Source organism: Rhizobium sp. WYJ-E13 (assembly GCF_018987265.1).
GTDB lineage: Bacteria > Pseudomonadota > Alphaproteobacteria > Rhizobiales > Rhizobiaceae > Rhizobium.
Genome location: NZ_CP076853.1, coordinates 1,965,931 through 2,021,474 on the forward strand (window position 1 = coordinate 1,965,931; position 55,544 = coordinate 2,021,474).

A 55,544-nucleotide genomic window follows, 5' to 3' on the forward strand; every position below is an offset into this window, starting at 1 on the left:
GCTCATCGATGGAGCTGGCGGAAACGACCAGCCTTGCGGAACGCAACGTGCGCGAATGGCTCGCCGCCATGGCGGCTGCCGATTATATCACCTACCACGAAGCCTCGAACAAGTTCGCCATGACGCCCGAACAGGCGCTGGTTTTCGCCAATGAAGACAGCCCCGCCTTCTTCGGCGGCGCCTTCGAAATCGTGCAGTCCATGTGGATGGACGAGCCGAAGGTGGAAGAGGCCTTCCGTAGCGGCAAGGGCCTTGGCTGGCATGAACACAGCACCTGCCTCTTCCGCGGCACGGAGCGCTTCTTCCGGCCCGGCTATAACAGCCATCTCGTCGAGGAATGGATTCACTCGCTGAAGGGCGTCAAGGAAAAGCTGGAGCGCGGGGCGGAAGTCGCCGATGTCGGCTGCGGCCACGGCGCCTCGACCATTCTCATGGCCAAGGCCTTCCCGAAATCGCATTTCCACGGCTTCGACTATCACGGCCCCTCGATCGAGCGCGCCAAACGGGCCGCAAAGGAGGCAGGTGTCGACGACCGGGTAACCTTCGACAAGGCCACAGCCAAGGAATTCCCGGCCGGCAACTACGATCTCGTCGCCATGTTCGACTGCCTGCACGACATGGGCGACCCTGTCGGCGCCGGCCGGCATATCCGCGAGACCATGGCCAAGGACGGCACCTGGATGATCGTCGAGCCCTTCGCCCATGATGGGCTGAAGGACAATCTCAACCCCGTCGGCCGCGTCTATTACGGCGCCTCGGCGATGATCTGCACACCCGCCTCCATGGCCCAGGAAGTCGGCCTCGGGCTCGGCGCGCAGGCGGGCGAGATGAAGCTGCGCAAGGTGGCGCTCGACGCCGGTTACCACCACTTCCGCCGCGCGAGCGAGACGCCGTTCAACATGATCTTCGAGGTCAGGAACTGAACGCATCTGGGTGAGGTGTGGATGGCGCTGATTGGTGCGTTAAGACCCCTCCCCAACCCCTTGTGGGGGGCCGAAGGACGGGTCGAGACCCATGGCTCGACCCGGGTCACATTTGAGGCGAGGCTTTCGCCTTTGTCATAGTCGAGCAAGGTCGCCCCTTCGGCACCTCCGAAACGAAGCAGACTCCGCCGGCAGCGCCTATGCCTCAAGGATGCGAGCCGCCGCCAGCGTTTACTGCCATTGCGAGAAACCGCCCGGACGCGAAGGGCTCGCCGAGAAGGCTGGCCGGCGGCGTTAGCTCGCGCAACTCCGGAGATCTCCTCACCCAAATTCACGCCGTCTTACGACAATTAACTCGTCCTGGAGCTTCTTGAGGCGTAGCAAACAAGCTGCCCGAGATGGCGTCTCTGATCCACGATTTCCTCGATCGGAAGCTCCGCCGAAACTAGATCGAGGTCCAGCCACCACGCACGCCTCCCTGCGTGGTGGCACTCTCTTTAACGAGACTGTCCACACTGATGGAGCCGGAAATGAACAAGCACGATTATGCCCTGTCACGACGTGGTTTCTGCCTCTGCTGCCTCGGTGGGGCAACGTTTGCCGCCTCCGGGGGATGGCTGACGCCGGCAGAGGTATTCGCCGCAGCGAAGAGTGTCGTCATCCAGTTCCGCGAGGCGGCGGCCGCAGCGGAGATCAAGACCACCACGCTTCGCGGCGGGATCAGCGCGCTTTCCGGTTCTGGAGGCAACATCGGCGTCCTTATCGGCGACGACGGGAAGCTGCTCGTCGACGCGGGGCTCACAGCTTCCCGTCCCAGGATCGAGAAAGCTCTGGCCGACCTCGGTCAACAGCCGATCAAGCACCTCATCAATTCGCACTGGCATTTCGACCACACCGATGGAAACGAGTGGCTCAATTCGGAGGGCGCCATGATCACTGCCCACCCGAACTCGCTCAAGCACCTGGCTGTCGCGACCCGCGTCGAGGACTGGAACTTCGACTTCCCTCCGTCACCGAAGGGGGCGCTGCCGACAATGGTTATGAAGTCAGACGAGGAGACACTGAAGCACAATGGCCAGACGATCACGCTGAAATACTATGGCCCCGCTCATACTGACAGTGACATCTCCGTCTTTTTCCAGGAAGCCAACATCGTCCAGATGGGCGACACCTTCTGGAACGGCGTCTATCCCTTCATCGACTATTCAACGGGTGGCAGCATCGACGGGCAGATTCAGGCCGCCGAGGCGAACGTCAAGATGGTGGATGATGAGACGATCGTCATCCCTGGGCATGGAGAGATCGCAGGCAAGAAGGATCTCGTCGCGTGGCGGGACATGCTCGTCGGAGCCAGGGAAAACGTCGCCAAGCTGAAGAAGGACGGTCGCAGCGCCGACGACACAGTCGCCGCCAAGCCCACGGCGGAATGGGATCCCATCTTCGGGAACTGGGCGATCTCGCCGGCGCTCTTCACCCGCCTTGTCTACGAAGGTGTTTGAACGGTCACTCTCCGCGGCGGTGCATGGCATCCGAAACCCTCGCGCCGACACACTATGACTTGTCGACCATGTCGCCGGTCGATACTGTCCAGCATGTAGCCGGTCCGGACCTGAAAAGACCCTGACAGTGAGCATGTTGAGGCCTCGGCAGATCGATCATTTGCAGTCTTGGCAAATCGGGATAGGTTTCGCGTGACAAATTTGTCCCAAGAAACCGATGACCCTGTTCTGGATTGCATCCCTCCCCTTCATCGCGGTCTTCATCGCAGCTCTGGCCATCGGGCGCAGCAAAAGCTTCTGGCTACCCATTGCTGTAGCAGTTTTTTCATTGGCCGCAGGCGCGCTATGTCTTCATACGATTGTAGTCGCACCCACCTGCGTGACTGGTGAAAGCGAATGCCTGGGCGTGACGGCGATCGCTTATCTGATCGCTGCCTTCTGGTGTGCTCCGAGTATTGGATTCGGGTTGCGACGTTACAGCCACGTGCGTTTCGGCTTCAGGCGCCGGTAAGTTACCCGTTCCCGAGACCAGGAAATCATTCGCAAGCCGCAAGTATTCACCCAACAACGTGCTGCGGAGTGGGAACTATAACCGGTCACGCCGGTTATGTTTCCAGAAAAGGATAAGGCCATGACCAAAATCCTGAATTCACGCACGATCATTATTACGGCAGATCGTCTTGACGATTGCAAGGACTACCTCGAAACCGACTTTCACCAGCTGATCGACCATGCTCTGAGCGTCGGCTGGTCCATTGACGAGGTGGTCGTCGCCCTCAGCGGCCTCGCAGAAGAAGAGATCGCCGTGCCGGAGCGAGCAGTTACGTTCCATTGATACCCGCAAAGGGCCGCCATCGTTTAAAAGGCCGGGGCTTTGAAACCCCGGCCTTTCCGTGACCGCTTTGGAAATGTGGCCTGCACGACGATCGCTGCCCCCCACGAGCCGGGCATATCAGCTACCTGCTCCCCCGAGCGGGGGTGCCTCACGGCACAACGCAATAAGGCGACGCCCCAAGGAGCACCGCCTCAAAATATCAATCATGTCAAAACCAAATCAAGGCGAGGCCCCAAAAGGCCCCTACCCCTTCTTCGCCCTGGTCTTCTTTGCCGGCGCCTCGGGCGCCGGCTGGGCGAGCCTCAGCGCGCGCAGCTTTTCCGTCTTCTTCTGCCGGGCGGCAGCTTCGCTTTCGAGGATGCCCTTGGCGACAGACGTTGTCTGCTCGGCCTTCGCCTGCGGCGAGAGCTTTTCGGGCTTGAAGAACGTGTCTTTCGTCTCGGTCATGGCTTCCTCCTTGGCGATGGAACGGGAGACCGGGAAAAGATCAGCGGGCGCCGCGGGCCGGCATCACCTTCTTCTTCGGTGCCGGCAGCAGGCCTTCGCGCTGCGCCTGCTTGCGGGCGAGCTTGCGGGCGCGGCGGATGGCTTCGCCCTTTTCGCGGGCGCGCTTTTCCGACGGCTTTTCATAGGCGCTGCGTTCCTTCATTTCGCGGAACACACCTTCGCGCTGCAGCTTCTTTTTCAGCACGCGGAGGGCTTGGTCGACATTGTTGTCTCGGACGAGTACCTGCAAGTTTTCTCCTTAATCAGCGTTGCTGCTGTTATTTCCTGATGCGGATCGAATTCGAATTGATCCAGCTCGATTTCGGACTCTCGGTAGCCGCCCGCGCTTCGGAAGGCAAGGGCGACGAGGGCGATGCGAGCACGTCTATATCATCCTGACGGATGCTGCGCTCGAAATCTTCATTCTGGAACCGCACGCGGTAATGAACGAAGCCCTGCGCGGCCGGCAGGACGGATAGAACGTTGCCGGAACCCGAGGGCTGTCTGTTGCCGAGAACGCCATGCTTGAGCATGATGGTATCACCCGGCCGATAACGACGATAGGCCATGTCGTTCTACCCTCATGAAACAAAAAATTAAAGGCCGGGACTGCTCCCGACCTTCCCTGGCCAGTGCCTGGCCTCAGTCATCGTCTCCGCGCGCCAGTACATCCGTGGTCGCGCGAAGTCGTGACAAGTTCTTAGGCAGTCCGGAGGTTGTCGGCAGAGCTCTTGCCCGAGCGGCGGTCCTGCACGATGTCGTAGTTGACCTTCTGTCCGTCTGCCAGCGCGCGCAGGCCTGCGCGTTCAACTGCAGAAATATGGACGAAAACGTCGGCGCCGCCGTTATCCGGCTGGATAAAACCGAAACCCTTGGTGGCATTGAACCACTTGACTGTACCTGTATTCATAACGATCTCCTTTCAAAGCAACCGTTGAAATTCCCGCGATACCCTGCGGGCTTGGGTCGATTATTTGGAAGGAAATCTGGCGAGAGCACGCTGGCTCTTCAACGACGTCACAAGCAATGGTCGATGAGCGTAATATACGGTCAATTTTAAATTTGGCAACAGAGATAGGCGGAAAAACTTCGAATCACCTGAAAGTTTTTTCGGCAAGCGGCTGATTTGGCGATAGAATTTTAATTCGGCCGGGTGCTGGCGGGCGATCTTCCGAGCGGCCGGAAGCTCTGACATGCGGCTATCGCGCTGTGGCGCCCCCTTGGATAACACTGCCGGCCAGCCCCAAGCTTCGCCACCCACGCCGGATATGGCCTTGCAACCAGCCGCAATGTCGTCAGGATCGCTGATCGAAAGCCCATTGGAATCACACCTATGCCGACGAAGCCGGTCGAACATGCAGTCCAGATCCGCCCCGCCACATCAGGCGACATGGAAACCCTCGGCGGCTTCGGCGCCCTGCTGGTCGCGATGCATCACGAACTGGATGCCAGGCGCTTCATCGAAGCGGCCAAAAGCACGCCGTTGCGATACGGGCAGTTCCTCAAGAGCCAGTTCACCCGGCCCGAAGTCGTCGTCATCGTCGCCGAGGACGACGGCGCGCTGCTCGGCTATGCCTATGCGGAGCTGCAGGGCTTCGACTACATGTCGCTGCGCGGGCCGGCGGGCGTCATCCACGATCTCTTCGTCGATTCGGCACGCCGCCGCGAAGGCGTCGGGAGGATGCTGCTGGAAGCGGCGATGGCCGGATTGAAATCCCTCGGCGCCGAACGCTTCGTGCTCTCGACCGCCTACCGCAACGAGACCGCCCGCAGCCTCTTTGCCGCCATGGGCTTCCGCCCGACGATGATCGAGATGACGCGCGAAGCCGATCAGACGGATAGCTAGAGCCGGCTTGCACCGGCCTACCCCTCCAACCGGTATCCAGCTACCGGTTTTCGATATCCGGATCCTTTCCCTATATGCGCCATCGCGAATAAAATTGTGCAGCGCCGCCATCCCATCTTGCCCTTGCCTCCGGTTGGCGGTCTTTGGGAACTTCCGGCTGCAGGGAGAATTCATAGCATGACGCACCCCTCGCCCTTCCACGGACGGCAGGAGTGGACCATGGCAAAGGTAACTGAGTTCAAGACAACAAGGGCGCTCGCCGTAGCACTTTGCGCCGCCCTGCTTTTCAGCGGCGCTGCCAAGTGGCCGGCCCTGCCGAACTCGGGCTTTTTGACCGGCCGGGCCGCAGCCCCCGAGGATGTCGATAACGGAACGGCGATCTTTGCCACCGGGCAGGATGACCAGAGCGACGGCAAGCCGATCGATATCGAAATCCCGCAATACGGCTATTTCCGCCAGGAAGACAAATACGTCATCATCCTTCAGGCCGAGAAATACGATGGGCAAAGCATCATCGGCGCCGAGACATTCGATGGCAAGAAGGTGGTGGGATTGATCGACGAGTTCGACCTGCTGGGCGTCCACGCCCGATAGTTTTCCGTGCGCAGGCAGAGCCATGCCCCCCAAGCGCTCAAAAAAAAGAGGCTCGTCGGGAGAGACGGCCTCGAAATTGCGTCAATTTGGCCCAGCTCCACAAGGCCGACCTCAGCCTAGCCATCGTCAGGGGAATCGCCACCCCCAATCGGGTGATATCCGGCGGGATTGTGACGATTTTTTTGAGAAAGGTGGAGGGATTCAAGGGTGGATTCCGTCGCGTGAGCCGGGGCTTTGGGGTGTGCGGATATCGGGCGTGTTGACGGCGTCCCGGTCAGGAGGCATGCGCGGTCCGTACCTGCTCGTAAAAACCCCTCCCCAACCCCTCCCCACAAGGCGGGAGGGACTAATCTGCGGCACCGCTTTCGCTCATTTCGAAACGTCGAAAATATGGAAAGCCGGTGCAGCAGGTTAAGCCCCTCCCCCTTGTGGGGAGGGGTTGGGGCGGGGTCTTCGATAGGTCCGAACCGGCTACATTCCCAGATGACTCGGGCTTTCAGGCACCGTGCACGGCAAGTCCGATAACCGCCGTGAGCAAGAAGAGACAGAAGCCGGCGGCGACACCGGCAAAGATGCCGGCGGCAAGGCTTGATTTCGGTGCGATCCAGACGGCGACCGCCTGCGGCCCGACCAGCAGGCAAAGCGCCTGCGCAGCGCCTGCAAGGCCGAACCGCATATCGAGCTGCGGCGCGGTTCCTATCGCCACCTCGGCCCACAAGACGATGCCGCCGAAGACGATGACACCCGCGATGCCGCCGAGCGCCCAGCCATAGGCTTTTCGCGCGCGCCAGATCTCCCAAAGGGCGGGCGGCAGGGCCAATATCCATGGCAGCAGGTCGGTCAGCGTGTGCATGCGGCAAACTTCGCAGGTAGACGTTAATTTGATCCTCGTTCTCGCCTTCTTTCCCCGTCATCAGCTACGAGTCACGGGCCATGACTCAGGAGATGCCATGCTTCGCACCATATTCGCCTTTTACCTGCTCCTTGCCGGCGCGCTTGCCGCGCGCGCTCAGGCTCCCGATGCAGACGGCACGCCGGTGCCTGCAGATCCCTGCGCGCGCCAAAATTTCGAAGGCGCCGCCTATATCGTCTGCGGCGTCGATCCCGCCAAGGCGGATCTGCGCCTGTTCTGGAAGGATGCCGCGGGCAAGCCCTATCGCAGGTTTTCGGGCGTCGCCGATGCTGTCACCGGTGAAGGACATCGGCTCCTCTTTGCCATGAATGCCGGCATGTACCGCGAGGATTTCACGCCGATGGGGCTCTATGTCGAGGATGGCAAGGGGCTGATACCGGTCAACGTGGAGGCGCCGCCCAAGGTTTCCGGCCCGGTGCCGAACTTCTTCAAGCGGCCGAACGGCATCTTCTATCTCGACGAGGCAGGCGCCCACATCGTCTCAACCGAAGACTTCCTGAAGCAGAAACCGAACGTGCAGCTCGCCACGCAATCCGGCCCGATGCTGGTCATGTCAGGCAAGATCAACCCGATTTTCATACCGGGTTCGAGCGACCGCACGCGGCGCAACGGCGTCGGCCTCTCAGCCGACGGCACGCTGCGCTTCGTCATCAGCGAAGGCGACGTGAACTTCCACGATTTCGCAAGCCTCTTCCGCGACGAACTGAAATGCCCCGACGCACTCTTCCTCGACGGCGGAAACGGCACTGGTCTCTACAATCCGGCGCTCGGCCGCAACGACACATCCTGGCACGGCGGCTACGGACCCATCATCGCTTTGGTGGGGGGCTAGGCGATTCCAGCTGAGGTCTAGAGTGGTTCTGCGTTCGGAATACCGATCTGTCCTGTGTCGTCCTCAGCGACAGGGTCGGCTATCTGCCGGAGCGATGGCGAGCGCACGCTGCAATCCCTTCCACAAACCGGTGCGCGAGACCACCGTGCGCATCCAGACCGGCAAGGTCATCCGGCTCGTCACCAACGACCTCGATGCCCCAGCCCGGGAAATCGCCGACCACTACAAGCAGCGCTGGCAGATCGAACTGTTCTTCAAATGGATCAAGCGGAACCTCAAGATCCGGTATTTCATGGGAAATTCGGAGAACGCCGTACGTATCCAGATCTTCGTGGCGCCCCGCTCAGAAGCAACAAGATCGAAACACGACGCATCGCTTGTTCCTTCCAGGTTTACACCAGTCGTGGGGACCTTGAGCCCTTGCCCGGCCGTTAGAGGATCAATATCTCAAAGGCACAGCACGCTTTTACATCCGGCAATCAGGAAGGAGCCGCCAGCTTTCTCGAACCAGTTCAGACATAGTTCCCTCCGTGATCCGCCGCATATCGAAATAGAGCCGGTCTGAACCACGTCCAGAGTGCAATACTACCTTTAGTTGTATTTCGGCGCTCTACTATCGAAAATCCCCGTAGGGCGGACTCCGGCTAGACCGCCGTACCTACGATCGCGCCTATCCCCGCCGTCAACGCCATGGCGAAGGCGCCCCAGAAAGTCACGCGGGCGCTGGCTTTCAGAACACTGGCACCGCCTGCCCTCGCCCCTATGGCACCGAGAAGCGCCAGGGAGATCAGCGATGCGATGGCGACCGAGTAGATCAGTATCCGTGCAGGCGAAAGGATGACCATAAGCAGGGGCAAGGCGGCCCCCACGCCGAAAGTTGCCGCCGAGGTCAGGGCCGCTTGGATTGGACGCGCCTCCAAATGTTCGACAATTCCGAGTTCGTCTCGGGCATGGGCGTCTACGACGTTGTTGGCTGACAATTGAACGGCAACCTGCCGTGCCAGATCGTGAGTGAGGCCCCGCGCGACATATATCTGGGTCAGTTCGTCGAGCTCCGCCTCGGGCTGCGTCTGAAGCTCCACGCGTTCGCGAGCGAGGTCGGCCTTCTCCGTGTCCGCCTGCGTGCTGACCGAGACGTATTCGCCCGCAGCCATGGACATCGCGCCCGCGACGAGGCCCGCCACGCCCGCCACCAATACCTCCGATGTCCCTGGCGATGCGGAGGCGACGCCCATGATAAGACTGGCGGTCGAGACGATACCATCGTTTGCGCCAAGAATAGCGGCCCGCAGCCAGCCAATGCGAGCGATAAGATGGCTTTCGACATGCGGTCTCACCATATTCATCTCCCATCACCGCGAGTTCCGGTGGGTGCCGATTATGGCGATGTCACGTTGTTTGATCAACGTCGGAACAAGGCGTTTGTCTGAGACGTCAAACAGCTGAACCGGTCACGGAGGCAAGGCCGTCTGAGGCGTCGATAAGGGACCCCTACTGCGATGCGATCAAAACGACATCGGCGGCGAACGCGCCGGCACCGTTCTATATCTCCCATCCTATCCAGGTATCTCCCATCCTATCCCGGCGTCGTGAATGGCTCTAACGGCGTGACACTCAATTAGCCGTCGTCTGGCAATAAGAGTGCCGTTCCTTTGGTGGCAACGGGTCTTGAAATCGGAGAGTGGCTGCTGGATTTGCTGTTGTTGCCTTTTCGCGTCGAGCAGGCCGGCTCTCACAGTTGCACTCCCCGCGGGAATCTCCGCCCGCCTGATTTCTGCAGCAGGAGTTGCACTGCGACAGCTAGCAGAAAGAACATGCGATTCATCGACTTCGTCCTCTCCGGTTATCTGGCACGGGCATTCCGTCGACGTCACGAGATATAGTTGCGCTGAAGATTCAACAGGCCAAAGACGGCCCTTTCCAGAGCAATCTGCCAGAAGCGTGCGCCGGATCTGCGTTCAGAATCGCGTAAAAACAATGAGATATAGCATTTTCGTGATCCGAAATGCTCTAAACCTTACCCAAGGTCAAGCAGACTGCATCGCCACCAGCTGCCGCGTCTCGACGATCTCGGCGAAATCGGATGCCAGATGCGCCATCGTCACGTCGAAGATCTCCCGTGCCGAAAGATCGGCATTCGGCAGGTCGAAACCGAGCACAGCGTCCTTGACGACGCTCATCTTGAAGCCGAGGTCGGAGCCGGCGCGCACGGTGGTATTGACGCAAAAGCCGGCGACCGCCCCAACCACCACCAGATCCGTGATCCCGACCTCGTGCAGATAGCCTTCAAGCTCGGTGGAGGCGAAGGCCGACGACGTGGATTTGACGAAGACCGGCTCGTTCTCCCACGCCACGGCGCAGGGCATCGGCCGGTATCCCGGCGCATGTTCGTTGAGCGCCGAGCTCTCGTCGGCCTCGCGATGGCGGATATGGATGACCGGCTTGCGGGCGGCGCGGAATGCGGCGGCAAGGGCCGCGATATTCTGTCCCGCCTCGCCGTTCACATGCGCGCGCCCGGCATCGAGCCGCTCCTGCATGACCATCTGCATATCGATGATGAGGAGTGCGCTCGTCATGGTTCCCTGGTCCTTTTCCGCGCTTCGAGGGCTCTGGAAGAGCTTTAGCATCTGCTGCCGGTCAAGTCGCTTGCAAAACAGGACAACGGGCTCGACAGGTCATCACTTCTGCGCCAGCAGACATTATTTCTGCCCACATTGCATGGGCTGGATGGTTGGCCGAGCTGCGGCGCCGATGCGGCGCCAGCCTCTCGTTGGAACTTCCCGAACAATGACAGGAGCCAATCACCCATGTCGCAGATCGAAAGCCAGCTACAACGGTTTGGACTAGAACTTCCGGCGCCGATCGTCCTTCCGCCTGATGTGAAACTCTCCTTCCCCTGGGTCCGCATTTCAGGGTCGAAGGCCTATATTTCCGGACACGGGCCGCTCAATACAGACGGGTCGATTGCCAGACCGCTCGGAAAGGTGGGGAAAGATCTGTCGCTGGAAGAAGGCTACCATGCCGCACGCCTGACCGCACTGGCCATGTTGGCCAGCCTGAAAGTTGCGTTGGGTGACCTGGACCGGGTGGAAAGCTGGCTTCGCGTCTTCGGCATGGTGAATACAGATCCCTCCTTCAACTCATATCCACGCGTCATCAATGGCTTCAGCGACCTTATCGCAGAGGTTTACGGCGGCGAACGCGGATCCCACGCCCGCTCCGCTATCGGCGTGGCAGGCCTGCCATTTGATATTCCCGTCGAGATTGAAGCTGAGGTTCTTATACGGCCTTAGCGACGACCTGGACGTCAGGCTGGTCAAGATCGGCAAGCGATTTCCGATCAGGAAACTCCCCTGGCCTTTGGCCGCCGTCAGCGCGCCGAGCTGCGCGATAACGGCCGGGCGACAGGCCGTGGTGGCGATGGAACAACTTCGAGAAGGCGGCGACGGTTTCGTAGCCAACGCGGCTTGCGATCCGGGCAATCCCCTCATCGCTTGATTCCAGCAGGAACGCAGCCTCCGACATCCGGCGTGCGATCAGATAGCGCTGCATGGACTGGCCGACGAGCTTGGTGAAGCGAGCCGAAAACACCGAGCGGCCGAGCCCCACGCGATGTGCGAGGTCGCGAAGTGTCCAGGGCAGATCCGGTCGTTCGTGGATCAACTCGAGCGCCCGTCCGATATAGGGGTCCGCCATCGCTCCAAGCCATCCGCCTTCCCCCGGCCGGAGAGATTTGATCCAGCTTCGCAACACCTCGACGAAGAGCACCTCTGTCATTCGCGACAGCGCGACGCGTTGGCCGGGGCGTTCAAGCGCCGACTCGCTCACCATGCGGCGCAGGATAGCCTCGAGCCACTCACCGTCCATCGCCGGCTTCAGGAGAAGCACGGGCGGAAGCAGTTCCATCACGCTGCCGCGCGCGGGCCACGACAGAATGAAATTGCCGCAGATCATCGTCGAGAGCGGCTGCGCGCTGCCGCCATGATGCACGACGCCAAGATGCGCGGGTCGGTCGAGGTCCGTAACCAGGAAAGGCTTCGTCCCGCTGTCCGAGTAGATCAGATGCGGCTCGCCGCGTGTGATGACGACGAGATCGCCCTCCGCCATGCGGAGCTCTTGCCCCTGTTCAAGCGCAAGCGTGGCCGAGCCACGACTGAGATAATGGAACAGGGCGTAGGGGCGCTCCGGCAAGGCCAGGTTCCAGGGATGACCGAGCTCGAAGTGAAAGAGCAGGGTTCCGCTAAGGCGAACGCGATCGAGCACTTCGGTGAGGATGTCCATGACTGATGTTAGTCCGCCGGACGGTCGGACACAATATCCGGACGATCGGGGCCTAACGTCCGAGAAACCTTCGTATTATTCCGGGTCGAGGTGAGCCAACAGGGTCACCCAGCAAGCAATTTGGCAAGCTGCCGCAACACGAAGCGCGACTAAGCGCCTGCCCTTTCCCTGGGGTTGGGGTTGTCGGCGTCCCAACAGGAGCAAGCAATGCGAAATAGACTACTCTTAGCCGCCACCGTTCTCGTCGCCGGGGCAGCGTTTGCCGCACCCGCCCGATCGGCTGATCTACCCAAGGGGGCGGCGCACAACATCGTGCTCGTCCATGGCGCTTTCGTCGACCAGACAAGCTGGAAGCCCGTTGCCGACATTCTCACGAAGAAGGGCTATAAGGTAACGCTGGTCGAAAATCCGCTCACGTCGCTGGCCGCGGATGTCGATGCCACCAGGCAGGCACTGGCGAAACAGGACGGCAAGACCGTCCTCGTTGGCCACTCCTGGGCCGGCGTGGTCATCACGCAAGCCGGTGACGATCCCAAGGTCTCGGCGCTCGTCTATGTCTCCGCCTTCGCGCCTGACGTTGGAGAATCTCTGGCGACCCTGGCCAAGCACGGCCCGGCAACCGAAGGCACCAGGGCAATTCATCCCGACGACAAGGGCAACCTCTATATCGATCCCAAGGTGTTTCCCTCGGCGGTCGCGGCGGACCTGCCGTTGAAGGTCGCCGAATCCCTGGCAAACTCGCAGCTTCCGCTGAACCACACAGCTTACGAGGCTCCGGTCGATATCGCGGCCTGGCACGACAAGCCGACATTCTATGTGATCAGCACCAAGGACAAGGTCATCGCACCGGAGACCCAGAAGCTGTTCGCGGCCAGGATCAAGGCCAAGACCACGGAGGTGGCTGGCAGCCATGCCTCCCTTGTCGTCCATGCGGCGGAAGTCGCTGCGGTCATTGAAAAGGCCGCGCTCACGAAGTGACGATCCTGCTCCCGGTGCCACCGTGCCGGGAGTACTCCTCCTCCGCTGAAAACGCGCAGGGGCAAGGCGCCCCACCGCCAGGCAGCGCCTCGTGACAACCAGCGGCTGAATTTCCGCAAGAATGCATTATGCCGTTTCGTGAAATCCGGCTATGATCCCGCCATCACAGCCGAGGGGTGGTGAAATGATTTCGTCGCTTCAAAGCCTGCTTGCGGGGCGTGTCGACGTGTGCGTCGTCGGCTCCGGGCCCGTCGGTCTGGCGCTGGGCATCAGGCTTGCCCGGTCGGGGCTTTCGGTCGCGCTGCTGGAATCCGGCGGCAAGACCATTTCCGAGAAGACCAACCGGCTGGCGGCGGCCGCCTCCATCAGCACCGCACACCATGCCGAAGCGAGCCTGACGATCCGCCGGGCGGTGGGCGGCACTTCGAAAGCCTGGGGCGGCCGATGCGTGGAGTTCGACGACAGCGATTTCGATGGCAGGCCGGCGCGCGGCGATGCCCGCTGGCCGATCGAGCACAGCGCCTTCAGGGCCTACTATGACGATGCCCGCACCTTTCTCGGCGCCGAGCTGTCAAACGTCGAGATACCAGGCGTCGAGATGCCTGACATGGACGGCGATTTCGAACCCTCGATCGAGAGCTGGGCGCGCGAGCCGGATATGGCAAAAGCGCACGGAGCGCTGATCGAGAGCCTGCCGAACCTGCACCTCGTCACCCAGGCGACCGTGATCGGCCTCGATCTCGACCGCGAAGGCGCCCGCATGAAACGGGCGCTCGTGTGGCATCGCGGCAAGCTGCACTCGCTGGGCGCGACGATCTTCGTGCTGGCCTGCGGCGGGCGGGAAAATGCCCGGCTGCTGCTGGCGGCGCAGGAAATCGCGCCGCGGCTTTTCGGCGGCGTCGATGGCCCGCTCGGGCGCTATTACATGGGGCATCTGGCCGGCGAACTCGCCCGTATCCGCTTTGCCGACCGCTCCTTCATGGAAAAGATGTTCTTCCGGCGCAACGGCACCGGCGCCTGGTTCCGCTCGCGGCTGATCCCGAGCATTGCCCTGCAGAACGAGCGCGATCTCTTAAACAGCGTCTTCTGGCTGCGCAGCCCGCCGCTGGAGGAAGTCTATTCGACGGCGGGCGCCCGCGCGACGCTGAACATGATCAGGGCGATATCAGGCAGGCGCCGGATGCGCCGCATGTCCTTCAAGGCGAAGGCGCCCGACACCGCCTCGCTGTCCGATCTGGTCTCTAACCCCGTGGAGAGCTTCAACGCCGCCCTGCAGCTGACGACGGCGGCGCTGAAATCCGAGCGCCAGCCGAATTTCTTCGTGAAGAACGACGAGCATCTCTATTGGCTCGCCTATCACAGCGAACAGCTGCCGGTCGCCGCAAACCGCGTGCGGCTAAGCTCCGAGGTCGACGAAACCGGCCTGAAACGGCTTGCCGTCAGCTTCGATTTCGCCGAGGAGGATCTCGCCTCGCTGATCAGGAGCCACCATGCGCTGGCCGAATGGATCACCAGGCGGCGGATCGGCACCGTCGAATGGCTCTACCCCGAGGAAACGCTCTCCGCCGCCGTCCGCGGCCAGGCGCTCGACGGCTACCACCAGATCGGCCTGACGAGAATGGGCGCCTCGCCGCGGACGAGCGTGGTCGACGGCAACTGCCGCTGCCACGACCTCGAAAACCTCTATGTCGCCGGCAGCTCGGTACTCCCGGTGTCAGGACAAGCGAACCCGACGCTCCCGGCCGTGGCGCTGGCGCTGCGGCTGGCGGATCATTTGAAGGGGGAGTTACGGGGATAGCGTGGGCCATGCCTCCTCCGCCCTGCCCGGCACAAGCAGTCATTCGACCGGGTGACGCGAGCCACGGAGTGTCTTCGTCAGCTTGATCGCTCTTGCAACGATCTCATCCTGAGCGCGGCAAGCAGGAAGGAAAATGGGGCCGCGCCGAACCGGCTATTCTCCCTTTTCCTCGGTCTCGTCCGCCGCAGGCTTGCCGCCGAAGAGGCTCTTGAGCGCGTTGGTCTTGGATTTCTGCGCCTTGCTCAGCTTCAGCGCCCGATTGGCGGCCTTGGCCTGTTCCAGCATCATCTCGATCTGGATCTGCTGGATCTCGGTCAGCCGTTCCCACTGCCGGTTCAACAGGTGATCGACCTTTTCGTGCAGGTGGCGGATTTCCAGTTCGGCCTTGAGATTGACCTTGTAGTCGTTGAGCGCCCGCAGCCGATCCTTTGCTTCCTGGCGGCGCTGGCTCATCATGATGATCGGCGCCTGCAGGGCGGCGATGGTCGAGAGGATCAGGTTCAGCAGGATGAAAGGATAGACGTCGAAGGCAGCCTTCTCGCCAAGCACCAGGTTGATGCCCATCCAGACGGCGAGGAAGAAGCAGAAGGAGATGATGAAGGTCCAGCTTCCGCCGAAGGTCGCGACGACATCGGCGACGCGATCGCCGAGCGAACGGCGCTCCTCGTAATCCTCTTCGATGTTTTCGGCGAGCGTGTCGTGGCTCTTCAGGCTCTCGACGACCTCGTCCTCGAGGTTGGAGAGCTCGCCGCGTTCGTCGCGCAGCAATTCGGCAATGTACTGGCCGCGGTAGTCATCGATCGTCTTGCGGCTGATATAGTCGTCCGAACGGATGCCGGGGTGCTTCTGCCGCACGAAATCGGCAAGCGCCGGGCGCAGATCGTCAAAATGGAAGGCGTCCTTCTTCTTCAGTGTGTGGCCTGTGATCGCGTCCACCAGCTTGACGGACTTCGCCTTGGCCTGCGCCAGGCTCTTCGAATAGTCGTCCATCTCGACGGTGGCGGCCTCTCCGTGCCCGGCATCGAAGTCGACGATTTCACCTGTGAGATCAAGGGGCTTCTCTTCTGCCATCTGCCGATCCTCGTTGCCGATTTTTCGCCCGTCTAGCCGTCAATTCGAACAGGATTGTGGCATGGATTTAGTCGCAAATTGAGAGGGCTGCCGGAGGCGCGATCTGTGTCGCACAGCTGCCTCCGCCCTGCACGGCAGACCTCGGCGTCGGGCGAAGGAAGAGCGGTCATTCGGCCTGAGTACTGCCATCCGATCCTGATATCCTGTACTGTGGCCAGACGTCGAAATCGGGGATCAGCTGATATGGACGAGGAGGGCTTGGCCGAGATCTCGGCCCGGTATGTTCGCTTCGCCGATACGGAAGCCCACGGCCGTTCGCCGCTCTACGAGGCGTTGGCGCGTGCGGTTGCCGGGGACCGGGAGACACTCGGCTTCCTGGCGACCCTCCCCCACATGAAAAGGCAGCCGAACCTTCTGCTTGCGGCGGTGCGTCACCTGTTCGGCACGCCGACGGACTGGTGCGAGTTCCGCCAGGCGCTCCTGGCCCATCCCGACGCTGTCCGTTCGCTGATGCTCGAGCGTTCGACGCAGACTAACGAACCGGGACGGTGCGCCTCGCTGCTCCCCGTCCTGACGCGATTGCCGCAGCCGCTGGCGCTCCTCGAGGTCGGGACCTCCGCAGGGCTCTGCCTCATGCCCGACCTCTATGGCTACGACTACGGCCACAAGGCGATCCGCGCACCCGTGATGGGCTCAGAGCCGCCTGTCCTGCGTTGCTCCGCCAGTAAGACGACCCCATTGCCGACGGCAGCACCGCACGTCGTCTGGCGAGCGGGGCTGGACCTCGCTCCAATCGATGCTTCGGATCCTGCGCAGGTCGCATGGCTTAAGACACTGGTCTGGCCGGAGCAGACGGAACGGCTTGCCAATCTGCAGGCGGCCATCAGGATCGCCGCCACGGTCAAGCCACGGATCATCAAGGGCGACCTGCGCGGGAGCGAGTTCGCCCGGCTCTGCAGGCAAGCGCCCAAGGATGCCACCCTTGTCGTCTTTCACACGGCTGTCCTCGACTACGTCTCCGACCCCGCAGACAGGGAGGCTTTCGCCGAGCAGGCGATGCGTCTCGCGCCCTATTGGGTATCGAACGAGTTCCCCCGCGCATTCCCGTCCATCGCCGAGCGCGCAGGAACGAGCTGGCCACCCGGGCGCTTCCTCCTGTCCGTGAACCGCTCTCCCCTCGCCTGGACCGACCCGCATGGCGCTTCGCTCGAATGGATCGCGGACGAGGCTTGAGGCCGTATTTATGAATTTCGTTCGTAAATCCTGCGAATAGCGGATGGCTACCGCTGCGGCTCCGCTTTCTCCATCTTCGGATCCAGCAGGAACGAACCTGTTCTACTCAGTCAAGATGGAAGGATAAGACGATGGCTCTCAAGGATATTTTGCCTGGCAAGCTCGGCTTCGGTGCCGCCCCTCTCGGAAACATGTTCCGCGATATTCCCGAGCAGGAGGCGCGCGCCACTGTCGAGGCAGCCTGGAATGACGGCATCAGATATTACGACAATGCGCCCTTTTACGGCGCTGGTCTTGCGGAGATCCGGATGGGCGAGGCGCTCGCAGACAAGCCTCGTGACCAGTATGTGATCAGCACCAAGGTCGGCCGGGTGATCCTTGACGAGATCGAGGATGTGAGCGCCCGCGACCTCGGCGAAAAAGGCGATGTCTTCAAATACGGTCGCCCCAACAAGATCGTCAACGATTACACCGAGGATGCGACCTACCGATCGATCGAAGACAGCCTCAAGCGCCTCAAGACCGATCATATCGATATCGCCTGGGTTCATGATATCGCCCAGGATTTCTACGGCGACGAATGGCTTGGCAGGTTCGAGGAGGCGCGAAAGGGTGCGTTTCGTGCCCTTGACCGGATGCGCGACGAAGGCGTGATCAAGGCCTGGGGACTTGGCGTCAACAAGGTCGAACCGATCGAACTGCTGCTGGCACTGGACGAGCCCCGGCCGGACGGTTTCCTGCTTGCCGGGCGTTACTCCCTGCTCGACCATGAGCGTGCGCTCCAGCGCGTGATGCCTGATGTGGCCGAGCGAGGTCTCGGCATCGTCGTCGGCGGGCCTTACAGCTCCGGCGCACTGGTCGGCGGACCGAATTTCGAATATGCGCCGGCGACCCCGGCAATCCTTGCCAAGGTTGCCGCGATCAAGGCGATTGCCGATCGCCACGGCATTTCGATGAAGGCCGCGGGCCTGCAGTTCGCCCTCGCCAATCCCGCCGTCGCTGCAGTCATACCGGGAGCCAGCCATCCTTCCCGCATTGCCGAGGACAGCGCCGCGCTCGCAGAGACCATCCCGACGGGGTTCTGGCGCGAACTGCGCGAATCTGGGCTCGTCCATCCGGCGGCGCCGCTGCCGATTGCAGACTGAACCACACGCTCGTCACTCATACCGGCCGGGTCGCCATCGCGCCCCGGCCGGTTCAGGCATTCAACGCGGTTGCAGATATGTCTGCATTCGAGGTATCGCAAAATCCAGGAAGGCGCGGACGCGGGCAGGCAGGAATTGGGAGCCGCGGTAAAGCGCGTGGACTTCATCCACAATGCCGATATCGCTGTCTGCCAGGATCTCGACAAGCTCGCCGCGCTCGATCGGCCCGCGCAGGTGGTAGTCGGCAAGCCGGATGATACCGACACCGGCGATCGCCATTCGGCGCAGGGTGTCGCCGTTGTTGACCAGCAACGATCCGCTCAACATGCGTTCGACGATCCGCCCGCCGTCACGCATCGGCCAGACAGGCATTGCCCGGCGGAAATTGAAGCCGAGGCAATTGTGGTTGACGAGTTCGTCCGGCGTCGTCGGCGTGCCGTGGCGCTCCAGATAGGCAGGCGATGCCACGATGCACCGTTTTGTCTCGCCGATCTTTCGCGCCATCAGGTTTGAGTCCGCCAGCTTCCCGACACGGATCGCAATATCCGTGCGGTCGAGATAGAGATCGACCACCTCGTCCGAAAGCGAGAGATCGACGATGACCTTGGGATAGGCCTCGAAGAACGGCACCAAGATAGGTTCTACCGCCGCCGTGCCGAAACTGACCGAAGAGGTGATGCGGATAACGCCTTCGGCCTCGGCCCCACCCTGCGCGATCTGCTGCTCCGTCTCGTCGAGCTGGGAAAGCAGAGCCTGGCTTCGCTCGTAATAAAACTGTCCTTCGCGGGTCAGCGCCAGCCTGCGGGTCGAGCGTTCGATCAGCCGGACTCCGAGACGGGCCTCGATACGGGCCACCAGCTTGGACACCGTCGAGGGCGTCATCAGCATCAGCCGTGCCGCCTCCGAAAAGCTTCCCGCTTCCACGACCCGAACAAAGACAAGCATTTCGCCTGCGCGGTTATCCATCTCGAACCTGTGATCTGCTCATAAAGGCCCAAACTTTCTACCAGCAAAAGCGCTCCTGTGAAACGCTTTCTCAAATGCTGGGAACGGCCGCTGTCTACTGATCGCGCATCGGATGTGAGATCTGATTGCCGGAGCAGCAAGCCGGACCCGAGTTCCGCAGGAAGACTGTTCTCCACGCAGTTTCAGAAAGGGACTATTATGGAAATCGTTTCGCAAACCACGACCTATACTCAGGCACCGGCCGATGGTGCCCGCTCCCGGAACCTGACCTTGCTGGCCCTGGCGCTCGGCAGTTTTTCGATCGGAACGTCGGAATTCGCCAGCATGGGGATCATCCAGCTGTTCTCCGAGAGCCTCGGCGTCAGCATCCCCCAGGCGACCAGTGCGATCGCCGCCTATGCCTTCGGCGTCGTCATCGGCGCTCCGCTTGTGACGCTTGTCGCGGCACGGCTCAATCGCCGCACGCTGCTTCTGTTTCTCATGGGCCTGTTCATCCTTGGCAGCGTGCTGTCTGCCATGGCGTCAAACCTCGGCTTCCTGATGGCGGCGCGCTTTATCAGCGGCCTGCCACAAGGCGCCTATTTCGGCGCAGGGGCCGTTGTCGCCTCCTATATCGTCGGGCCGGGACAGGCCGGGAAGGCCTTTGCCATTGTCATGACCGGGCTCACCGTCGCGACGATCTTCGGTTCACCTCTGGCGACCTTCCTGGGACAGACGATCGGCTGGCGTGAGACCTATCTTGCCGTCGCCGCTTTCTCGCTTCTCGCCTTCGGCGCCATCTTCCAGTGGGTGCCGCGCACCAGGGCGCTTGACGGCGTCCCGGTCATTCAGGAAGTCTCTGCTCTTCGCAAGCCGCAGGTATGGGGCGTCATGATCGTCGCGGCCCTCGGTATCGCCAGCATCTTCGCCGTCTACACCTTCATTGCGCCGCTGGTGACTGACGTTGTCAAACTGTCGCCCGAGATGATCCCCGTCGCGCTCGCCTTGTTCGGCATCGGCATGACGGCCGGCAACATCTATGGCGGCAAGCTTGCCGATCTCCACCCTGCCCGCGGTATCGTCCTCGGTTTCGGCGCTGCGCTTCTCATCCTTGCGGCGCTGGCAATCGGCGGCGAAAACCCCTGGATCTTCTTCCCCGCCATGTTCGGCGTCGGTGCGACCATGATGGCAGCGATCCCGACCATCCAGGTGCGGCTGACCCGCTTTGCTCCCGAAGCTCCGAGCCTGATGGGCGCAATGAACCTTGCCTCGCTGAATGTCGCCAATGCCATTGGCGCCTGGGCAGGCAGTGTCGCGGTCGGGGCCGGCTATGGCCTCCTGTCGGCCGCTTGGGCCGGCTTTGCCGTCACCCTGCTGGGCCTGCTCGTATTCGGCCTGACCCTGCTGCAGCGGCAGGTTCTCGCAAAGCAGCGGTGAAACAGACCAACAGCGAGCCGCCTACCGAAAAGAAGGATGGCGGCTCGATGGAGGTGGAGATCGCCTGGACTTGCCTCCTACCATTGGTTGACTCACTGACGGTTGAACAATAATTTGCTAATTTGGTCGTTGGGCTTGTCCTCATATGACGGATCAATCTCTTCAGCGTCGCCTTGCCGCCATCGTCGTTGCCGATGTGGTGGGATATTCGCGCCTGATGGAGGCAGACGAAGTCGCAACGCTGGAAAACCTTAGGGAACTTCGTTCCGGCATTATCGAGCCGGCCGTGAGGCGTCACAAGGGCCGCATCTTCAAGGTCATGGGCGACGGATTCCTGATCGAATTCGGCAGCGCGGTGGAAGCGGTCGCTGCAGCGTTGGAAATGCAGCGGGCCACCGCTCAAGTCGAGGCTTCCGCAGACCGGCGCCTGCTTCTGCGTATAGGCATCAATCTCGGAGATGTGATTGACGAGGGTTCAGACGTCCTCGGCGACGGGGTCAATGTCGCGGCGCGCCTCGAGAGACAGGCCGCACCGGGTGGCATCTGCATTTCAGGCGGCGTACACGGCGAGATCCTCGACAAGATCGACGACCGGTTCTTCGATGCAGGCGAACGCTACCTGAAGAACCTCACCCGCCCGGTCCACCTGTGGCATTGGCCGGATGCGCTGCCGAGCATATTGCCGCTGCCGGAATATCCCTCGATCGCCGTCTTGCCGTTCACGAATATGAGTGGGGATGCAGCGGACGAGCCTTTCGTCGACGGCTTGACCGAAGACCTGATCACCGACCTTTCCCGCACGCCTGGCCTGTTCGTCATCGCCCGCAATTCCGTCTACGGCTACAAGGGCAAGCCGGTCGATGTACGCCTCGTCGCCCAGGAGCTCGGCGTCCGCTACGTCCTCGAAGGGAGCGCCAGACGCGCAATGGGCCGTGTCCGCATCAATGCCCAATTGGTCGACGCGCTTGGCGGCGGACACCTGTGGGCCGAGAGGTTCGACAGGACGGTGGAAGATGTTTTCGAATTGCAGGATGAGGTCAACGCCAAGATCGTCGAAGCCCTCGTCGGCCGGCTGACCACCCCGACACCGCGCAATCGGCCGAAGAATTTCGAGGCCTACGATCTCTGTGTGCGCGCCCGCCTGCTGACGGAAGAGTCGCCGCAAACCGAGCGTGAGGCCTATATGCTGCTCCAGCGCGCGGTCAAGCTCGAGCCATCCTATGCCGAGGCGCTTGGTCTGCTCGCCTATAACCGCTGGCTGGCCTGGACGCATTTCGGCGAGCCCGAAGATCCCAACCGTCAGATGGCGGTGACGTCAGCGCAGAAGGCGGTCGACCTGGATCCCAACGATGCCGGCTGCCGTTACGTCCTGGGGACCATCCTGGCTTATGAGCGGCGATGGGAGGAATCGGAAGCCGCCTTCGCCAAGGCCCTGGAGCTGGACCCCAACCACGCCGACACCTGGGCCGCCATGTCGGACATTTCGGTGCTGGACGGCAGGGTTGCCGACGGACTGGCGCAGATCAAGAAAGCCCTGCGGCTCAATCCCCGCCCAGCCTGCTGGTATCTTTGTCATCTCGGGCAGGCGCAATACGCCGCGCGTGACTATGAGGCGGCAGCCGCCACACTGCGCAGGGAAGAGACGTATCGCACCAACTCCCGCAAATTCCTGGCTGCCACGCTTGCACAGATGGGCCACCAGGAGGAGGCGCGGCGAGAAGCAGAACTGTTCCTGATCGCCCACCCTCATTTCACCATCGCCCATTGGCTCAGCTCCCAGCCGCTGCGCGATGCATCGGTACGCGACCACTTTGTCGACGGCTTCCGAAAGGCCGGCCTGCCGGAAATGTGAGAGGGGGTGGGGGCAAGCCCGAGGCGGCGGCATTTGGCGGACAACGACGACGGTCCTGGCTGGCGCCAATTGCAGTTGTTGGCTCCGTATCAGGAGCAAAACTCATTGATATTTTATCGGTGGCCACAGTCTTGGTAAGTTGGTTATGCTGCAGCCGTTGTCGGAACGAGGGCCGGACGAGGTGACGGGGAACGGACTGAACGATCTCGACCGATCGGTGCCAAACCGAAAAGAACTCCATCCTTCGTTCGGATACTACACGGTCGCCGTTTTATGCCTGACCCTGATATTGTCGTTCATTGATCGCTTCGTGATCAACCTGGTCGTAGACCCCATACGCTCTGAGCTGGGGCTTAGCGATGTGGAAATCAGTTTGCTTCAGGGCGCTGGCTTCGCGCTTATATTTGCGCTGGCGGCCCTTCCGGCCGGCAGGCTGGCAGACAGGGTGAATCGACCGAGGTTGATCGCTGCGGGCGTGGTTGTCTGGTCCCTCGCCACGATAGCATGCGGACTTGCGACCGGTTTCTGGAGCTTTTTCGCCGCGCGAGTCGTCCTGGGATTTGGGGAAGCAGCCCTCATACCAGCCGCCTCCTCGCTGCTCATCGACAGCTTTTCGGCAGCGCGCCGCGGTACCGCTCTCGGAATATTCTCGCTTGGCTCGACAAGCGGGAGCGGCATTGCGTTGATCGTCGGTGGTGCGGTGCTCAGTTATCTTGGGACGGACACCTCGGCCGGCTTGCCGATCATCGCTTCGCTGACGCCCTGGCGACAACTGATGATCGTTATGGGTATCCCCGGCTTCTTCTTTGTCGCGTTGCTGTTGTTCATTCCAGAACCGGCCCACGGCAACAGGCCTCCCCTGCCTCCTCTGCAACTCTTGTTGCGCAATCTGTCGGCAGAGCGCGGCCTGGTGCTGCGGCTCTGCTTTGCGAAGGGGGTGATGAGCCTGGCCGACTTCGGTATGGCGGCATGGCTCCCCACCCTCCTCATGCGGCATTACGCTGCGACGCCTATCGCGGCCGGCGCCACTGTCGGGATTGCTACCGCGCTGGCTGGCATTATCGGTTCGATCGGCGGCGGGATGCTGTCCGATTGGAGCGCTCCGCGCGGCAGTATCTCGACACGTGTAAAGCTTATCGCGGGGAGTTATCTGGTTGCTCTGTGTGCCGCCATCTCGATTGGCCTCAGTTCTTCAAGTCTTCAAATCGGCATCGCATTTTCCTTTTGGGTCGCGGGGTCGGTGAGCGGTTCCGTTGTCGGCCGCATTACCATGCAGGAGCGGGTCCCCAGCAATATGCGGGCAACCACGGTCGCGCTTTCGATCACGATTTCGGCGATCATCGGGATAGCAGCGGGGCCAACTCTCGTGCCGGTCATCGCCGGACGAATGCATGGAACGGAAAGCGCACTCCAATTCGCAATCGTCGTCGTCGGCGTTATTTCCGTGGTGTCGGCTCTGGTCCTGATCGTCCGGTCGGGATCGACGGTATCGGTGGCATCAGCGGCAGAAGGTTGAAGATTCCGGTGGTTGGATCGTTCATGCCGTTCGAGCATGAGCTCGCGCCAACACAGCATGCGCGGCGGCAATATCCGTGCTGCCGCTGCTGTCGCAGCGATCGCTGATGTCCTTCAGCTGTGCCAAGGACTGCGCAGGGTCGCCGATCTCCGTCGCAAGCTTGACACGGCTCGTTGCTGCGCGCAGCGCAAAACCAAGAGCGCCGCTCTCACGACCCAGGTCTATCGCATCCTGAAGGCGCCGCATCGCGGAAACGGTATCTCCATCCCGCCAGCACACCAGGCCTTGAAGATGCAGGAATTCGGCGTCGCACCATCGGTCTCCGCGCTCTCGACAATAGTGCACGCCCTCATCGATGCTCTGGCGAGCAACCTCGATCTGATCGTGCGCAAGTGCCGCATGAGAGAGCATCACATACCGCAGGGGTAGATGCACAAGGAAATTGCACTCACGAATGGCGTCGATTGCGTGCCTCAAACGCTCGACCGCCTCCCGCTCCCCACGTGCGGCATCGATCGCTGCCTGATGAAAGCGGGCAAACGGCGGCCAGGTATCGATCTGGCGCGACTTCAGGCGCTCGACCAGCATCGTCGCTCGCTCCTGCGCCAAATCGACCCGTCCGCATAACAGGGCGATCGGCGTGGCAGCGAGTGCGAGCGAATGCGCGCAGGACAGGTCGTGGTCCAGGGTCAGCGCGGCATTCAGTGCTTCCTTAGCAACCTCGAGCGCACGCCGATGCTTTCCAACCACCCAGGTGGACAATGAAAGATGATTCCGGAAATTGACGAACCTGTCGATCTGGAACCTCGAGGTCTGACCACGATTGCCGAAAGTCGCGTGCTCGCGAGCCAGACGCTCAAGACCCGCATGCCCGGATTTGATGTTCCCTTGATAGAACTCGCACGTAAACAACTCCCGATCGGCATTGGGAGCCGCGGAATAATCGTCTACGGACGCCATGAAGCGGCGGAGATCGGCAATCGTCTCAAACACCCTTTGATGAAAGCCCATGGCGGTCTGGACCATTGCCAGGCCGATCTTGGTTCGAAGACAATGTTCCACGCTTCCAGCTTCCAAAGCGAGCTCGAAACCCCTCTTCCAAGTTGCCTCGAGTTCGTCACCGAAAGGATAGCGATAACAAAGATTCCAGCCATGCGCTGCGACCAGCTTCATGCGGAGCGGGAGGTGATCACCGGGCAGGCCGTCCAGCACGGACAGCGCCTTTTCGACGCGTGACCCGCTTTCCGCCATCGTCGAGAATTCTACCCAGAACGGCAAAGCAGCAACGGTCAGCCGTACCCCAAGCTCGGCCTGCCCATCCGAACCATAGGCCCAATCGATCATACGGCGGAGATCCGTGCTCCACCCGCCGTAGAGCGCCACCCAGTCTTCACGCGGCCGCCACGTCCATTCCTCTTCCGCCCTTTCGAACAGCGCAAGAATGAAGCGGCCATACGCGATCATGGCGGCCTGTTGCTCGCCCTGCCCAGCGAGCCGTTTGTTGGCGAAGGTTCGGGTACTGTCGAGCAACCGGTATCGGCGACGCCTCCCCGTGTAGTTGACCGACACCATGGATTTGGCCGCGAGGGCTTCCAGCCACGCGGTAAGGTCTTGCTCATGCGCCAGATGCCCGAAGGCGTCGATGACATCGTCAAGCGCAAAGGTGCCGCCGAAAACGGAAAGGTGACGGAGAAGCCAGGCCTCGTTTTCTGAAAGCAGCCGATAACTCCAGTTCAGGGTCGCCGTCAGCGTCTTGTGACGATCCATGCCATCTCCGCGTGATGCCAGCGCTTCGAAGTCACGTTCAAGCATTTGCAGCAGCCCAGCAGGACCGTTGGCCTGAAGTTGCGGGGCCGCCAGTTCGATCGCCAGCGCAATGCCGTCGAGACGCCGGCTCAAACTCGTAATCGAAGGGACATCCGCATCCTCCAATCGATAGCCATGTGCCTCCGCACGCCGAACCAGCAATTCGACCGCCGAAAAACCCATTGCCGACCCGGCATCGAGAACCGCATCTGCGGGCGGATACTGAAGCGGCGGAAGCCGATGGACAGTTTCGAACCTGCATCTTAACGGCTCGCGGCTTGTCGCGATGATATTCAATCCGTGCAATGCATGGTTCAGTTGATCTGCTATGCCGGCGACGGCCGCCAGGACGTGCTCGCAATTGTCAAGAACGAGAAGCTGGTTGCGGCCGCGCAGCGCGCCGACGAGACCGTCCACCTCATCGATCGGGTGGCTTTCGATGCCGAGCGCACGACTGATGGCCAAGGCGACGAACTGTCCTTTCTCGATCGCGGCCAGATCAACGAAGCACACGGCTTGGTGCCCGCCGTTGGCGATCGCTCTTGCGGCCGCGACAGCGATGCTGGTCTTGCCGACGCCGGCAGGTCCGACCACCGTGAGCAATCGGGTCTGCTGCAGCGCCTCGACAATCGCCGCCAACGCATCGGCGCGCCCGACCAGCGGCTTTGATGGCGGCAGCGCCCCGTCAATCTCCTTGATCGACGCGGGAAAGGCCGCCTCCCTCGGCCTCACCACCGTCAGCGGTGCGACGAAGCGATATCCGCGGCCCGGGACTGTCGCTATGCAGGGAATGTCGATGCCGCTTGTCTCCAGCGCACGGCGCAGAGCGGCGATGTTGACCTTGAGATTGCTTTCGTCGACGAACAGGTTGGGCCACGCCGCTTTGAGAAGTTCGCTTTTGTCGACGACCTGTCCAGGCTGGCGCACGAGCGCATGAAGCAGATCCATTGCGCGCGATCCAAGACGTATCGGGATATCGCCGCAGAGCAGCGACTGGCGAGCGGGCGTGAAACGGCAGTTGCCGAAGCAATATGTCGTGGCATCGATCATATCGGCCTCTTCCATTTCTCCCCCTTTCGAGGCTGCACTTCGAGAGCGCGGTGCCTCGCGGATGCGCGCCCGGACGACGGCGGCCATCGAATGGATTTCAGGGTTGGTCCTGTCCCGATAGCCTTATACCAGCAGATTTACCTCTTTTAACCAGCTATGCCGGTGCCGCAGTGATATCAAGGTAGCGCGGCAACCGGGTGATGGAGATCCCAAGCGCTCGCGCAGGTTTGCCTTATTCAAGAGGTTCGAGCTTCAGGTGGTCGTTGTTGGCCATGGCTGCTCGCGCCCCGAACCCGGAGTGATCCCCGGAGTGATCCCCTGAGTGACCGAGGAGGCCGCCATGCCCCGCGCCCTGAGCACACTGACATTGTCGGACGCCAAGCGGATGATTGACGCGGCAGAAGCAAAGGCGGCCGATCTCGACATTCCCTACAACATCGCCGTGGTCGACGTCGGCGGCGCGTTGATTGCGTTCGCGCGTCAGGATGGCGCTCTCGAAGGAAGCATCGATCTCGCCATCGGCAAGGCGAAGACCGCGCGGATGTTCAACAAGACGACCGAATATCTCGCTGAACTGGCACAGCCCGGAGCGCCGCTGTTCGGGATCGAGCAGAGCAATGCCGGCCATGTCGTGATTTTTGGCGGCGGTCTGCCCGTCACCATCGACGGCCAGATCGTCGGTGCCGTCGGCACCAGCGCCGGTTCGGTCGAACAGGACATTGCGGTCGCCGAGGCGGCGGCCGCCGTGATGGCAACAAATCCAAAAACCTGAAGGAGACCAGTGATGAGAGCTGCGCGCATTCTAGAATACAGGAAGCCCCTCGTCCTCGAGGACATCAAGGTTCCGGACATTCAGCCCGACGAGATTCTCGTGAAAGTCGCCGCCTGCGGCATGTGCCGCTCGGACGTGCTGCTGATCGATGGCTTCTTCCAGGGCTATGGCGATATTCCGCCGCCCGTCATTCCCGGTCACGAGATAACGGGCACGGTCGAGAAGGTCGGCGGTGTCGTGGCCAAGGCTGCGGGACTGCAGGAAGGTGACCATGTCGTGGTGTCGCCCGGCTGGGGTGATGGCGTCTGCAGGCATTGCCAGGTCGGCAACACGCATATCTGCCCCAATGTCCGCTGGCCGGGCTTTGGTACTTATGGTGGCTTTGCCGAATATATTCCGGTGCCGGCCCGCTATGCGATCAAGGTCGCCAAACATCTGAAATTCGAGCAGCTTGCACCCCTCACCGACGCCGGTCTCACCCCTTATCGCGGGCTGAAGAAGATCCGCGATGCCGGCGGGCTCGGCCCGGACCGGGTGATCGGCGTCTTCGGCATCGGCGGCCTCGGCGCCTACGCCGTCCAATATGCCAAGCTGCTGGGCGCAGGCGGTCCCGTCGTCGCTGTCGCCAGAAACGAGCAGAAACTCCAGGTCGCGAAAAAATATGGCGCCGACCACATCATTGCGATTGAAGGCAAGTCCTCCGAGGAGGTCGGAAAGGAGCTTAAAAAGGCGACCGGCCAGGACAAGTTCGACGCGATCATCGACTGCGCCGGTGCGACCGAGATGATGCAGCTCGCCTTCTCGCGTCTGGCGATCGGCGGGCACTATGTCGATGTCGGTTTCATCGGCGACCGGATCAACATTCCTCTGTTCCCACGCGTCCACGGCGAGCAGACTTTTCACGGCTCGTTCTGGGGAAACAACGCCGATCTCATTGAGGTCATGGCACTCGCTGCAGAAGGCAAGATCCAGCACACGATCAAGACGATCTCGTTCAACGATATCAATGAATATATCGATCTCTTGCGGGACAATAAAATCGTCGGGCGTGCGGTCGTCACCTTCTGACGGCATCGAACGCGAGACAACCATGACGCGGCATGTCCTGTTTATCGTCACGAACGCCGTCGCATTGCCAAGACTATCTCGCCGGAGTTCCGGCGTTGGCGGAGCGCTCGGCGCTCGTTCTCGAAGCTGTCGCGCTTGAAGAATAGGGCTGTACGGTACGGAGGATTACCCATGCTTGAGGTGGTGCAAGCCTATGATCGCGAACATATCGCTGACTTGCCGACCGACGATGCGGCTGCTCTCGAACGCAAGCTGACCGTCGCCCGCAAACGTTTCGAAGACCGGGGCGGCTGGCTGAAGCCGCACCAGCGGACAGCCGTGCTGCATCGGCTTGCGGATCTCCTTGCTCAGCAGCGCGAGGTCTTCGCGATGCGCATCGCACGTGAAGGGGGAAAGCCCTATACCGATGCGCTGGTCGAAACCGACCGCGCCACCGACGGGATACGCAACGCAGCCGACCTGCTTCGCACCCGCGGCGGTGTCGAAATCCCGATGGGGCTGACCCCAGCCAGCGAGGGGCGGCGCGCCTGGACGATCCTGGAGCCCATCGGCGTGGTCGCTGCGATCTCGGCGTTCAACCATCCCCTGAACCTCATCGTGCATCAGGTCGCGCCGGCGATCGCCACAGGCTGCCCTGTTATCGTCAAGCCCGCGGCGGCGACGCCGCTTTCCTGCCTGGAACTCGTAAAGCTCGTCCATGAAGCCGGAATGCCGGAGGGCTGGGTTCAGAGCCTGCTCCCCGAGAGCCGCGATCTGTCGGGCGCCTTTGCGAGCGACCCGAGAGTGGCCTTCCTGAGCTTCATCGGCTCGGCCGCGGTCGGTTGGCGTCTGCGCGCCAACCTGGCGCCGGGAACACGCTGCGCCCTCGAGCATGGCGGCGTGGCGCCGGTGATCGTCGACCGCACCGCCGATATCGACGCGATCATCGAGCCGCTCGCGAAGGGCGGCTACTATCATGCGGGTCAGGTCTGCGTCTCGGTGCAGCGGATCTACGTCCATGAAGCGCTGAAGGATGCCTTCGTCGAACGGTTCGCCGAGCGCGTCGGGCGCCTGCGCGTCGGTGACCCCCGCCTTGCCGAGACCGAGGTCGGTCCCCTCATCCAACCGGCTGAAGCCGAACGGGTCGCCACCTGGGTTGAGGAAGCCGCGTCAGGGGGTGCCCGCCTGATCGGAGGTGGACGGCTGAGCGACACGACGCTGGCGCCTGCTATCCTCGTCGATCCGCCCAGCACATCGAAGGTCTCGCGCGAGGAGGTCTTTGGCCCGCTCACCTGCATTTTCGGTTTTACCGATCTCGATGATGCCATCCGCGAGGCAAATTCGCTGCCGGTCGCATTTCAGAGCAGCATCTTCACCCGCGATCTCGCCGTCGCGCTCGACGCAGCCGAACGCCTCGACGCCTCGGCAGTCATGGTCAACGACCACAGCGCCTTCCGCACCGATTGGATGCCGTTCGCCGGACGAAAGACATCCGGCTATGGGATCGGCGGCATTCCCTACACCGCCCGCGAGATGACGGCGGAGAAAATGATCGTCTTCAAACAGTGATCGGGATGCGGCTCCCCTGGTCGTCACCAGGTCTGGGGCAGCACCGCAAACCGCGCCACGGCCCCATCCCCTGGCTCGTGCAGGTGGCCCCTCGCCTACACCTCGCCGGCGGCCCCTCAGTTCGGCTCGCGGGATCGCGTCGTCCAGCCCGCGCAAGAGCGGATAGAGGAAATACGAGATCACCGTCCGCTGTCCCACCTTGATTTCTGTCGACACGGTCATGCCCGGTAGCAGCCGAACCGGCACGTCCGAGGCGTTCAGCCGCTCCCTGGATAAATCAGCAATCCCCTTTTTCGGCCAGCAAAGCCCCTTGACGATTCTTTAGCACTGCCTCAAATGTTCCTCTTATGTTCCACAAGACGTGCGGCCGTCTCCGATCAACGCGAACAGGGCAGAACAGGAATGAGTGAAGGTGCCGCCGGTGGTTTTATCGATATCCAGAATGCAGAAAGCCGGTTACGACCGGATTGTAGTCGATTGCCGGATATGCCCCCGGCATGGGGAATATGTCATCGCCCGCCTTCTGGAGCAGTATAGCCCCGATCTGCTCGTTGCCGCCTTCGTCAACCGTGCTGCTGCCGATTGTCGGTACAGGTGTGAGCAAGGCCACAAGGAAATCTGCGGCGCCTATTGCGGCGATGCAGATGCCCTGCAGTCGCAAGCGCCGGCCAATCCCTACGCCAAGGCCAAGGGTGGCGCGCAATGAAGGATATGGGGCCGACCTATAAGGGTCGCGTCGGCGTCATCTGCGAAGACTGCGAGGTTTTGAAATTCTTCGAGCCCGGCGATCTTGAAAAGACCTATCCGGCCGAAGAAGGCATTTCGAGCATCTACATCATGGCGGAAAAGCTCTTCGGCTGCCCGCGGGTGCGAAACCACTGGTACGACCGCTGTCATATCCACAATCACTTCAGCGCAGCGGAATGGGCGCGGCGCATGGGCTACATCGACCCCAAGGATTTGAACGCGGCACCCACGGGGCGGATGATCGGCGAGCTTGCGGAATGGGAGCAGATGAAAGCCACCTGCAAGCGGTGCAACCACAGCCGCTGGCTCGATCGGTGGGCGCTGCAAAGGCGGTACGGCAAGGGCCTCGCGCTATCAGAGCTTGGCGCGCGACTGAAATGCAGATGCGGCATGAGGGGTGCCGAAATCGAAATCGGCTATATGTCTCGATAGGACGGAGGAAAAAGCATGTGCGGAAGAGTATTCGTCAGATCCGATCTGGCAACGCTGATGCAGGCTTTTGCCTTTGCCGGCCGCGAAGGCGTGCTCGGCATGGCAAACCAGTTTCCGCGCTATAACGGCGCCCCGAGCCTCGAATATCCCATCATCATCATGCAAGCCGATCGCAGCGGCAAAGTCGGCCCTGTTTTCGAAAGCGCCTCTTGGGGATTGAAGCCGGCTTGGTGGAAAGCCGGTATGCCGACACCGATCAATGCCCGGTGTGAAGAAGTTGCCAGCAAACCGATGTTCCGGTCGGCTTACCGGTCAACGCGCTGCCTCATCCCGATCGACGGGTTTTTCGAGTGGCACAAGCTCGATGAAAAGGGAAAGAAGAAGCAGCCCTATGCCATCGCCATGAAGAGCGGCCAGCCCTTTGCGCTCGCGGGCCTTTGGGAGATTTGGCGCGATCGGGAAACCGATCTGCAGGTTCGAACTTTCACCATCGTTACATGCGCGGCAAACGAGATCATGGCGACCATTCATGACCGGATGCCCGTCATCCTGCATGAAAAGGACTATCAGCGCTGGCTATCCGAAGAGCCGCCGCCGCATGATCTGATGACGCAATTCCCAAGTGAGCTTATGACGATGTGGCCGATCGGCCCGGGTGTCGGCAATCCAAGGAATGACCGGCCGGATATCATCGAAGAGATCGACCCCGATCCGGAGCCATCTTTCCTCTGATCGGCGGCGGAACGAATCACGGCATCGACAGTTGAGTCGCAGTTTAATTGCGCGAGGTGTCGAGATGCCCGAGCTATCCCCTGTCCCAATCAAAGAGATATCCGCCCAGATTCACGGCGTCGGCGGCTACAGGACCGTCCATACAGTCGCCGATCTTGCCGGAATTCTCATGTCGAACAATTGGCCGAAGAAGGCGGGCGATCCGTTTTTTCAACGGGCGATTGCCGCATGTCTGACTGCGCTGGAGGTGCAGGGTCAGGGCGATAAGGCGCGCCGCGCCTTTGTGAATGCGGCCCGCGAGGCGGGAATTGCCGTGCTTCCGGACGATGCGGTGAGGCATTAGCGAATAGCGGCACCAACAACCCGGCCCTGACGCCTCCGGTCAACTCGACCTACGCGACGCCGCCCGCGACCCCCGGCTACCTCCCTGTCCGACTTATAGATGAGGATTTGGCTGCATTCACAACAATTGTCTCGTTGTCTCCAAAAGGCGCTCGCACGCCCGCAGCACATTTTTAACAGGTGCAGTGGCGATGCCGAGCAGCAGTCCGGCCTCTGCCGTTCCAGCCGATGCGTACCATGGAGAAAGAGGCGCGGGGAACATGCCGAAGGTGAACGTCTCCCGGGAAATGGCCACGTCAGGCGCTCCCTCCGGCAACCTGATCAAGACCGACAGGCCTGGAGCCGACACGCAAGCCGGACCGAGGACATCACGAAAATAGTCGACGATGGGCTGCCGTGCTGCGGCGTATGCACGTTTCGTTCTCCGGAGGTGACGCATGTAGTGCCCCTCGCGGATAAACTCGGAAATCGCCAACTGGACCGCCGGCCCAGGAGATGGAACCAGACAGGCCGCCACTTCGGCAAAACGCGATGCCAGTTCTGCCGGCGCGATAACGAAGCCCAGCCGGAGTGCCGGGCTAATCGTCTTGCTGAACGATCCGATATGGATAACGCGGCCGCTGTTATCGATGGAGGCGAGCGCCGGGGCGGCTCGTCCACTCAACTGGAGTTCGCTCAGGTAGTCGTCCTCTACGATCCAGGCTCCGTTGCTCTGCACCCAATCGAGAAGCCGAAGACGTCTCTGAAGAGACAAGGTAGCACCGAACGGCGCTTGCTGTCCTGGCGTCACGACCACGAGCTTCGCTTCCGAATGATGGCGTATTCCATGATCGACATCCAGGCCTTCGCCGTCGACGGGGATGGGAACCGGAAGCACATCAGCAAGCTCAAGCGCCCGCCTCGTCCAAGGAAACCCCGGATCCTCGAACCACGCATTGTGGCCGCGTAGACCCAATACGTTGAGGGTCAGTCCCAACCCGCCTGCGAACCCGGCGGTGATGATGACCTGAGATGGAGAGCAGTTGATACCCCTGGCCACGGCCAGATAGGCCGAGATCTCCCGCCTCAGTTCGAGCTCGCCACGTGGGTCCGGGTAAAGCGGCGGAGCGCTCGTCTCCGCACGAATAGCGCTGGCGCGCAGCCGTGCGAGCAATGTCGAGGGAAAGGTGTAGTCCGCCGGGACCCCCATCTGAAACAGCGCGGGTCCTTGGGTCATTTCGAGATAAGTCTCAAGGAACGACCCCTCGGCAGGCGGCAGTTCCTTTTTGGACGCAGCGCGGGGACGCTCGGCCACGTGCGTACCCGCCGCCCTGAAGGCTTCGATTAATTGGGCGGCCGCAAGCTTCTCGTACGCAGTTCGCACAGTTCCTCGCGCTACGCCGAGCTGGACCGCAAGATCCTGCCAGGATGGGAGCCGCGCTCCCGGCTGCAGCACGCCTTCCTCGATAGCCTTCGCGATACCTCCGCGGATCTGCTCCGAGAGCGATAGCTTATTCGACCGGTCTACGGTCAGTCTCAGCGATTTATCCATGCGGCCATGGTACACTATTTCTTCGTGTTCTTGGTTCTTTTTTCTGGCTCACAGAAGCGTCATTTTCTGGGTGTCACTGAAGGAGACAAGACCATGAAACTAAGGATCATCGCCGCTGCCGCCATAGGGGCGATCACCACCGCGATTGCGGGTCCCGCGCCCGCTCACGACGCCGAACGGGAGACGGTCACGCCGAAGTTTGTCCAGGCGATCGCGAACATTCCCGGCAAGTCGATACGTGTCGTCGAGGTGGATTACGCCGCCGGGGCTTCCTCACTCCCGCACACGCACGCCAACTCCGCCTTCATCTACGCCTATGTTCTTTCCGGCGAGGTGGAATCGAAGGTGAACGACGGTGAGACGCGTCGTTACAAGGCGGGCGAAAGCTGGTTCGAGGCACCCGGCGCGGTTCATTCAATCAGCCGCAACGCCAGCAACACGGCTCCAGCGAAGCTGCTCGCAGTATTCGTCGTCGATACCGACGACACGAAGCTCACCACACCCATTAAGTAACAGAAGGAACCCGAACGATGACAAGAAGACTGGATTACAATCAGGTCGCTCCAAACGGCGCCAAGGCGCTCGGCGGCGTCTATGGCTATGTCCTGCAGAGCGGCCTGCCTGCAGAACTGGTGGACCTTGTGTATCTGCGCGTATCGCAGATCAACAACTGCGCCTACTGTCTCGACATGCACACACGCGAGCTTCTCAAGCGGGGCGTAAAGATCGAGAAACTCGCATTGGTGCAGGCGTGGGAGGAAGGCGGCAGCCTCTTCAGCGAGGCCGAGCGTGCTGCGCTCGCCTGGGCAGAAAGCGTAACGCTCGTCGCGGAGACCGGCGTGCCTGACAGCGCCTACCAGGCTGCACGGGAGGTCTTCGATGAGAAGCAGCTCGTCGATCTGACGATCGCGATCAGCTTGATGAACAGCTACAATCGCATGGCGATCAGCTTCCGTAACACGCCTCAAGCCGTGCTTGAGGCTTGATGGAGGACGAAGCATGGACGTCGTTGAAATTTCCGGAACAAGGATTCCAGACAGCAGGCTCGCCCGCGAAGCGACCGAGTTCGTCCGGGAGACGGAAAGCGCGTTACTGTTCGAGCATTCGACACGCGTCTATTTCTGGGGCGCGTTGGCGGGGCACCGGAGAGGTGTGAACTTCGATCCGGAGCTTCTCTACACGGCGGCCATGTTCCACGACATCGGCCTGACAGCCGGCTTCAAGGAGAGCCGACTGCGGTTCGAAGTCGACGGCGCGAACGCCGCCTGCAACTTCCTTCGCAGCCACGGCATCTCGGAAGACGACATACAGAACGTCTGGCTCGCAATTGCCCTGCACACGACGCCGGGTATTCCTGCACATCTGAATCCCATCGCTGCCCTCACCGCCGAAGGCGTGATGATGGACCTCGTGGGTGCCGGCTACGAGCAGTTCACGGAGATGCAGCGCACAGAAGTGGAAGCCGCATTTCCGCACACTCGCCAGTTCGCAGAAGACCTTCTCCTGGCACTTTACGACGGCCTGAAGCATCGACCGGAGGTCACACAGGGTACGGGTCTCGCCGACGTGATGGCCGACAAGGAGCCGCATTTCCATCGCCGCGACTTCTGCTGCCTGATGCGAAGCTCCCGATGGGCCTGCACCGATTGCGGCAGCAGCTAAAGGAGGATTTCGGCCATGTTCGAAAAACTACAGGGAATAGGTATTCCCGACAGCAAGATTGCCCGCGAGGTGACCGAGTTCATTCGCGATACCGAAAGCGATCTGCTCTTTCATCACTCCGCAAGGGTCTATTTATGGGGAGCCATAACGGGAAACCGCAATGGGATGATCTTCGATCCGGAACTGCTTTATACGGCAGCCATGTTCCACGACCTTGGATTGACCGAGCGCTATCACGACAGCCAAATCCGCTTCGAGATCGACAGCGCCAATGCCGCAAGAGAGTTCCTCCAGAGCCGCGGGTTCGCAGAACGCGAAATCGAGATCGTCTGGAACGCGGTCGCCCTTCATACCACGCCCGGCATACCGGAATTCATGCGTCCGGAGATTGCGCTTGTGCAGGCAGGCGCGGGAATGGACGTCGTCGGCCGTGGTTACGACGAATTCTCCGAGGTGCAGCGCGAGGCCGTCCTCGCCGCATTTCCGCGCGAGGACGACTTTGCCAATGGCATCATCGACGCCTTCCATCAGGGTATGAAACATCGTCCCCAAAGCACGTTTGGGACGTTCAACGACGACGTCCTTGCTTTCAAGGATCCGGAGTTTCAGCGGGTCGACATCTGCATGGCGATATTTACCTCCCGCTGGAACGCCGAGCCTTACCGGTGCTCAGATCAGTGCGACCATGCTCATTGAGAATAAGACGAATTATCATGTTGGGCGACATCTTCGCCTGCGCACTTGCAGATGCTGCCGCGGCCGGCGCCTGCCATATACAACAGTAGGAACAAGCTCATCATGATGACACGAACGTTTCTCGTCACTGGCGCGAGCAGAGGCATTGGAAGGGCGCTGTCACATCGCCTTGCCGAGGCCGGCCATCTGATTGTGGGGGTCGCACGGGGGAAGGATTCTAGCTTCCCTGGAGAACTGGCCTCTATCGATCTGAGAGACGATCGCGTGGCCGGCGAAGCTCTGGCCGACCTCACGAAGAAGTACTCCTTCGATGGCGTGGTGAACAATGTCGGAATGGCCAAGCTCCACCGTATCGGGAAGATCGACCTGGCCGACGTCGACGACATGCTCCGCCTGAATGTCCACTCAACAATCCAGGCGACTCAGGCCGTCCTACCAACTCTGATGGAAAAGAGATGGGGAAGGATCGTGAACGTGACGAGCCTGGTCACGACAGGCACACCGCTCAGGAGCGGCTATGCAGCCGCAAAGGCCGCGGTAAACAGTCTCACAAGAACCTGGGCAATGGAACTTGCCGAGACCGGCATCACCGTCAACGCGGTCGCACCCGGACCGACCGAGACCGAGATGTTCCGGCGCAATACGCCAGCCGACAGCGAGGCGGAGGCACGTTTTCTTTCGATGGTCCCTATGCGCCGCCTTGGAAAGCCGGAGGAAATCGCCGGTGCGATAGCCTTCCTCCTGTCAGAGGACGCATCCTATATCACCGGACAAATTCTGTTTGCGGATGGCGGCGGGTCCGTCGGACGAGCTTCGATCTGACGCTTCGGGGCGAACGGCCGTAGCGTGGGAGTGCAGCCGCTTCTCCCTCCAACCTCGCGCTCCGGAAACCGCCCCCCCAAAAAAACAGGTCTGGGGGCGGCCGCCGCAAACCGCGCCACCGCCCCCATCCCCTGGCTCGTGTAGGTGGCCCCTCGCCCTACACCTCGCCTGCGGACCCCTCAGTTCGGCTCGCGGATCGCATCGTCCAGCCCGCGCAGCAGCGGATAGAGGAAGTAGGAGATCACCGTCCGTTGCCCCACCTTGATTTCGGTCGACACGGTCATGCCCGGCAGCAGCCGAACCGGCACGTCCGAGGCGTTCAGCCTTGTATCCGCAAGCAGGATGCGAGCCTTGAAGAAGGGTGCGGCCGGCTGGTTGGGCGTGGCGGTTTGTTCCGGCTGCTGGCCGGTCATGAACGTGTCCTGGCTGATGGTGCGCACCTCGCCGGAGGCCGTGCCGTATTTCTGGAAGGGATAGGCATCGAGCTTGATGCGGGCCTCCTTGCCGACGGCGATGCGGCCGATGTCGCGGGTGTTGATCGACACTTCCGCTTCGAGCGGCACGTTGATCGGCACCAGCGTGACGATCGGTTCGGCCTCGCGCACGACCGAGCCGATGGAGCGCTGGGCGAGATCGAGCACGACGGCATCGGCGGGTGCGGTCAGCGACACCATGTTGCGGCGCAGCTCCATCTTCTTCAGCTCTTCATCGGCCATGTCGCGCTGGCCGCGCAGCTCCACCAGCTGCTCCATGGCGGCGCGGCGGAAATCCTCGATGAAGGCCTGGCGGTCGGCCCTGAGCTTGGCATAGGCGTGTGCTGCCTCGTCACCCTTGCCGCGCACGGCGGTGAGATCGGATTCCACGTCGAGGCGGGCGTCGCGGGAGCCGAGCATGGTGATCAGCGAACCGCTCTGCTTGTCGTAGAGCCGCGTGCGCGCGCCCTCGATCTGCGAGAGCGTATCGCGCCGGTCGATGAGCACGGCCTCCTGGTTCTTGGCTGCCGCGAGCGCCGCCGACTGGCCGGCGATCTGCTGCTCGAAATTCTGCAGCTGCGCCATGTAGAAGGCCCGCCGCTGGCCGAAGAGCTGCACCTGCAGCATCTCGTCGGGCGTCTTGCCGGCCATGGCGGTATAATCGTCGCCGGCAAGTTCCGCCTCGATGCGCTTCACCTGCGCGTCGAGTGCGGAGAATTTCGCCTGCTGCTGGTCGACATCGGCCTGGCTGAAGGTGGCGTCGAGGGTCGCCAGCGTCTGGCCGGCATGCACCACCTCGCCGGCCTTCACGTCGATCGTGCGGATGATCGAGGTTTCCAGCGGCTGGACGACGATGGTCGGCTGGGTGGTGACGAGCTTGCCGGGCGCAATCACCACCTCGTCGATCTCGGAGACCGAGGCCCAGGTGATCGTGGCGGCAAGCAGCGCCGTCACGCAATAGAGCGTCATGCGCGCAACGCGCGGCGGCGCGCGTTCCTCCAGCTCGACGGCATCGGACTGGAATTCGGCAATGGCCGGCGGCAGCGGCGGGCGGGCGACGAGCTGCCTTCCCTTTTCCTGGCCCTTCCCCGGACCCTTATCGGAGGGAACCGGCATGTTTTCGTCGGATTTTCTGACATGCGCGTTCATGCGACCTGCCTCATCTGCTGCGCCCAGAGGTGGCGGTAGGTCATGCAGCGCGACACGAGCTGGTCGTGCCGGCCGATATCGGCGACCTTGCCGCGATCGATGACGAGAATGGCATCGGCATCGACGAGCGTCGAAAGCCGGTGCGAGACGATGATGACGGTGCGCCCGGCGGCGATGCGGCTGAGATTCTCGCGGATGATCGCCTCGCTGTCGGGGTCGAGCGCGCTCGTCGCCTCATCGAAGATCAGCAGCTTCGGATCGGTGATCAGCGCACGCGCAATGGCGAGACGCTGCTTCTGGCCGCCGGAGAGGTTGGCGGCGTTTTCTTCGAGCATCGTGTCGAAACCGCGCGGCAGGCGCTCGATGAATTCTTCGGCGCCGGCGATGCGGGCGACCTGCATGATCTCCTCGATGCTGGCATCGGGCCTTGCGGCGGCGATATTGTCGCGCACCGAGCCGCGGAACAGGAAATTATCCTGCAGCACGACGCCGATGCTGGTGCGCAGATGCACGAGGTCGATCTCGCGGCTGTCATAGCCGTCCATGCGCACCAGCCCTTCCTGGCTCTGGTAGAGCCCCTGGATGAGCCGGGTGATCGTCGTCTTGCCCGAACCGCTCTTGCCGACCACGCCGAAGACGGAGCCTGCCGGAATGGCGAAGGAGACATTGTCGAGCGCCGGCGCGGTATCGGGAGCGTAGCGGAAGCTGACGCGGTCGAATTCGATGCGGCCATGCAGATGCGGCCGCACCCCTCGCCCGCGGCCTGCCTGTTCCGGCCGCTGGTTCATGATCTCGCCGAGCATGCGCACCGACAGCGCCACTTCCTGATATTCGTGCACCATGGTGACGATCTGCACCAGCGGCCCCGAGACGCGGCCGGCGAGCATGTTGAAGGCGACCAGCGCGCCGATCGTCATCGCGCCCGAGAACACGTCGAGTGCGCCGAGACCGATGATCGCCACACTCATCAGCTTCTCCAGAAGCCCGGTCATCGCCTGGGCGATGGTCGAGATCTTCTCGACCCGGAAACGCACCGAGATCGACTGCGCCGAATAATCGTCCCACACCTTGCGCTGGCGCGGCTCCAGCGCCAGCGATTTGACCGTGCGCATGCCGTGCACGGTTTCCACCAGCAGCGCCTGCCGGTCGCCTTCGGCCTGGTAGAGCGCCTGCAGGCGGCGCTGGAACGGCCCGACGAGCAGCATCACCACGAGCCCGACGAGGGCTGCGAAGCCGAGCACCACGAGCGTCAGCTTGACGCTGTAGAGAAGCAGGATCGGTATGAAGACCAGGAGCGACACGCCGTCCAGAAGGGTCAGAAACAGCCGGCCGGTCAGGAATTCGCGGATGCGGCCCGTCTGCTGCATATGCTTGACGAGAACGCCGGCCGACGCCTGCTCGAAGAGCGCGATCGGCAGGTTGAGCAGATGCCCGAAGGTGCGCGTCGCCACCCGGATGTCGATCCTGTTGGTGGCGTAGAGCAGCAGATAACGGCGCAGGAAGGTAAAGGTCGCGTCGAAGACGAGCGCGACCGCGATCCCCGCCGTCAGAACCGTCAGCGTCGCATAGCTCTGGTGCACGAGCACCTTGTCGATGACGAGCTGAAAGAACATCGGCGTCGTCAGCCCCAGGCCATAGAGCACGAAGGCGGCGAGCGCGACATCGCGGAAGAAGCTGCGCTGCTTGATGATCTCGGGGATGAACCAGCGGAAGCCGAAGGGCCGGTCCTCATCGGACATGCGATAGTTGCGCTTCAGCAGGATCACCGAGCCGAGCCAGGCCTTGGCGAACTGCTCCTCGCTCAGCATCATCACTTCGGCGCGGCTGGCGAGCGGGTCGAGAACGCGGATCCTCTCCTCCTCGCCCTCCCCGACGGCACCGGCGATGACCACCCAGTTGCCGTTCGAAAGTTCAGCCAGCACCGGAAAGGCTTCGCCGAGCTGGAACAGGCTTCGCCAGGTGAGATCGAGATGCTTGGCCCTCAGGCCGGCATCCTTGGCCATGCGCAAGAGCTGCCGCACGGCAACCGGATCGCTGCCGACGGCATAATCGTGCTGCAACCGCTCAGGAGAAAGATCGACGCCGTGATGACGTGCGACGAGCGCAAGACAATGCAGGTTCGTATGCAGAAATTCACTCATGGCCCACCCGAAACAATACGAGACCGAGGCGATATTTGTTTATCAGTTGAAGTTCGGCGAGGCGTTCGAAGTCCCGGCCTGCGTCGCCTGGATATCGGCGGCCGCGGCAGCCGACATGTCGCCGATGCGGCGAACGGCACCCGCCTCGACGAGCCCGCCGAGCGCCTTCTGCATGAGATCGACCGCATTGGCGAAGGCATCGACCGGCATGATGATGCGCTGGCGGAAGATGGGCTTCGGATTGTTGTTGGCATCGCGGTCGGTGGCCGACAGCGACATCAGGTCGATGCGCACGATCGTGCCCGTGATGGTGATTTCGCCGATGCCGTCTGCATAAAGTTCGCTGCTCATTGTTCTCTCCTCTGGTTGATAATCAGAACACCTTCACCTGTGGATATCATGCCTCCATGCCGGAAACGGATCTCGAAGGCCGACGGCCGTCAGCGGATCGAAACCCGTCTCCTCACCGGTGAGACAATCGTCGAGCGCAGCGCGGATCGCCGCCTCGTCGAAGCCGGAACCGATGAAAACCAGCTCCTGGCGACGATCGCCCCAGACGTCGTCCCAGTGCCGGTCCAGCAACTGGCGGAATTGCGGATGGCGCGGCCAGTGCGCCCGCGGCACCGACACCCACCAGAATCCTCTCGTATCGATGCGGCACTGCGTGCCGGCAATCGACAGCAGGCCGATCTCGTCCGGCCGGGTCGCCAGCCAGAAATGCCCTTTCGCCCTGATGATGCCGGGCAATGGCTGCTCGAGGACGCGGGCGAGCCGCGCGGGGTCGAAGGGCCGGCGGCTGCGGTAGACGAAGCTCGATATGCCGTATTCCTCGGTCTCCGGCACATGGTCGCCCCAGCCGTAGAGCTCCTTGTGCCAGAGCGGATGGCGGGCGGCCTTCGCCTCGCTGAAGAGGCCGGTATCCATGATCGCCGAAAGCGGCACCTGACCGAAGACCGCATCGACGACGCGGGCATCCGGATTGAGCGCCGCAATGACCCGGCGGACCTCCGCAAGCATCGCGGGCGCCACCTCGCCTGCCTTGTTGACGATGACGACATCGGAAAATTCGATCTGCTCGACGAGCAGTTCGACAAGCTTGCGCTCGTCGTCGCCGTCACGCCTCTCGCCGCGATCGGCCAGGAATTCACCGCTCCGGTAATCGGCCAGAAGATTGACCGCATCGACGACGCAGACCATCGTGTCGAGCCGCGCCACATCGCAGAGTGCTGACCCGTTCTCGTCGCGGAAGGAGAAGGTGGCTGCGACCGGCAGCGGCTCGGCAATGCCCGTGCCCTCGATCAGCAGGTAGTCGAAACGGCCGGTAGCGGCCAGCCGCCGCACCTCGCTCAGGAGATCGTCGCGCAGCGTGCAACAGATGCATCCATTGGTGAGCTCCACCAGCGTCTCGTCCGTGCGCGAGAGGTCTGCACCCCCCTCGCGCACGAGATCCGCATCGATGTTGACCTCGCTCATATCGTTGACGATGACAGCAACCCGGCGACCCTCTCGATTACTCAGAACATGATTGAGAACGGTCGTCTTGCCGGCGCCGAGAAACCCGGCGAGGACGGTAACCGGCAATCTGTTGTCTGCACGCATCATCGATATCGTCATCCTTTCCGGATGCCCTGTTTTCCAGGTGCTTGGGCCTCACATGTCAGCGGTGTTTACGCCGCAAGCTGCGGTCTGAACGCCACGTCCACATAGTAGTTCGTGCTGTTGTAGCTGGCGCTCGGGAACAGCCCGCCCGCCCCATAGGCATAGACGCCGTTATTGCCTGATGGCGCCTTGAGATCGCCATTCGTCACATCGGCGCTGAAGTAATTGCCGGTCGCCGAATAGTTGCCATTGGTCGAATAGGAGACGACGTAGGTCGTATCCGCCGAGATCGCCACCTGCTGGGTGAGCGCGGCGGTCTGCCAGCCGCTCGCCGTTTCGTTGTTGAAGGTGACGCTGCCGAGAAGCGTGCCCGAGGCGGTCCAGAGATAGCCGTTGTGCGGGCCTGTATTGTCGGCACCCTTGTAGAAGCGGATGGCGGTGATCCAGCCTGCCGTATCGGCCTGGAATTTCATGCCGAGATTGACCTGCTGGTTGTCGTTGGTGTTGACGATGGCAGGCGTCGCATTGGCGGCAAAGAGGGTCTGGTCGGCGCTCTGATTGTTGACGGCAAGCGAGACGCCGGCCGTTGCCGTGCCGCCCTGCCCGTCGGCGATGGAATAGCTGAAGCTCGCCGGCCCGGAATATCCCGATGTCGGGGTAAACGTGATGGTCTGCGCCTGGCTGTCGAAGGAAACCGAGCCGTTGACCGCGCCGCTGACACCGGTGATGGAGATGGCATCGCCATCGGCATCGCTGTCATTGGCAATGAGCGCCGACGCCTGGATCGTGATCGGCACGCCCTTATTCGTCGAGAAGCCGTCGTCATTGGCCGCGACCGGAGCGACATTCTGCTTTGCCTGATAGACCACGTCGACCCAGTAGTTGGTCGCATTGTAGGAAGCCGTCGGGAACAGGCTGCCCGAGCCGTAGGCATAGACACCGTTGCCGCCGCTCGAAGCACTCGACGGCGCCGTCAGCGAGCCGCTCGTATGGTCCGTGGTGAAATAATTCGCCGTGGCCGAATAGAAGCCGTTGGAATGGTAGCTCGCCACATAGGTGACGCCGGCCGAAACGGTGATCGGCTGCGCGAAGGTCACCGTCTGCCAGCCGCTTCCCGTCTCGGCGGTGAAGGTCGCCTGCGCCAGCAGCTGGCCGCTCGCGGTCCAGAGCGAGCCGACATGCGTGCCGGTATCCTGCGCGCTCTTGTAATAGCGCAGGCCGGTGATCTCGCCGCGGGCGGACGCGATGAACTTGACGCCGAGCTCGACGGACGAATTGTCGGCGGCCGCACCCGCCGGCGCGTCGGAGACGGCAAACAGGCCGGAACCATCAGGCTGCGCGCCGACATTGAGGCTGACGGTCGCAGACGCCGTGCCGCCCTGCCCGTCCGAGATCGAATAGGAGAAGCTTGCCGCACCCGTATAACCCGTCGTCGGCGTGAAAGTGACGGTATTGGTCTGGCTGTTGAACGTCACCGTTCCGTTGACCGCGCCATTGGCGCCGGTGATGCTGAGCGGATCGCCATCGGCATCGGTATCGTTTGCCAGCAGGCTGGCTGCGGCAATCGACAGCGCCGTGTTGGCATAGGTCGTATAGCCGTTGTCGTTGGCGGCGACCGGCACCATGTTGCCCGTCGACTGGTTGTAGACGACATCGACCCAGTAATTGGTCGACTGGTAGCTCGATGTCGGGAAGGTCGAGCCCGATCCGACCGCGTAGACACCGTTGCTGCCGGCCAGCGCCGTCAGCGAGCCGTTGGTATGGGCTGTGGTAAAGTAGTTCGCCGTCGCCACATAGCTGCCGGTCGTGTGGTAGGAGGCGACATAGGTCGCACCCGCCGTGATCTGCAGCGGCGTGGAGAAGGTCGCCGTCTGCCAGCCCGAAAGCGACTCGTTGGTGAAGGTGACCGTGGCGATCAGCGTGCCGTCTGCCTTCCAGAGGGAACCGGTATGCACGCTCGTATCGCCGGCGGCCTTGTAGAAGCGGATGCCCGATATCGTGCCGCTTGACGAAGCGACGAACTTCATGCCGAGTTCCATCGCCGTATTGTCGTTGAAGCTGCCGCCGGTCGGCCCCTCGCTGCCCGTAAATACCGTCTCGCCGGCCGGTCCTGCCTGGACCGTGAGGCTGACATTGCCTTGATCCGTACCGCCGCGGCCGTCCGACAGCGTATAGGTGAAGCTTGCCGGCCCGGTGTAATTGTTGGCCGGCGTGAAGATGACGGTTCCGGCCTGCTTGTCGAGGGTGACCGTGCCGTTCAGCGCGTTGCCGACGGCGGTGATGGTGAGCGCATCGCCATTGGCATCGGTATCGTTTGCCACGAGCGCGGCGATCGAAATGACAAGCGTTCCGTTATGGCCGGTGACCAGCCCGCTGTCGTCGGTCGCGACCGGCGTGCTGTTGGGGCCGGCATCGAAGACCACATCCACCCAGTAGTTGGCGCCGCCGGAGCTCTGGCCGGGGAACGTGCTGGTGCCGCTGTAGGCGAACACGCCGCCGCCATCGACCACCTTCAGCAGGCCGCTGGTATAGGGGCTGCTGAAATAATTGTCGGTGACGGAGTAGTAGCCGTTGCCGTGATAGGAGGCCACATAGGTCGTGCCGGCCTGAATCTGGATCGGACTGGAGAACATCACCGTCTGCCAGCCGGAGAGCGATTCCCCCGTCGATACGCCGGTCGCCAGCAGCGTTCCGTCGCTCGCCCAGAGGCTGACGACATGTTCGCCGATATTGTAAAAGCCCTTGTAGAAGCGGATGCCTTGCACCGAGCCCGCCGTCGTCGCCTGGAAGCGCAGGCCGAGCTCGACCGAGTCACGATCGATCGCCACCTCGGTTGCCGGCTTTTCCGCCAGCGTCCACAGGCCCTGCGTGCTGGGCAGCGTAACGGTGACCTGCTTGCCTGCCGAAGGCGTCTCCAGATTGACGCTGTCGTCGGCGGCGCGCGACATGATCGTATAGGTGCCGCTTGCCTGGACGACCCAGTTATAGCTCCAGTTCTCGCGGCCGGTCGCCTTGAACCAGTGCTGGCCGCCATCGGTGGAGACCTCGACGCCGGCGATGATGCCGCCGCCGAAATCCTGCGCCGTGCCCGTGATCGTCACGTGTTGCCCTTCGAGGAAGGAGGCACCCACGATGGGCGTTGATATCGACGAGGTGGGCTTCAAGAGGTCGGTCGATTGGGTGGCGAGGATCAGGCTCGCATCCAGCGTCGTCGGCTGGATGCCCATATCCGCGAACATGTTGACCATCGCCTGCTGCACATTGCGATCGGTCGATGTCGTCGGACCCTGGTGATTGTCGCTCAGGCCCCAGGACCAGAAGACGGTGCCGGCGCCGAAGACCAGTGCGCCGCTTGCCGCCCGGTACATGGTGAGGCTGTGGGTGGCGACGGCATCGCCGATCGTCTGGCCGTAATCGCGCAGATACGTATTGACCGCGACCGACGAGAGCGACAGGTTGATCAGTCCAGCCGGACGGAACCCGTTCTCGACATCGGAATCCCATTCGTAGCCGAGCAGGTTCTGCGTGAGATTGTAGGTATCGCCTTCATTCAGCTCCGAGACCTCGGTGTTGCGCCAGAAGCGCAGGTTCGAATAGTCATAGGGGATGGAGATCGTATCCTGGCGGTAGCTGTCCACCTGGAACATCGTGCCCGTCAGCGAATTCTCCGGCTCCTGCCCCGGATCGGCATAACGCGGATCGCGCCAGGTGCCGGTGCCGACACTGCTCGGATCCGTGCTCGAGCCCCAGGTCTCCTTGTAGCAGACCATGGTGCGATAGGTCTGGCCGCTGCCGTCGATGCTGCTTTCCCAGCGAACCTTCCAGTAGCACTCGTTGCCGCTCCAGAAGGCGAGGTTGACACCGGAATCGCGTGCGGCCTCGACATTGGCGCGCTGCTCGGCAGACCAGTATTCGTCGTGGCCGACCGAGAGATAGGCCTGATGGTTGAGCAGCAGGCTGCCGCTGCGCGTCGCATCGACGCCCGAGATGTAGGATACATCGTAGCCGTTCTGCTCCAGCCATGAGATGGCGGAGGATTCGACGCCGAAGATGAAATCATGCGAACCGCCGGACGGGCTCGTATTGGTGATGATCGGCCTGTTGTAGCTGACGGCCGAGGCGCGGCCGATCGCGGTCAGCCCGCAGCTGCAGTTCGGCGGCAGGTAGCCGATCATGTCGGCCGGATCGACGGGCACTTCGCCGTAATAGAGGCTGGCGCCGCCCCAGGCATTATAGGCCTGCCATGTCGTATCCGACGTCTGGAAGACGATATCGCTGGTCGAGGCATCGTCGCGCACGACGAAGGGGATGATGCCGGCATCCTCGGTGCCATCCTCGCGCACCAGCTTGGCGAAGTAGACGCCGGAGACGGCATCGGCAGGGATCTGCCAGCTGGCGGAAACCGACCAGTTGCCGCAGTCGATGAGGCCGAGCGACATGTCGACGATCGGATGCGGCTGGATCTGCGCCGTGGTCAGCGATTTCTCGATCGAGTCCACCTTGCGCGCGCCCATACCGCCATAATAGCCCATGCGGTAGATATCGATGCGGTAATGGGTGGAATCCGTGGCGATCTTGAAATCGACCGTCTGGCCGATATTGGTGCTGATCTCGGTGGCGAAGCCCTGGATGGTGCCGTTGCCGTCGCCCTCCAGCCCCCATTCGCTGATGGGGTTGCCCTGCTTCATGTTCTCGAGCGCGATCTTGTTGGGACCAGCCGCAGCCGCAGCCGCCGCAGGCGCTGCAAGCGTCGCCGTGGCCACGGGGGTCTCGGCGGAAACGCTCTCGCTCGGCTGCAGCGAGATGGAGGCGATCGAGGTCTGAAAGAGTAACGACTGTGTGCCGGAACCGGCGGCAGGATCGGTCGCAGACGTGGTCGTGCTTGCGGTGCCGGCATCGGTGCTGACGCCTGTCAGCGTGGGCGCCGCAGGCAGCGTCGCCGCCTCCTGGTACGGGTCCGGGCCGAGCACGGTACGCTCGGTGGACGTGGTCGTCGTCTGCTGCGCCGGCAGGATCGACGCCGTCTTGGTGGATGTGTCCGGCGCGCCGCCATCGCCCGCGGGCGCTGACATCGCCGTCGGCGACAGGGAGGCGGTCTGCACGCCGCCGAAGGAGATCGCTGCGGCAGGCTGCATCATATTGCCTGCGAAGGAGGACGGGACGGCGCCACCGCCCGGATCGGTAAGGCTGCCCTGATTGGCAAAGCTTAGGGAACCCTCGGTACTCGTGGAAGACACAACCGTCGCGGTTCCCAGCACTGCGCTCCAGGCCGAGGGTGCACGACTGATACTCAACGCCCCACCAAATGTACTCAGGCACTCAAGACTACTAACGCGAATTTTCCGCATAAGCGGCGTCCCCTTTCCCGTCCACCAGCCTCCTGGACCCACCCCATAACCGGCTCCACGAAGCAGCATTCCAAGGCTTCATTCTGGCAGCTTTCGCGCGGGAACGAACGACAGCAATCCGGGGTATGAGGGTGGTACCCCCTACGCCCATATGATGACCCCCGCATGCCCGACTGGCATGGCGGCAAGTTTGCCTGTGAAGGTTGAAAGGAAATTTGGAGTGTTGCATCGAGGTGAGCAATCCTCACCTCTGGCGCGCGCCTGCCCTCAGGCCGGAACGTAGGTCAGCCTGATCACGTCCTCGTCGATACGATCGCTGGCCACAAGGCGCAGCCGCGGCCGGGGTGCCGTGAAGAATGGCGTGCCGTGGCCGAGCACGACAGGATGGAAATAGAGCTGATATTCATCGATGAGGCCAAGCTCCGTCAGGCTTCCCGCCAGGTCCGATCCGCCAATGCCGATCTCTCCGGTAAGCCGGTCCTTCAGTCCGCGGATGGCAGTTTCGAGGTCCCCCTCGACAAGCGTGGCATTAGGGCCGACCGATTTCAGCGTGTGTGATACAACCCACTTCTGCCGGCTCCGCCACGCCGCCGCAAACTCGCCTCCCGCGGGTTCCCAGTCCGCATGATCTTCGTCCCAATAGCGCATAAGCTCGTACATGCGGCGACCGTAGACGATGGCTGCCGCGCCGCGCACGCTCTCGATGAAGTGACGGAAGAGGACGGGACCGGGCATGAATCTGTCATGGTCGATGTAACCGTCCAGTGACACGTTCAATCCGAACACAAGCTTGGCCATGTCCTCTTCCTCCTCCAGAGTGTCCTTTGAATCCACGCATCGGGCCTTCCGAAAATCGATGCCGATTTTCGAACCGATGCTGCAAGCGCCGCACCATCGAGATCTGATTGCGCTATACAATCAGTTGCAGGATAGCTCGACTGATTTCAAATCGCAATCAGTTTTGGAATGCGCATGAACGCTCGACACCCGGGCTGCTCGCCCGATCCGGCGCTGGAGACGCCGCCGCGCACCTTTCCTGGAATCGCCCTAGATATCGGCCATCCTCAGCTCGATCAGTTCACGCGCCAGCTCGTAGGTTCCGTCCTCGTCGTCGCCGGAGGCTTCATCGATCATCTCGGCGGCGGCGCGGTAGACTTCCCGCTCTTCCTCGGGGGAAAGCAGACCCCTGTTGCCGAGCACGGAGATGAGAGAGTTCAGAATGGCGGCAGCCGATAGTGTAATTGCCTCGGATGTGAGACGCGTGGATTCTGAAGACATCATTATTCCTCGATCGATAAAGCGTGTCGCGCAAAAGTGTGCGCAGTTTGCGATGACGACACGCGTAAAAACAAAGACCTAAAGCACGGCGACCGAATCTTGAATATCGTGACGTGCTCTAGAACAACGCCTAGACAATACATTGGCCATGCAACAAGTTCCAAGTCGAGGCCGACGTATAGTTCAGGTTGATCTTATCGCGACAAGAACGGCTGCACCACCCCTGATGATTGCAGGAAACAACCGGGCTCGCCGTCGGACTTCGTCTCGGGGATGCCGAGATATCGGCGACCCTGCCGCGGGTTTCGATGCCGCCGTGCAATCTGGTTATGCGACGTCCGAACGATACCGGGAGGCATCGGCCGAGCGCCTGATTGCGACATCAAATTGCTGATCTTTGAAGCACAATCGGTGTATAATAGTGTCGGAGCCTGCTAGCGGTACATGCCGGGTTCCCATGAAATCGAGGATGCGGTCATGCCTCTGGCAGGCGCGCGGATCCGGATCGACCCGGTTCGGAATTCGCGTGTCAACCTTATGCTCATGAGGCAACGCCATGAAACTCCTCCACCCAATGCCCACGCTCCTGGATGAACGGGCCGGCCTGATCGCCGGCTTCACAGCCACGGTCGCAATGTCCATACTGATGATAGCCCAGAAAGCGGCGGGCCTGATGCCGCAGCTCGATCCAATCGCAGACATCGCGAATCTGGCCCAACTGCCGGCAGGCACAGCCATGGCCCTGTCGTTCGGCTGGATCGGCCACTTTGCGCTGGGGACAATCATCTGGGGCACCATCTATGCGGCAATGCACGCAGACCTTCCGGGCCTCCCGGTCGTCAGGGGTCTCATTTTCGGAGCTTTAGCCTGGCTCGCGATGATGATCGTCTTCATGCCCATGGCCGGCCATGGCCTGTTTGCACTGTCGCTCGGCCTTCGGGCTGTCGTGGCCACCCTTGTTCTTCACCTCGTCTACGGTGCGGTGCTGGGTGTGGCTTACGCCAGAGCTGCGCATGAATAGCATCCGAGGCCGGAAAGGCTGAAACCGTTGGCCTGCGTCCGTCGGCGGTGAGGGATGCAGTGGCGCAGGCTTCCATGTGCGCAATCTTGACCTGTCTGGGGATTGCCCAATAACTGTGCCGGAGTTCGTCATTCAGCCGGGGGAAGCATCGTGGAATCCAGTCAGGACCGGTTCTTTCAGGCCGTGGCGATGAGGCAGATTCCGAGGGTCAGGGTTGCAGGCATCGTGGTCGAGGATGGAAAGGTGCTGGTTCAGCAGCCCGCCGACGATCCATCGTCCTGCTATGCCTTCATCGGCGGCGAATATGAAATCGGCGATACGTTCGAGAGCCGGCTGCGCAAGGAGTTCGAGGAAGAGACGAATGCCAGGGTAAGGCAGGCGCGATATCTCTTCTGCGTCGAGAACCATTTTCGCTATCGCGGCCAGTTGATCCAGCAGGCCGAGCATTATTTCCTGGTGTCGCTCGATCGGCATGACGTTGTCAGCAACGAGACACACCTGAAGCAATATTGGCTGCCGCTGGAAACGCTCGCGAACGTGGACCTGCGTCCGGTGGTGGTGAGGTATGCTCTGGCGGATGGGCGCTATTTGACCCAGAGGCATTTCGTGCAGATGGCGGACTGAGCTTGCCGTCACCCGCTCAGTCCCGCTACCGTCCCTTGCGCCGCATCCAGCGCCCCTCCAAACGCCTCAAGGCATCGCTTGCTCCGCCCTTGCTTTGGAGATGAGTGCCCTCCTCTCCACCCCTCATCCCTGTGCTTGTCACAGGGATCCAGCCTGCCCAAGTCCTTGGGCAGGAGAGACTTTTTCGCTTGCGGCATGTGAGAGTCATTCACCGCGCGGACGCGCGGTGGCTGGATTCCTGTGACAAGCACAGGAATGAGGGAAGTTGGCGTGCCGGTCCCTATCGAGAGGTCGAGTTGCCCAACCCTCATCCTCCGCCCAGACCATCCCCCTGCCCGCCATCCAGCCCCCGCGCAAACGCCTCGAACCGCGCATCATACGCGCCAAACGCCCCCTCCCCATCGAAGATCCCCCAATAGTCCCGGAACGACGGCTTCTCGATCTGCCGCTTGAGAAACATCTCCCACCCCGGCCAGAAATGCTCCATTATCTCAGGCGTCTTGTGCCGCTCCAGATAGGCGCGCTCGAAGATCGAGATCATCATCTCGTAGAAAATGTCGCGCCGGTTGAGGTCGGCGAGGGAAAGGTCGGCGGCCTCCTCCTGCCACGGGAAGATGCCGAGATGAGGATATTCGACGGAGAGTTCCAGGAGCCGGTGATAGGCATCGCTGATCGTCAGGTACGAGCTGTTGAACTCCTGCTCCTTCTCCTTCACATGGTCGCGCCGCGCCTTGATGAGCTCGGCGACACCGGCGACGATCGCGACGAAAGTGCCGACCGCCGTCAGCAGCGAGATGAGATCGGCATATTCGACCAGCGCGTTGTGCATGAGCACAGGCGACGTCTTCGCCTCGGCAGGTCAATCGCCGCAGCACTGCCTCATCCCTGCCCGAGCTTGCCGGTAAGAAAATCGACCAGCCCATAGGGCGCGCGGTCGCCGACGCAGAGATCCAGGATGAAGCGGGCGCCTTCCGCCTCTGTTGCGCTGCGGGCAAACATCGGCTCCTCATAGGCGGCAAGCGCTGCTTCGATAGTGTCGGGCTGCGCGGCGATTGCCGTTGCGAGCTCCGCGCCGTCAAACATGGCGAGGTTTGCCCCCTCGCCCGATGGCGCCATCAGATGGGCGGCGTCGCCGATGAGCGTCACGCCGGGGACACGCGGCCACCGGATCGCATCCGGCAGGGCATGGATCAGGCGCGGGGCAAGCGGCGTATCGCTCTCGGTGATCAGTGCGGTCAGCGCCGGCGCCCAGCCTTCAAATTCCGCGGCGATCCTGGCCTTGGCCGCGGCGGCATCGGAAAAATCGATGCCGGCGATCCATTCCGGCGAGCGGTTCATCTGGATATAGGCGTGCAGCACGCCGCCCGCCTCGCGATGGGCGACGATGCCCTTGCCCGGCGAAAGCGCAAACATTCCGCCGCTGCCGACCACATCCGCCGCCGCCGGATGGCGGACATCGGCATCATGGAGGTAGGTTTCGATGAAGGCCGTGCCGACATAGGCGGGCTTGGCATCCGAAAGCAGCGGCCGCACCTTCGACCACGCACCATCGGCCCCGACGAGCAGATCGCTGACGACGCTGGTCCCGTCGGCAAAGCTCAATTCGTGCCGGCCGGCGCCGAGCGCCGCAACGCCAACGAGTTTCTTGCCCCACCGGATCGTGTCACCAGGCAGGGACTCGATAAGGATGCGGCGGAGATCGCCGCGCAGCACTTCCGGGCGCGAGAGCGTACCGTCATCGGCCTTCTCCATGAGCACCACGCCATGCCGGTCAAGCGCGCGAGAAGCCTGGGCGCCATGATGGATGATGGCGCGGAACGCCTCGGCGAGGCCGGCAGCCTCCAGCGCCCGCTGGCCGTTATGCGGGTGAATATCGAGCTGCCCCCCCTGTTTGCGGGCCTCGGCCGAAGACTCCGCCTCATAGACAACAGCCCCTATGCCGTTGACGGCGAGGACGCGGGCAAGCGTGAGGCCGCCGAGGCCTGCCCCGACGATCGTGACTGTTGCAGTCATTGTGTTCCTTTCCGACGATGCTTGGCCGAAGATGCCCGGCCGAAGATGAATGGAACAGCGTTCCATAGTTCGTAATTGGAACGTCGTTCCATTCATGTCAAGATGCGGCCCATGGAAATCAAGATTCGGCAAAGCAAGGCTCGTCCCATCAAGACTGAGCGGACCGGAACCCGGCGAAGCGGGCGGCGCACCGACGCTCTCTCCAAGGAAAGGATCGTCGAAGCGGCGATCGATATCCTCGACGCCGAGGGCGAAAATGCCCTGACCTTCCGTGCGCTTGCAGCGCGTCTCTCAACAGGCAGCGGCGCGATCTACTGGCATGTCGCCGACAAGAACGAATTGCTGACCGCCGCCACCGACGCCATCATCGGCGGCGTCCTGACCGGTCTCGCGCCGGATGCCACGCCGGATCAGGCGATCCGCGCCTTCGCGCTCGGCCTGTTCGACGCGATCGACGCCCACCCCTGGGTCGGTACCCACCTTTTCCGCGAGCCATGGCAGGCGGCGATGCTGGAGATCTTCGAAGCGATCGGCGGACGGCTGCAGGCGCTCGGCGTCCCCGAAGAGGCGCTGTTCAATGCCGGCTCGGCGCTCGTCAACTACATCCTCGGCGTTGCCGGACAGAATGCCGCCAATGCCCGCCTGCAGCCGCAAGGCACGGACCGGTCAGCCGTCCTCGGCGCCATTGCCGCAAGCTGGACGGAGCGCGACCCGGCGCGCTATCCCTTCGTCCACCATCTGGCAACGAAGCTCCGCGATCACGACGACCGCGAGCAATTCCTCGCCGGCATCGACCTGATCCTCGCCGGCATCGGCGCGATCAAAGGGGCGAATGAGCCGGGGCGTTGAATGGGCGGCCCCATTGAGGTCTCGGTTGCCGGATTGATGCGTGCTTCATGTCTGCCTTTGCATTCCGCGGCACGCCAATAGCCATCCCCACCCTGCACATTCTTCGCATTGGCCGGTCATTCGCCCTCGCCGCTCGCGACTTCTCCGCTTCCGGGAGGCCAATATTCCTTCCAATCAAATCTAACCCATTGATCCTGAATAAGAAATCGGATTAGTGCAGCAAAAACGCCCCAAAATCGTGCTAAGTCATTGATTCTGAATAAGTGATCCACTTTCCCTGAAAATACGCGTAAAGAAATTCAATTCAGGAGAGAGCGCCGGATGACGAGAAAAATATGAAAGTTTTTTCGCCCCTGATGCGTCACTTATTCATTTTCAAGGACTTAGACAGTTTCTGCAGCCATGCCGGCAGCATCGTGCCTTGATGGCGCGGCGTCTCCGCCCTCAAAACTCCGCCCGCCGCGGGATGGCGGCGCAAACGAAGCCGGAAAAAGGAGAAGCGTGGAGGAGGCTCGTCGTCGGTGCGGGCAAAGGCATGGTGGATGTGCTGCGTGTAATACCAGCCGGGCGATGGCGCGGTGAGCAGGTTTTTGACGACGGCGGGAGGCACGTTGAAATAGCGGCGACGGCCTTTCAGGCGCAGCTTGACGTCGAGGGTCTGCGTCGCCGCATCATAGGTGATCTCTTGGATCAATCGTGATGAGATTTCCATCGTCACTATCCGGAAGCGGGTCCCGGGATCCGAGGTGAGATCTCAGGACTGCGCCTCGCGCTTTCCTGGCGCAGCCGCTGCTCTTGCTCTCATGCTCTGGGCTCCCATGCTTATACCTGGCCTGATATGGATGCTCGCTCTGGTGCTCGTATCGGCGATTGCCCTTGCGCCCGACACTTCGAGGGCGACATTTGCGGGCACGATCTGGGATTCGTAGTAATCCAGCTTATCGGCCGCCACCCGCAGACCGACGATGTAACCCGGCATGACATTGAGATGGGTGCGCCTGGTGCCATCGGTGAATTCGATGACCAGCCGGGAAGGTTTTTCGCTATAGCCGATCCAGTTTATCTCCCTCTCACGGTGGTTCTTCTTGGAAACACCAAGAGATTTTATCAGTTTTTCAAGCATCGTAAAGCTCCCTCTCCTCTCTGCTGCAGTATTATCAAATTGATTTTCTCAGCAACGAAGAGCTTTTCCTTCGGTTAATAGCGGTCATTAATCCCCGTGGCCGCGATCCGGTCCACACCGGGTGCAGGCATCGTCCGTTCAGGACATGCCCACGGGCTCTTTCTTCTCCAGCGCCAGGAACGCAGGGAACGAGGTCTGGCAGAAGCGCAAAACGCCACGTGTCCGAAAAAGTTCCTGCATAGGACTTTGGTCCGATATCGCCTCGACAACCATTGGCCTGCACTCTGTCAGGCAAACCGGGAGCCGATCGCATGAGCGAACTGACGGCGCGCCAGCAGCGCTTCGTGGAAGAATATCTCGTCGATGCAGTTGGCGCGCACGCGGCGATCAGGGCCGGCTATTCCCCGCGCGGCGCCAAGAAGAGGGCCTGGCTGCTCTTGAAGAAACCCGAGATCGCCGCCGCCATCGAAACGGCGACCGCGGAGCGCTCCGAGCGCACGAAGATCGATGCGGACTGGCTCTTGAGGCGGCTTG

The 55,544-nt window shown here is 61.8% G+C and carries 54 protein-coding genes and 1 pseudogene (2 of these 55 only partly in view); 32 read left to right on the forward strand and 23 right to left on the reverse strand.

Annotated features, from left to right (window positions below; all coding sequences use genetic code 11):
• The 4 genes from KQ933_RS09875 to KQ933_RS09890 all read left to right on the forward strand — a co-directional run.
• Positions 1–923, forward strand: the 3' portion of a protein-coding gene (locus KQ933_RS09875; RefSeq protein WP_216758868.1) for a class I SAM-dependent methyltransferase. The gene continues 139 nt to the left of window position 1, outside the view; 923 of the gene's 1,062 nt are visible here — the last part of the coding sequence; its start codon lies beyond the left edge, outside the window; its stop codon occupies positions 921–923.
• Positions 924–1,453: 530 nt separating this feature from the next.
• Positions 1,454–2,422 (forward strand): MBL fold metallo-hydrolase, encoded by a 969-nt coding sequence (locus tag KQ933_RS09880; protein WP_216758604.1) that lies wholly within the window; start codon positions 1,454–1,456, stop codon positions 2,420–2,422.
• 217 nt (positions 2,423–2,639) lie between these two features.
• On the forward strand, positions 2,640–2,933 hold the full coding sequence (locus KQ933_RS09885; protein WP_216758605.1) for a hypothetical protein: 294 nt from the start codon (positions 2,640–2,642) through the stop codon (positions 2,931–2,933).
• A gap of 120 nt (positions 2,934–3,053) precedes the next feature.
• Positions 3,054–3,257, forward strand: coding sequence for a hypothetical protein (locus tag KQ933_RS09890; protein WP_216758606.1), 204 nt, complete (start codon positions 3,054–3,056; stop codon positions 3,255–3,257).
• Positions 3,258–3,500: 243 nt separating this feature from the next.
• On the opposite strand, the gene KQ933_RS09895 is transcribed toward KQ933_RS09890, so the two are convergent.
• The 4 genes from KQ933_RS09895 to KQ933_RS09910 form a co-directional block, all read right to left on the reverse strand.
• Positions 3,501–3,704 carry a hypothetical protein gene (locus KQ933_RS09895; RefSeq protein ID WP_216758607.1) on the reverse strand — a complete coding sequence of 68 codons (204 nt, stop codon included), beginning with the start codon at positions 3,702–3,704 and terminating at the stop codon, positions 3,501–3,503.
• Between the two features lie 40 nt (positions 3,705–3,744).
• Positions 3,745–3,993, reverse strand: a complete 249-nt coding sequence (gene rpsU, locus KQ933_RS09900) for a 30S ribosomal protein S21 (RefSeq protein ID WP_216758608.1) — start codon at positions 3,991–3,993, stop codon at positions 3,745–3,747.
• 28 nt (positions 3,994–4,021) lie between these two features.
• A complete protein-coding gene (locus KQ933_RS09905; protein WP_216758609.1) occupies positions 4,022–4,312 on the reverse strand; it encodes a cold-shock protein in 291 nt (96 codons plus the stop codon).
• Between the two features lie 131 nt (positions 4,313–4,443).
• Positions 4,444–4,653 carry a cold-shock protein gene (locus KQ933_RS09910; protein WP_216758610.1) on the reverse strand — a complete coding sequence of 70 codons (210 nt, stop codon included), beginning with the start codon at positions 4,651–4,653 and terminating at the stop codon, positions 4,444–4,446.
• Positions 4,654–5,076: 423 nt separating this feature from the next.
• Between KQ933_RS09910 and KQ933_RS09915 the strand changes: the two genes are divergently transcribed.
• A complete protein-coding gene (locus KQ933_RS09915) occupies positions 5,077–5,589 on the forward strand; it encodes a GNAT family N-acetyltransferase (protein ID WP_216758611.1) in 513 nt (170 codons plus the stop codon).
• 219 nt (positions 5,590–5,808) lie between these two features.
• Positions 5,809–6,183: a hypothetical protein gene (locus tag KQ933_RS09920; RefSeq protein ID WP_216758612.1), complete on the forward strand. Its 375-nt coding sequence runs from the start codon at positions 5,809–5,811 to the stop codon at positions 6,181–6,183.
• Positions 6,184–6,679: 496 nt separating this feature from the next.
• Here KQ933_RS09920 and KQ933_RS09925 read toward each other — a convergent pair whose 3' ends face one another.
• Positions 6,680–7,036, reverse strand: a complete 357-nt coding sequence (locus KQ933_RS09925; RefSeq protein ID WP_216758613.1) for a hypothetical protein — start codon at positions 7,034–7,036, stop codon at positions 6,680–6,682.
• Between the two features lie 97 nt (positions 7,037–7,133).
• Here KQ933_RS09925 and KQ933_RS09930 point away from each other — a divergent pair, with 97 nt between their 5' ends.
• Together KQ933_RS09930 and KQ933_RS33375 are read left to right on the forward strand one after the other, a co-directional pair.
• A complete protein-coding gene (locus KQ933_RS09930; RefSeq protein ID WP_216758614.1) occupies positions 7,134–7,928 on the forward strand; it encodes a phosphodiester glycosidase family protein in 795 nt (264 codons plus the stop codon).
• Between the two features lie 97 nt (positions 7,929–8,025).
• A pseudogene (locus KQ933_RS33375) lies at positions 8,026–8,265 on the forward strand (transposase); the annotation flags it as partial.
• Between the two features lie 307 nt (positions 8,266–8,572).
• Here KQ933_RS33375 and KQ933_RS09940 read toward each other — a convergent pair.
• Positions 8,573–9,268 (reverse strand): VIT family protein, encoded by a 696-nt coding sequence (locus tag KQ933_RS09940; protein WP_216758616.1) that lies wholly within the window; start codon positions 9,266–9,268, stop codon positions 8,573–8,575.
• Between the two features lie 687 nt (positions 9,269–9,955).
• Positions 9,956–10,504, reverse strand: a complete 549-nt coding sequence (locus tag KQ933_RS09945; protein ID WP_216758617.1) for an isochorismatase family protein — start codon at positions 10,502–10,504, stop codon at positions 9,956–9,958.
• Between the two features lie 231 nt (positions 10,505–10,735).
• Between KQ933_RS09945 and KQ933_RS09950 the strand changes: the two genes are divergently transcribed.
• Positions 10,736–11,221, forward strand: coding sequence for a RidA family protein (locus KQ933_RS09950; RefSeq protein WP_216758618.1), 486 nt, complete (start codon positions 10,736–10,738; stop codon positions 11,219–11,221).
• Here KQ933_RS09950 and KQ933_RS09955 read toward each other — a convergent pair.
• Positions 11,208–12,209, reverse strand: coding sequence for an AraC family transcriptional regulator (locus KQ933_RS09955; RefSeq protein ID WP_216758619.1), 1,002 nt, complete (start codon positions 12,207–12,209; stop codon positions 11,208–11,210). The two genes, KQ933_RS09950 and KQ933_RS09955, sit on opposite strands and share 14 nt — an antisense overlap.
• Positions 12,210–12,416: 207 nt before the next feature.
• Here KQ933_RS09955 and KQ933_RS09960 point away from each other — a divergent pair, with 207 nt between their 5' ends.
• A complete protein-coding gene (locus KQ933_RS09960) occupies positions 12,417–13,187 on the forward strand; it encodes an alpha/beta fold hydrolase (protein WP_216758620.1) in 771 nt (256 codons plus the stop codon).
• 184 nt (positions 13,188–13,371) lie between these two features.
• Complete coding sequence (locus KQ933_RS09965; RefSeq protein ID WP_216758621.1) at positions 13,372–14,985, forward strand: GMC oxidoreductase; 1,614 nt, start codon at positions 13,372–13,374, stop codon at positions 14,983–14,985.
• 153 nt (positions 14,986–15,138) lie between these two features.
• Here KQ933_RS09965 and KQ933_RS09970 read toward each other — a convergent pair whose 3' ends face one another.
• Positions 15,139–16,056: a DUF1003 domain-containing protein gene (locus KQ933_RS09970; RefSeq protein WP_216758622.1), complete on the reverse strand. Its 918-nt coding sequence runs from the start codon at positions 16,054–16,056 to the stop codon at positions 15,139–15,141.
• Between the two features lie 243 nt (positions 16,057–16,299).
• Here KQ933_RS09970 and KQ933_RS09975 point away from each other — a divergent pair, with 243 nt between their 5' ends.
• Both KQ933_RS09975 and KQ933_RS09980 read left to right on the forward strand, forming a co-directional pair.
• A complete protein-coding gene (locus tag KQ933_RS09975) occupies positions 16,300–17,289 on the forward strand; it encodes a DUF2332 domain-containing protein (RefSeq protein ID WP_216758623.1) in 990 nt (329 codons plus the stop codon).
• A gap of 131 nt (positions 17,290–17,420) precedes the next feature.
• Positions 17,421–18,434 carry an aldo/keto reductase gene (locus tag KQ933_RS09980; protein WP_216758624.1) on the forward strand — a complete coding sequence of 338 codons (1,014 nt, stop codon included), beginning with the start codon at positions 17,421–17,423 and terminating at the stop codon, positions 18,432–18,434.
• Between the two features lie 60 nt (positions 18,435–18,494).
• Here the strand turns inward: KQ933_RS09980 and KQ933_RS09985 are convergent, their stop codons facing one another.
• Positions 18,495–19,400 (reverse strand): LysR family transcriptional regulator, encoded by a 906-nt coding sequence (locus KQ933_RS09985; protein ID WP_216758625.1) that lies wholly within the window; start codon positions 19,398–19,400, stop codon positions 18,495–18,497.
• A 198-nt stretch (positions 19,401–19,598) separates the two neighbouring features.
• On the opposite strand from KQ933_RS09985, the gene KQ933_RS09990 reads away from it, so the two are divergent.
• The 3 genes from KQ933_RS09990 (at position 19,599) to KQ933_RS10000 (ending at position 24,184) form a co-directional block, all read left to right on the forward strand.
• Entirely contained in the window at positions 19,599–20,816 is a 1,218-nt protein-coding gene (locus KQ933_RS09990) for an MFS transporter (RefSeq protein WP_216758626.1), read from the forward strand.
• 145 nt (positions 20,817–20,961) lie between these two features.
• Positions 20,962–22,668: an adenylate/guanylate cyclase domain-containing protein gene (locus KQ933_RS09995; RefSeq protein ID WP_216758627.1), complete on the forward strand. Its 1,707-nt coding sequence runs from the start codon at positions 20,962–20,964 to the stop codon at positions 22,666–22,668.
• A gap of 145 nt (positions 22,669–22,813) precedes the next feature.
• On the forward strand, positions 22,814–24,184 hold the full coding sequence (locus tag KQ933_RS10000) for an MFS transporter (protein WP_216758628.1): 1,371 nt from the start codon (positions 22,814–22,816) through the stop codon (positions 24,182–24,184).
• Between the two features lie 21 nt (positions 24,185–24,205).
• Here KQ933_RS10000 and KQ933_RS10005 read toward each other — a convergent pair whose 3' ends face one another.
• Positions 24,206–27,055 carry a winged helix-turn-helix domain-containing protein gene (locus tag KQ933_RS10005; RefSeq protein ID WP_253958305.1) on the reverse strand — a complete coding sequence of 950 codons (2,850 nt, stop codon included), beginning with the start codon at positions 27,053–27,055 and terminating at the stop codon, positions 24,206–24,208.
• A 325-nt stretch (positions 27,056–27,380) separates the two neighbouring features.
• On the opposite strand from KQ933_RS10005, the gene KQ933_RS10010 reads away from it, so the two are divergent.
• The 7 genes from KQ933_RS10010 to KQ933_RS10040 all read left to right on the forward strand — a co-directional run bounded on the left by KQ933_RS10010 (position 27,381) and on the right by KQ933_RS10040 (position 32,682).
• Positions 27,381–27,812 (forward strand): heme-binding protein, encoded by a 432-nt coding sequence (locus KQ933_RS10010; RefSeq protein ID WP_216758629.1) that lies wholly within the window; start codon positions 27,381–27,383, stop codon positions 27,810–27,812.
• Positions 27,813–27,824: 12 nt separating this feature from the next.
• On the forward strand, positions 27,825–28,880 hold the full coding sequence (locus KQ933_RS10015; RefSeq protein WP_216758630.1) for an NAD(P)-dependent alcohol dehydrogenase: 1,056 nt from the start codon (positions 27,825–27,827) through the stop codon (positions 28,878–28,880).
• A 171-nt stretch (positions 28,881–29,051) separates the two neighbouring features.
• Positions 29,052–30,428, forward strand: coding sequence for an aldehyde dehydrogenase family protein (locus KQ933_RS10020; protein WP_216758631.1), 1,377 nt, complete (start codon positions 29,052–29,054; stop codon positions 30,426–30,428).
• Positions 30,429–30,870: 442 nt separating this feature from the next.
• A complete protein-coding gene (locus KQ933_RS10025; protein WP_216758632.1) occupies positions 30,871–31,134 on the forward strand; it encodes a hypothetical protein in 264 nt (87 codons plus the stop codon).
• Positions 31,131–31,607, forward strand: coding sequence for a hypothetical protein (locus KQ933_RS10030; RefSeq protein ID WP_216758633.1), 477 nt, complete (start codon positions 31,131–31,133; stop codon positions 31,605–31,607). The genes KQ933_RS10025 and KQ933_RS10030 overlap by 4 nt, the downstream gene beginning before the upstream one ends.
• Positions 31,608–31,622: 15 nt before the next feature.
• Positions 31,623–32,339 carry an SOS response-associated peptidase gene (locus KQ933_RS10035; protein ID WP_216758634.1) on the forward strand — a complete coding sequence of 239 codons (717 nt, stop codon included), beginning with the start codon at positions 31,623–31,625 and terminating at the stop codon, positions 32,337–32,339.
• 64 nt (positions 32,340–32,403) lie between these two features.
• On the forward strand, positions 32,404–32,682 hold the full coding sequence (locus KQ933_RS10040) for a DUF982 domain-containing protein (RefSeq protein WP_216758635.1): 279 nt from the start codon (positions 32,404–32,406) through the stop codon (positions 32,680–32,682).
• A gap of 117 nt (positions 32,683–32,799) precedes the next feature.
• Here the strand turns inward: KQ933_RS10040 and KQ933_RS10045 are convergent, their stop codons facing one another.
• The gene (locus KQ933_RS10045) at positions 32,800–34,212 is read right to left on the reverse strand and encodes a PLP-dependent aminotransferase family protein (RefSeq protein WP_216758636.1); all 1,413 of its coding nucleotides are present in this window, start codon (positions 34,210–34,212) and stop codon (positions 32,800–32,802) included.
• Positions 34,213–34,305: 93 nt separating this feature from the next.
• On the opposite strand from KQ933_RS10045, the gene KQ933_RS10050 reads away from it, so the two are divergent.
• From KQ933_RS10050 to KQ933_RS10070, 5 genes are all read left to right on the forward strand, one after another.
• Positions 34,306–34,725, forward strand: a complete 420-nt coding sequence (locus KQ933_RS10050; protein ID WP_216758637.1) for a cupin domain-containing protein — start codon at positions 34,306–34,308, stop codon at positions 34,723–34,725.
• Between the two features lie 17 nt (positions 34,726–34,742).
• Positions 34,743–35,198: a carboxymuconolactone decarboxylase family protein gene (locus tag KQ933_RS10055; protein ID WP_216758638.1), complete on the forward strand. Its 456-nt coding sequence runs from the start codon at positions 34,743–34,745 to the stop codon at positions 35,196–35,198.
• Positions 35,199–35,211: 13 nt separating this feature from the next.
• Positions 35,212–35,874 (forward strand): HD domain-containing protein, encoded by a 663-nt coding sequence (locus tag KQ933_RS10060; RefSeq protein ID WP_216758639.1) that lies wholly within the window; start codon positions 35,212–35,214, stop codon positions 35,872–35,874.
• Between the two features lie 15 nt (positions 35,875–35,889).
• Positions 35,890–36,570: an HD domain-containing protein gene (locus KQ933_RS10065; protein WP_216758640.1), complete on the forward strand. Its 681-nt coding sequence runs from the start codon at positions 35,890–35,892 to the stop codon at positions 36,568–36,570.
• 105 nt (positions 36,571–36,675) lie between these two features.
• Positions 36,676–37,392, forward strand: a complete 717-nt coding sequence (locus KQ933_RS10070) for an SDR family oxidoreductase (protein WP_216758870.1) — start codon at positions 36,676–36,678, stop codon at positions 37,390–37,392.
• 179 nt (positions 37,393–37,571) lie between these two features.
• Here KQ933_RS10070 and KQ933_RS10075 read toward each other — a convergent pair whose 3' ends face one another.
• The 7 genes from KQ933_RS10075 to KQ933_RS10105 form a co-directional block, all read right to left on the reverse strand.
• Complete coding sequence (locus KQ933_RS10075; RefSeq protein ID WP_216758641.1) at positions 37,572–39,014, reverse strand: HlyD family type I secretion periplasmic adaptor subunit; 1,443 nt, start codon at positions 39,012–39,014, stop codon at positions 37,572–37,574.
• Entirely contained in the window at positions 39,011–41,155 is a 2,145-nt protein-coding gene (locus KQ933_RS10080) for a peptidase domain-containing ABC transporter (protein ID WP_216758642.1), read from the reverse strand. The genes KQ933_RS10075 and KQ933_RS10080 overlap by 4 nt, the downstream gene beginning before the upstream one ends.
• A 42-nt stretch (positions 41,156–41,197) precedes the next feature.
• A complete protein-coding gene (locus tag KQ933_RS10085; protein WP_216758643.1) occupies positions 41,198–41,506 on the reverse strand; it encodes a hypothetical protein in 309 nt (102 codons plus the stop codon).
• Positions 41,507–41,539: 33 nt separating this feature from the next.
• A complete protein-coding gene (locus KQ933_RS10090) occupies positions 41,540–42,757 on the reverse strand; it encodes a GTP-binding protein (RefSeq protein ID WP_216758644.1) in 1,218 nt (405 codons plus the stop codon).
• 65 nt (positions 42,758–42,822) lie between these two features.
• Complete coding sequence (locus KQ933_RS10095) at positions 42,823–48,102, reverse strand: DUF4082 domain-containing protein (protein WP_253958306.1); 5,280 nt, start codon at positions 48,100–48,102, stop codon at positions 42,823–42,825.
• Between the two features lie 267 nt (positions 48,103–48,369).
• The gene (locus KQ933_RS10100; protein WP_216758646.1) at positions 48,370–48,900 is read right to left on the reverse strand and encodes a dihydrofolate reductase family protein; all 531 of its coding nucleotides are present in this window, start codon (positions 48,898–48,900) and stop codon (positions 48,370–48,372) included.
• Between the two features lie 249 nt (positions 48,901–49,149).
• Complete coding sequence (locus tag KQ933_RS10105; protein WP_216758647.1) at positions 49,150–49,380, reverse strand: hypothetical protein; 231 nt, start codon at positions 49,378–49,380, stop codon at positions 49,150–49,152.
• 556 nt (positions 49,381–49,936) lie between these two features.
• Here KQ933_RS10105 and KQ933_RS10110 point away from each other — a divergent pair.
• Positions 49,937–50,401 carry a DUF6789 family protein gene (locus KQ933_RS10110; RefSeq protein WP_253958307.1) on the forward strand — a complete coding sequence of 155 codons (465 nt, stop codon included), beginning with the start codon at positions 49,937–49,939 and terminating at the stop codon, positions 50,399–50,401.
• 150 nt (positions 50,402–50,551) lie between these two features.
• On the forward strand, positions 50,552–51,025 hold the full coding sequence (locus KQ933_RS10115; RefSeq protein WP_216758648.1) for an NUDIX domain-containing protein: 474 nt from the start codon (positions 50,552–50,554) through the stop codon (positions 51,023–51,025).
• Positions 51,026–51,332: 307 nt separating this feature from the next.
• Here the strand turns inward: KQ933_RS10115 and KQ933_RS10120 are convergent, their stop codons facing one another.
• Entirely contained in the window at positions 51,333–51,854 is a 522-nt protein-coding gene (locus KQ933_RS10120) for a hypothetical protein (protein WP_216758872.1), read from the reverse strand.
• 50 nt (positions 51,855–51,904) lie between these two features.
• On the reverse strand, positions 51,905–53,038 hold the full coding sequence (locus tag KQ933_RS10125; RefSeq protein WP_216758649.1) for an NAD(P)/FAD-dependent oxidoreductase: 1,134 nt from the start codon (positions 53,036–53,038) through the stop codon (positions 51,905–51,907).
• 111 nt (positions 53,039–53,149) lie between these two features.
• Between KQ933_RS10125 and KQ933_RS10130 the strand changes: the two genes are divergently transcribed.
• On the forward strand, positions 53,150–53,887 hold the full coding sequence (locus tag KQ933_RS10130; RefSeq protein ID WP_216758650.1) for a TetR/AcrR family transcriptional regulator: 738 nt from the start codon (positions 53,150–53,152) through the stop codon (positions 53,885–53,887).
• Positions 53,888–54,248: 361 nt separating this feature from the next.
• Here KQ933_RS10130 and KQ933_RS10135 read toward each other — a convergent pair whose 3' ends face one another.
• A complete protein-coding gene (locus tag KQ933_RS10135) occupies positions 54,249–54,599 on the reverse strand; it encodes a KTSC domain-containing protein (protein ID WP_216758651.1) in 351 nt (116 codons plus the stop codon).
• A gap of 42 nt (positions 54,600–54,641) precedes the next feature.
• Entirely contained in the window at positions 54,642–55,010 is a 369-nt protein-coding gene (locus tag KQ933_RS10140; RefSeq protein WP_216758652.1) for a hypothetical protein, read from the reverse strand.
• Positions 55,011–55,321: 311 nt separating this feature from the next.
• On the opposite strand from KQ933_RS10140, the gene KQ933_RS10145 reads away from it, so the two are divergent.
• Positions 55,322–55,544: the 5' portion of a terminase small subunit gene (locus KQ933_RS10145; RefSeq protein ID WP_216758653.1), read on the forward strand. Its footprint extends 173 nt past the window's final position; only the first 223 of its 396 coding nucleotides appear in the window; it begins with the start codon at positions 55,322–55,324; the stop codon falls past the right edge of the window.

What these genes read in the sequence shown, in the direction of transcription:
- KQ933_RS10000 (WP_216758628.1), top strand. Translation starts at nt 22,814, where the DNA reads ATGCTGCAGCCGTTGTCGGAACGAGGGCCGGACGAGGTGACGGGGAAC.
- KQ933_RS09990 (WP_216758626.1), top strand. Translation starts at nt 19,599, where the DNA reads ATGGAAATCGTTTCGCAAACCACGACCTATACTCAGGCACCGGCCGAT.
- KQ933_RS09955 (WP_216758619.1), bottom strand. Translation starts at nt 12,209, where the DNA reads ATGGACATCCTCACCGAAGTGCTCGATCGCGTTCGCCTTAGCGGAACC.
- KQ933_RS10035 (WP_216758634.1), top strand. Translation starts at nt 31,623, where the DNA reads ATGTGCGGAAGAGTATTCGTCAGATCCGATCTGGCAACGCTGATGCAG.
- KQ933_RS09895 (WP_216758607.1), bottom strand. Translation starts at nt 3,704, where the DNA reads ATGACCGAGACGAAAGACACGTTCTTCAAGCCCGAAAAGCTCTCGCCG.
- KQ933_RS10120 (WP_216758872.1), bottom strand. Translation starts at nt 51,854, where the DNA reads ATGCACAACGCGCTGGTCGAATATGCCGATCTCATCTCGCTGCTGACG.
- KQ933_RS09985 (WP_216758625.1), bottom strand. Translation starts at nt 19,400, where the DNA reads ATGGATAACCGCGCAGGCGAAATGCTTGTCTTTGTTCGGGTCGTGGAA.
- KQ933_RS10075 (WP_216758641.1), bottom strand. Translation starts at nt 39,014, where the DNA reads ATGAACGCGCATGTCAGAAAATCCGACGAAAACATGCCGGTTCCCTCC.
- KQ933_RS09925 (WP_216758613.1), bottom strand. Translation starts at nt 7,036, where the DNA reads ATGCACACGCTGACCGACCTGCTGCCATGGATATTGGCCCTGCCGCCC.
- KQ933_RS09880 (WP_216758604.1), top strand. Translation starts at nt 1,454, where the DNA reads ATGAACAAGCACGATTATGCCCTGTCACGACGTGGTTTCTGCCTCTGC.
- KQ933_RS10040 (WP_216758635.1), top strand. Translation starts at nt 32,404, where the DNA reads ATGCCCGAGCTATCCCCTGTCCCAATCAAAGAGATATCCGCCCAGATT.
- KQ933_RS10045 (WP_216758636.1), bottom strand. Translation starts at nt 34,212, where the DNA reads ATGGATAAATCGCTGAGACTGACCGTAGACCGGTCGAATAAGCTATCG.
- KQ933_RS10100 (WP_216758646.1), bottom strand. Translation starts at nt 48,900, where the DNA reads ATGGCCAAGCTTGTGTTCGGATTGAACGTGTCACTGGACGGTTACATC.
- KQ933_RS10010 (WP_216758629.1), top strand. Translation starts at nt 27,381, where the DNA reads ATGCCCCGCGCCCTGAGCACACTGACATTGTCGGACGCCAAGCGGATG.
- KQ933_RS10080 (WP_216758642.1), bottom strand. Translation starts at nt 41,155, where the DNA reads ATGAGTGAATTTCTGCATACGAACCTGCATTGTCTTGCGCTCGTCGCA.
- KQ933_RS10050 (WP_216758637.1), top strand. Translation starts at nt 34,306, where the DNA reads ATGAAACTAAGGATCATCGCCGCTGCCGCCATAGGGGCGATCACCACC.
- KQ933_RS10090 (WP_216758644.1), bottom strand. Translation starts at nt 42,757, where the DNA reads ATGATGCGTGCAGACAACAGATTGCCGGTTACCGTCCTCGCCGGGTTT.
- KQ933_RS10015 (WP_216758630.1), top strand. Translation starts at nt 27,825, where the DNA reads ATGAGAGCTGCGCGCATTCTAGAATACAGGAAGCCCCTCGTCCTCGAG.
- KQ933_RS10125 (WP_216758649.1), bottom strand. Translation starts at nt 53,038, where the DNA reads ATGACTGCAACAGTCACGATCGTCGGGGCAGGCCTCGGCGGCCTCACG.
- KQ933_RS10055 (WP_216758638.1), top strand. Translation starts at nt 34,743, where the DNA reads ATGACAAGAAGACTGGATTACAATCAGGTCGCTCCAAACGGCGCCAAG.
- KQ933_RS10085 (WP_216758643.1), bottom strand. Translation starts at nt 41,506, where the DNA reads ATGAGCAGCGAACTTTATGCAGACGGCATCGGCGAAATCACCATCACG.
- KQ933_RS09920 (WP_216758612.1), top strand. Translation starts at nt 5,809, where the DNA reads ATGGCAAAGGTAACTGAGTTCAAGACAACAAGGGCGCTCGCCGTAGCA.
- KQ933_RS09975 (WP_216758623.1), top strand. Translation starts at nt 16,300, where the DNA reads ATGGACGAGGAGGGCTTGGCCGAGATCTCGGCCCGGTATGTTCGCTTC.
- KQ933_RS10020 (WP_216758631.1), top strand. Translation starts at nt 29,052, where the DNA reads ATGCTTGAGGTGGTGCAAGCCTATGATCGCGAACATATCGCTGACTTG.
- KQ933_RS09885 (WP_216758605.1), top strand. Translation starts at nt 2,640, where the DNA reads ATGACCCTGTTCTGGATTGCATCCCTCCCCTTCATCGCGGTCTTCATC.
- KQ933_RS09970 (WP_216758622.1), bottom strand. Translation starts at nt 16,056, where the DNA reads ATGGCAGAAGAGAAGCCCCTTGATCTCACAGGTGAAATCGTCGACTTC.
- KQ933_RS10130 (WP_216758650.1), top strand. Translation starts at nt 53,150, where the DNA reads ATGGAAATCAAGATTCGGCAAAGCAAGGCTCGTCCCATCAAGACTGAG.
- KQ933_RS10135 (WP_216758651.1), bottom strand. Translation starts at nt 54,599, where the DNA reads ATGGAAATCTCATCACGATTGATCCAAGAGATCACCTATGATGCGGCG.
- KQ933_RS09960 (WP_216758620.1), top strand. Translation starts at nt 12,417, where the DNA reads ATGCGAAATAGACTACTCTTAGCCGCCACCGTTCTCGTCGCCGGGGCA.
- KQ933_RS10060 (WP_216758639.1), top strand. Translation starts at nt 35,212, where the DNA reads ATGGACGTCGTTGAAATTTCCGGAACAAGGATTCCAGACAGCAGGCTC.
- KQ933_RS09950 (WP_216758618.1), top strand. Translation starts at nt 10,736, where the DNA reads ATGTCGCAGATCGAAAGCCAGCTACAACGGTTTGGACTAGAACTTCCG.
- KQ933_RS09905 (WP_216758609.1), bottom strand. Translation starts at nt 4,312, where the DNA reads ATGGCCTATCGTCGTTATCGGCCGGGTGATACCATCATGCTCAAGCAT.
- KQ933_RS09945 (WP_216758617.1), bottom strand. Translation starts at nt 10,504, where the DNA reads ATGACGAGCGCACTCCTCATCATCGATATGCAGATGGTCATGCAGGAG.
- KQ933_RS09940 (WP_216758616.1), bottom strand. Translation starts at nt 9,268, where the DNA reads ATGGTGAGACCGCATGTCGAAAGCCATCTTATCGCTCGCATTGGCTGG.
- KQ933_RS10070 (WP_216758870.1), top strand. Translation starts at nt 36,676, where the DNA reads ATGACACGAACGTTTCTCGTCACTGGCGCGAGCAGAGGCATTGGAAGG.
- KQ933_RS09910 (WP_216758610.1), bottom strand. Translation starts at nt 4,653, where the DNA reads ATGAATACAGGTACAGTCAAGTGGTTCAATGCCACCAAGGGTTTCGGT.
- KQ933_RS10065 (WP_216758640.1), top strand. Translation starts at nt 35,890, where the DNA reads ATGTTCGAAAAACTACAGGGAATAGGTATTCCCGACAGCAAGATTGCC.
- KQ933_RS09980 (WP_216758624.1), top strand. Translation starts at nt 17,421, where the DNA reads ATGGCTCTCAAGGATATTTTGCCTGGCAAGCTCGGCTTCGGTGCCGCC.
- KQ933_RS09995 (WP_216758627.1), top strand. Translation starts at nt 20,962, where the DNA reads ATGACGGATCAATCTCTTCAGCGTCGCCTTGCCGCCATCGTCGTTGCC.
- KQ933_RS10030 (WP_216758633.1), top strand. Translation starts at nt 31,131, where the DNA reads ATGAAGGATATGGGGCCGACCTATAAGGGTCGCGTCGGCGTCATCTGC.
- KQ933_RS10110 (WP_253958307.1), top strand. Translation starts at nt 49,937, where the DNA reads ATGAAACTCCTCCACCCAATGCCCACGCTCCTGGATGAACGGGCCGGC.
- KQ933_RS09915 (WP_216758611.1), top strand. Translation starts at nt 5,077, where the DNA reads ATGCCGACGAAGCCGGTCGAACATGCAGTCCAGATCCGCCCCGCCACA.
- KQ933_RS09965 (WP_216758621.1), top strand. Translation starts at nt 13,372, where the DNA reads ATGATTTCGTCGCTTCAAAGCCTGCTTGCGGGGCGTGTCGACGTGTGC.
- KQ933_RS09930 (WP_216758614.1), top strand. Translation starts at nt 7,134, where the DNA reads ATGCTTCGCACCATATTCGCCTTTTACCTGCTCCTTGCCGGCGCGCTT.
- KQ933_RS10140 (WP_216758652.1), bottom strand. Translation starts at nt 55,010, where the DNA reads ATGCTTGAAAAACTGATAAAATCTCTTGGTGTTTCCAAGAAGAACCAC.
- KQ933_RS10005 (WP_253958305.1), bottom strand. Translation starts at nt 27,055, where the DNA reads ATGGAAGAGGCCGATATGATCGATGCCACGACATATTGCTTCGGCAAC.
- KQ933_RS10025 (WP_216758632.1), top strand. Translation starts at nt 30,871, where the DNA reads ATGCAGAAAGCCGGTTACGACCGGATTGTAGTCGATTGCCGGATATGC.
- KQ933_RS10105 (WP_216758647.1), bottom strand. Translation starts at nt 49,380, where the DNA reads ATGTCTTCAGAATCCACGCGTCTCACATCCGAGGCAATTACACTATCG.
- KQ933_RS09890 (WP_216758606.1), top strand. Translation starts at nt 3,054, where the DNA reads ATGACCAAAATCCTGAATTCACGCACGATCATTATTACGGCAGATCGT.
- KQ933_RS10095 (WP_253958306.1), bottom strand. Translation starts at nt 48,102, where the DNA reads ATGCGGAAAATTCGCGTTAGTAGTCTTGAGTGCCTGAGTACATTTGGT.